53 protein-coding genes and 1 tRNA gene (2 of these 54 running past the window's edge) are annotated in these 56861 nt (G+C 60.9%); 31 read left to right on the top strand and 23 right to left on the bottom strand.

The window, feature by feature from the left end:
• From ACDZ94_RS27510 to ACDZ94_RS27470, 9 genes are all read left to right on the top strand, one after another.
• Window positions 1-33, top strand: partial view of a hypothetical protein gene (locus ACDZ94_RS27510; protein ID WP_167353688.1) — the final stretch only. It extends 111 nt beyond the left edge of the window; the window shows 33 of its 144 coding nt (coding positions 112-144); the start codon falls outside the window, past its left edge; its stop codon occupies window positions 31-33.
• Between the two features lie 26 nt (window positions 34-59).
• Window positions 60-1379, top strand: coding sequence for an aspartate aminotransferase family protein (locus ACDZ94_RS27505; RefSeq protein ID WP_432751880.1), 1320 nt, complete (start codon window positions 60-62; stop codon window positions 1377-1379).
• Between the two features lie 56 nt (window positions 1380-1435).
• Complete coding sequence (locus tag ACDZ94_RS27500) at window positions 1436-2038, top strand: formyltransferase family protein (protein WP_064451799.1); 603 nt, start codon at window positions 1436-1438, stop codon at window positions 2036-2038.
• 78 nt (window positions 2039-2116) lie between these two features.
• On the top strand, window positions 2117-2746 hold the full coding sequence (locus ACDZ94_RS27495; protein WP_064451800.1) for a LysE family translocator: 630 nt from the start codon (window positions 2117-2119) through the stop codon (window positions 2744-2746).
• 435 nt (window positions 2747-3181) lie between these two features.
• The gene (gene mgtA, locus ACDZ94_RS27490; protein ID WP_064451801.1) at window positions 3182-5887 is read left to right on the top strand and encodes a magnesium-translocating P-type ATPase; all 2706 of its coding nucleotides are present in this window, start codon (window positions 3182-3184) and stop codon (window positions 5885-5887) included.
• Window positions 5888-5993: 106 nt separating this feature from the next.
• The gene (locus tag ACDZ94_RS27485) at window positions 5994-6710 is read left to right on the top strand and encodes an MgtC/SapB family protein (RefSeq protein ID WP_053255480.1); all 717 of its coding nucleotides are present in this window, start codon (window positions 5994-5996) and stop codon (window positions 6708-6710) included.
• A gap of 303 nt (window positions 6711-7013) precedes the next feature.
• Complete coding sequence (locus ACDZ94_RS27480; protein WP_064451802.1) at window positions 7014-7640, top strand: response regulator transcription factor; 627 nt, start codon at window positions 7014-7016, stop codon at window positions 7638-7640.
• Between the two features lie 6 nt (window positions 7641-7646).
• A complete protein-coding gene (locus tag ACDZ94_RS27475) occupies window positions 7647-11273 on the top strand; it encodes a transporter substrate-binding domain-containing protein (protein ID WP_432751879.1) in 3627 nt (1208 codons plus the stop codon).
• 134 nt (window positions 11274-11407) lie between these two features.
• Window positions 11408-11830, top strand: a complete 423-nt coding sequence (locus ACDZ94_RS27470) for a hypothetical protein (RefSeq protein WP_064451804.1) — start codon at window positions 11408-11410, stop codon at window positions 11828-11830.
• On the opposite strand, the gene dkgB is transcribed toward ACDZ94_RS27470, so the two are convergent.
• Window positions 11827-12645: a 2,5-didehydrogluconate reductase DkgB gene (gene dkgB, locus ACDZ94_RS27465; RefSeq protein WP_432751878.1), complete on the bottom strand. Its 819-nt coding sequence runs from the start codon at window positions 12643-12645 to the stop codon at window positions 11827-11829. The two genes, ACDZ94_RS27470 and dkgB, sit on opposite strands and share 4 nt — an antisense overlap.
• A 195-nt stretch (window positions 12646-12840) precedes the next feature.
• On the opposite strand from dkgB, the gene ACDZ94_RS27460 reads away from it, so the two are divergent.
• The 6 genes from ACDZ94_RS27460 (at window position 12841) to ACDZ94_RS27435 (ending at window position 20173) form a co-directional block, all read left to right on the top strand.
• Entirely contained in the window at window positions 12841-13479 is a 639-nt protein-coding gene (locus tag ACDZ94_RS27460) for a TetR family transcriptional regulator C-terminal domain-containing protein (protein WP_432751877.1), read from the top strand.
• Between the two features lie 148 nt (window positions 13480-13627).
• Window positions 13628-14419 (top strand): enoyl-CoA hydratase/isomerase family protein, encoded by a 792-nt coding sequence (locus tag ACDZ94_RS27455; protein WP_432751876.1) that lies wholly within the window; start codon window positions 13628-13630, stop codon window positions 14417-14419.
• Between the two features lie 28 nt (window positions 14420-14447).
• Window positions 14448-15608 carry an acyl-CoA dehydrogenase family protein gene (locus tag ACDZ94_RS27450; protein WP_064451808.1) on the top strand — a complete coding sequence of 387 codons (1161 nt, stop codon included), beginning with the start codon at window positions 14448-14450 and terminating at the stop codon, window positions 15606-15608.
• Window positions 15609-15626: 18 nt separating this feature from the next.
• Window positions 15627-17735, top strand: coding sequence for an acetate--CoA ligase family protein (locus ACDZ94_RS27445; RefSeq protein ID WP_064451809.1), 2109 nt, complete (start codon window positions 15627-15629; stop codon window positions 17733-17735).
• Window positions 17725-19332, top strand: a complete 1608-nt coding sequence (locus tag ACDZ94_RS27440) for a 5-guanidino-2-oxopentanoate decarboxylase (protein WP_432751875.1) — start codon at window positions 17725-17727, stop codon at window positions 19330-19332. The genes ACDZ94_RS27445 and ACDZ94_RS27440 overlap by 11 nt, the downstream gene beginning before the upstream one ends.
• 139 nt (window positions 19333-19471) lie before the next feature.
• Window positions 19472-20173, top strand: a complete 702-nt coding sequence (locus ACDZ94_RS27435; RefSeq protein WP_432751874.1) for an NAD(P)H-dependent oxidoreductase — start codon at window positions 19472-19474, stop codon at window positions 20171-20173.
• A gap of 61 nt (window positions 20174-20234) precedes the next feature.
• On the opposite strand, the gene ACDZ94_RS27430 is transcribed toward ACDZ94_RS27435, so the two are convergent.
• Window positions 20235-21314, bottom strand: a complete 1080-nt coding sequence (locus ACDZ94_RS27430; RefSeq protein WP_064451812.1) for a 3-deoxy-7-phosphoheptulonate synthase — start codon at window positions 21312-21314, stop codon at window positions 20235-20237.
• Window positions 21315-21933: 619 nt separating this feature from the next.
• On the opposite strand from ACDZ94_RS27430, the gene ACDZ94_RS27425 reads away from it, so the two are divergent.
• Together ACDZ94_RS27425 and ACDZ94_RS27420 are read left to right on the top strand one after the other, a co-directional pair.
• Window positions 21934-22683: a carbon-nitrogen hydrolase family protein gene (locus ACDZ94_RS27425; protein ID WP_064451813.1), complete on the top strand. Its 750-nt coding sequence runs from the start codon at window positions 21934-21936 to the stop codon at window positions 22681-22683.
• The gene (locus ACDZ94_RS27420) at window positions 22684-23130 is read left to right on the top strand and encodes a GNAT family N-acetyltransferase (protein ID WP_432751873.1); all 447 of its coding nucleotides are present in this window, start codon (window positions 22684-22686) and stop codon (window positions 23128-23130) included.
• A 35-nt stretch (window positions 23131-23165) separates the two neighbouring features.
• On the opposite strand, the gene ACDZ94_RS27415 is transcribed toward ACDZ94_RS27420, so the two are convergent.
• Window positions 23166-23405, bottom strand: a complete 240-nt coding sequence (locus ACDZ94_RS27415) for a DNA-binding protein (protein ID WP_064451815.1) — start codon at window positions 23403-23405, stop codon at window positions 23166-23168.
• A gap of 81 nt (window positions 23406-23486) precedes the next feature.
• On the opposite strand from ACDZ94_RS27415, the gene ACDZ94_RS27410 reads away from it, so the two are divergent.
• From ACDZ94_RS27410 to ACDZ94_RS27385, 6 genes are all read left to right on the top strand, one after another.
• Window positions 23487-23852: a helix-turn-helix domain-containing protein gene (locus tag ACDZ94_RS27410; RefSeq protein WP_064451816.1), complete on the top strand. Its 366-nt coding sequence runs from the start codon at window positions 23487-23489 to the stop codon at window positions 23850-23852.
• 151 nt (window positions 23853-24003) lie between these two features.
• Window positions 24004-24645 (top strand): response regulator transcription factor GacA, encoded by a 642-nt coding sequence (gene gacA / locus ACDZ94_RS27405; RefSeq protein WP_017530522.1) that lies wholly within the window; start codon window positions 24004-24006, stop codon window positions 24643-24645.
• Window position 24646: 1 nt separating this feature from the next.
• Window positions 24647-26470 (top strand): excinuclease ABC subunit UvrC, encoded by a 1824-nt coding sequence (uvrC, locus tag ACDZ94_RS27400; RefSeq protein WP_064451817.1) that lies wholly within the window; start codon window positions 24647-24649, stop codon window positions 26468-26470.
• A gap of 32 nt (window positions 26471-26502) precedes the next feature.
• Entirely contained in the window at window positions 26503-27063 is a 561-nt protein-coding gene (gene pgsA / locus ACDZ94_RS27395; protein ID WP_053255497.1) for a CDP-diacylglycerol--glycerol-3-phosphate 3-phosphatidyltransferase, read from the top strand.
• Between the two features lie 63 nt (window positions 27064-27126).
• A tRNA-Gly gene (locus tag ACDZ94_RS27390) sits at window positions 27127-27202 on the top strand.
• 383 nt (window positions 27203-27585) lie between these two features.
• Window positions 27586-28425 carry a DNA/RNA non-specific endonuclease gene (locus ACDZ94_RS27385; RefSeq protein ID WP_432751872.1) on the top strand — a complete coding sequence of 280 codons (840 nt, stop codon included), beginning with the start codon at window positions 27586-27588 and terminating at the stop codon, window positions 28423-28425.
• 89 nt (window positions 28426-28514) lie between these two features.
• Here the strand turns inward: ACDZ94_RS27385 and ACDZ94_RS27380 are convergent, their stop codons facing one another.
• The 3 genes from ACDZ94_RS27380 to ACDZ94_RS27370 form a co-directional block, all read right to left on the bottom strand.
• Window positions 28515-28820, bottom strand: coding sequence for a hypothetical protein (locus ACDZ94_RS27380; protein WP_407017218.1), 306 nt, complete (start codon window positions 28818-28820; stop codon window positions 28515-28517).
• Between the two features lie 220 nt (window positions 28821-29040).
• Complete coding sequence (locus ACDZ94_RS27375) at window positions 29041-30102, bottom strand: ATP-binding protein (RefSeq protein WP_221294417.1); 1062 nt, start codon at window positions 30100-30102, stop codon at window positions 29041-29043.
• Window positions 30099-30848 (bottom strand): response regulator, encoded by a 750-nt coding sequence (locus tag ACDZ94_RS27370; protein WP_064454907.1) that lies wholly within the window; start codon window positions 30846-30848, stop codon window positions 30099-30101. The genes ACDZ94_RS27375 and ACDZ94_RS27370 overlap by 4 nt, the downstream gene beginning before the upstream one ends.
• A 467-nt stretch (window positions 30849-31315) precedes the next feature.
• On the opposite strand from ACDZ94_RS27370, the gene ACDZ94_RS27365 reads away from it, so the two are divergent.
• Window positions 31316-32092 (top strand): ABC transporter substrate-binding protein, encoded by a 777-nt coding sequence (locus ACDZ94_RS27365; protein ID WP_432751871.1) that lies wholly within the window; start codon window positions 31316-31318, stop codon window positions 32090-32092.
• A gap of 57 nt (window positions 32093-32149) precedes the next feature.
• Here ACDZ94_RS27365 and ACDZ94_RS27360 read toward each other — a convergent pair whose 3' ends face one another.
• From ACDZ94_RS27360 to ACDZ94_RS27310, 11 genes are all read right to left on the bottom strand, one after another.
• Window positions 32150-32776: a helix-turn-helix transcriptional regulator gene (locus tag ACDZ94_RS27360; RefSeq protein ID WP_064451822.1), complete on the bottom strand. Its 627-nt coding sequence runs from the start codon at window positions 32774-32776 to the stop codon at window positions 32150-32152.
• The gene (locus ACDZ94_RS27355) at window positions 32776-33909 is read right to left on the bottom strand and encodes an NAD(P)/FAD-dependent oxidoreductase (protein ID WP_064451823.1); all 1134 of its coding nucleotides are present in this window, start codon (window positions 33907-33909) and stop codon (window positions 32776-32778) included. The genes ACDZ94_RS27360 and ACDZ94_RS27355 overlap by 1 nt, the downstream gene beginning before the upstream one ends.
• A 21-nt stretch (window positions 33910-33930) precedes the next feature.
• Entirely contained in the window at window positions 33931-34878 is a 948-nt protein-coding gene (locus tag ACDZ94_RS27350) for an ornithine cyclodeaminase family protein (RefSeq protein ID WP_432751930.1), read from the bottom strand.
• A 90-nt stretch (window positions 34879-34968) separates the two neighbouring features.
• Window positions 34969-36315: an ATP-binding protein gene (locus ACDZ94_RS27345; RefSeq protein WP_432751929.1), complete on the bottom strand. Its 1347-nt coding sequence runs from the start codon at window positions 36313-36315 to the stop codon at window positions 34969-34971.
• Window positions 36291-36956, bottom strand: a complete 666-nt coding sequence (locus tag ACDZ94_RS27340; protein WP_053255526.1) for a response regulator transcription factor — start codon at window positions 36954-36956, stop codon at window positions 36291-36293. The genes ACDZ94_RS27345 and ACDZ94_RS27340 overlap by 25 nt, the downstream gene beginning before the upstream one ends.
• 71 nt (window positions 36957-37027) lie before the next feature.
• Window positions 37028-37456, bottom strand: a complete 429-nt coding sequence (locus ACDZ94_RS27335) for a hypothetical protein (protein WP_407017212.1) — start codon at window positions 37454-37456, stop codon at window positions 37028-37030.
• Window positions 37457-37465: 9 nt separating this feature from the next.
• Window positions 37466-38245, bottom strand: a complete 780-nt coding sequence (locus tag ACDZ94_RS27330; RefSeq protein ID WP_432751928.1) for a COG4705 family protein — start codon at window positions 38243-38245, stop codon at window positions 37466-37468.
• Window positions 38246-38305: 60 nt separating this feature from the next.
• Window positions 38306-39373: an ABC transporter ATP-binding protein gene (locus ACDZ94_RS27325; RefSeq protein ID WP_064451829.1), complete on the bottom strand. Its 1068-nt coding sequence runs from the start codon at window positions 39371-39373 to the stop codon at window positions 38306-38308.
• Complete coding sequence (locus ACDZ94_RS27320; protein WP_432751931.1) at window positions 39370-40944, bottom strand: ABC transporter permease; 1575 nt, start codon at window positions 40942-40944, stop codon at window positions 39370-39372. Before ACDZ94_RS27320 ends, ACDZ94_RS27325 begins: the two co-directional genes overlap by 4 nt.
• 27 nt (window positions 40945-40971) lie before the next feature.
• Window positions 40972-41985: an iron ABC transporter substrate-binding protein gene (locus tag ACDZ94_RS27315; RefSeq protein WP_064451831.1), complete on the bottom strand. Its 1014-nt coding sequence runs from the start codon at window positions 41983-41985 to the stop codon at window positions 40972-40974.
• A gap of 282 nt (window positions 41986-42267) precedes the next feature.
• On the bottom strand, window positions 42268-42570 hold the full coding sequence (locus ACDZ94_RS27310; protein WP_432751927.1) for a DUF6124 family protein: 303 nt from the start codon (window positions 42568-42570) through the stop codon (window positions 42268-42270).
• A 564-nt stretch (window positions 42571-43134) separates the two neighbouring features.
• On the opposite strand from ACDZ94_RS27310, the gene ACDZ94_RS27305 reads away from it, so the two are divergent.
• The 3 genes from ACDZ94_RS27305 (at window position 43135) to ACDZ94_RS27295 (ending at window position 46092) form a co-directional block, all read left to right on the top strand.
• Window positions 43135-44124 (top strand): hypothetical protein, encoded by a 990-nt coding sequence (locus ACDZ94_RS27305; RefSeq protein ID WP_432751926.1) that lies wholly within the window; start codon window positions 43135-43137, stop codon window positions 44122-44124.
• A gap of 2 nt (window positions 44125-44126) precedes the next feature.
• Window positions 44127-44489, top strand: a complete 363-nt coding sequence (locus ACDZ94_RS27300) for a hypothetical protein (RefSeq protein ID WP_128590436.1) — start codon at window positions 44127-44129, stop codon at window positions 44487-44489.
• Between the two features lie 331 nt (window positions 44490-44820).
• A complete protein-coding gene (locus ACDZ94_RS27295) occupies window positions 44821-46092 on the top strand; it encodes a sensor histidine kinase (protein WP_262667545.1) in 1272 nt (423 codons plus the stop codon).
• A 9-nt stretch (window positions 46093-46101) separates the two neighbouring features.
• Here the strand turns inward: ACDZ94_RS27295 and ACDZ94_RS27290 are convergent, their stop codons facing one another.
• The 3 genes from ACDZ94_RS27290 to ACDZ94_RS27280 are packed head-to-tail and all read right to left on the bottom strand — an operon-like array spanning window position 46102 to window position 50169.
• The gene (locus tag ACDZ94_RS27290; protein ID WP_432751925.1) at window positions 46102-47448 is read right to left on the bottom strand and encodes a c-type cytochrome; all 1347 of its coding nucleotides are present in this window, start codon (window positions 47446-47448) and stop codon (window positions 46102-46104) included.
• Between the two features lie 16 nt (window positions 47449-47464).
• Window positions 47465-49702: a molybdopterin cofactor-binding domain-containing protein gene (locus ACDZ94_RS27285; protein ID WP_432751924.1), complete on the bottom strand. Its 2238-nt coding sequence runs from the start codon at window positions 49700-49702 to the stop codon at window positions 47465-47467.
• Entirely contained in the window at window positions 49702-50169 is a 468-nt protein-coding gene (locus ACDZ94_RS27280; RefSeq protein ID WP_064451838.1) for a (2Fe-2S)-binding protein, read from the bottom strand. The genes ACDZ94_RS27285 and ACDZ94_RS27280 overlap by 1 nt, the downstream gene beginning before the upstream one ends.
• 272 nt (window positions 50170-50441) lie before the next feature.
• Here ACDZ94_RS27280 and ACDZ94_RS27275 point away from each other — a divergent pair, with 272 nt between their 5' ends.
• The 3 genes from ACDZ94_RS27275 (at window position 50442) to ACDZ94_RS27265 (ending at window position 52370) form a co-directional block, all read left to right on the top strand.
• Window positions 50442-51182: a hypothetical protein gene (locus tag ACDZ94_RS27275; protein ID WP_064451839.1), complete on the top strand. Its 741-nt coding sequence runs from the start codon at window positions 50442-50444 to the stop codon at window positions 51180-51182.
• Between the two features lie 131 nt (window positions 51183-51313).
• Window positions 51314-51604, top strand: coding sequence for a hypothetical protein (locus ACDZ94_RS27270; RefSeq protein WP_221294427.1), 291 nt, complete (start codon window positions 51314-51316; stop codon window positions 51602-51604).
• A gap of 265 nt (window positions 51605-51869) precedes the next feature.
• On the top strand, window positions 51870-52370 hold the full coding sequence (locus ACDZ94_RS27265) for a hypothetical protein (RefSeq protein ID WP_432751923.1): 501 nt from the start codon (window positions 51870-51872) through the stop codon (window positions 52368-52370).
• Between the two features lie 49 nt (window positions 52371-52419).
• Here ACDZ94_RS27265 and ACDZ94_RS27260 read toward each other — a convergent pair whose 3' ends face one another.
• Window positions 52420-53046 (bottom strand): helix-turn-helix domain-containing protein, encoded by a 627-nt coding sequence (locus tag ACDZ94_RS27260; RefSeq protein ID WP_432751922.1) that lies wholly within the window; start codon window positions 53044-53046, stop codon window positions 52420-52422.
• Between the two features lie 5 nt (window positions 53047-53051).
• Complete coding sequence (locus ACDZ94_RS27255; protein WP_167353689.1) at window positions 53052-53210, bottom strand: hypothetical protein; 159 nt, start codon at window positions 53208-53210, stop codon at window positions 53052-53054.
• A gap of 259 nt (window positions 53211-53469) precedes the next feature.
• Here ACDZ94_RS27255 and ACDZ94_RS27250 point away from each other — a divergent pair, with 259 nt between their 5' ends.
• Entirely contained in the window at window positions 53470-55587 is a 2118-nt protein-coding gene (locus ACDZ94_RS27250; RefSeq protein WP_432751921.1) for a TonB-dependent receptor family protein, read from the top strand.
• 114 nt (window positions 55588-55701) lie between these two features.
• On the opposite strand, the gene ACDZ94_RS27245 is transcribed toward ACDZ94_RS27250, so the two are convergent.
• Window positions 55702-56861 carry the 3' portion of a sigma-54-dependent Fis family transcriptional regulator gene (locus ACDZ94_RS27245; protein WP_432751920.1) on the bottom strand. Its footprint extends 673 nt past the window's final position, so 1160 of the gene's 1833 nt are visible here — the last part of the coding sequence; its start codon lies off the right edge, out of view — the gene reads right to left on this strand; the stop codon is at window positions 55702-55704.

Genomic DNA, 56861 nt, shown 5'->3' with positions numbered 1-56861 from the left:
TCCGCGTGGGATCACGCCGTCAATCAACCGTAACGCCATCGGCCTAAGGATCTGTGTCCATGTCAAAGGTGATTTACAAAAACCTCAATACCTCACCGATTCTTGCGGTGGGTGGCGCCGGGTGCTGGCTGGAGGATGCGGCGGGTAAACGCTACCTCGACACCTGTGGGGGTGTCGCGGTGTCGAGCCTGGGCCATGGCCACCCGCGCATCGTTGCGGCGTTCGAGCGGGAGGCGAAAAAACTCGCCTGGGCCCATGCCGGCAGTTTCACCACGGCGGCAGCGGAGGAACTGGCTGAACACCTGGTGGCCGGCAGCGGCGGCCTGGCGCGAGCGCAGTTTTTGTCGGGAGGCTCGGAGGTGATGGAGTTGGCGATGAAAATCGCCTACCAGTACCAGTGCGAGCGGGGGCTGCCGGATAAGTCGGTGTTTATTTCCCGGCGCCAGAGCTATCACGGCAGCACCCTGGGCACCCTGAGCATTTCCGGTAACCCGCAGCGTCAGTCGGTGTTTGGCCAGTTGTTCCCGGCGGCCGAGTTCGTGTCGCCGTGTTACGCCTACCGTGATCAGCGGCACGACGAAACTGAAGAGCAGTATGCAACCCGCCTGGCCGAAGAACTGGACCAGAAAATCCGCGCCTTGGGCAGCGAAAATGTCGCGGCGTTTTTCGCCGAAACCGTGGTGGGTTCGACCAGCGGCGCTGTTCCCCCGGTGCCGGGTTACTTTCGCAAAATCAAGGCGGTCTGCGAGCGTCACGATGTGCTGTTGATTCTCGATGAGGTGATGGCCGGGATGGGGCGCACCGGCCAGCTGTTCGCGTATGCCGACGACGGCATCGTGCCGGACATGGTCGCCGTGGGCAAAGGCCTGGCGGCCGGTTACATGCCGATTTCAGCGCTGCTCATCAGTGAACAGGTGCATTCGGTGATGGCGCGGGGCTCGGGCGTATTGGGCAACGGCCAAACCCATGTCAACCATCCACTGGCCTGTGCCATCGCCCTGGAGGTGCAGCAGGTCATCGTTGAAGACGAACTGTTGGCCCGGGTGCGCCAGCGCGGCGAGCAGCTGCGCAGTTGGCTCAAGGAAAGCCTGAGTGACCTGGATACCGTTGGCGATGTGCGCGGGCGAGGGTTGTTTGTCGGGGTTGAATTTGTGCAAGACCGCGCCACCAAGGCGCCGTTCAAGGGCGGTGGTGCGTATGCGGCAGCGCTCAAGCAAGAGGCCTTGGCACGCGGCCTGCTGATCTACCCGGGCAGTGGCACCGTGCAGGGCGTACAAGGCAATCATGTGCTGTTTGCACCGCCATTTATCACCCGTGAAGACGAGCTGGCGCAAATGGTTGAACGGTTCAGTGCGGTGGTGCGGGCCGTGGCTCATTAGCCGTCAGGCGATGTATCGCGCGTTCACCCAAATTACGTAGAAATGGAGCAGTGAAGATGCAGACAATCGAGCCGTGCAAGGACAAAGTCCTGCTGTCGGTGTGCACCATGGACTGGTGCGATCATGGGGTGGAATTCGCCAAGACCGTGTTCTCCAACCTTGAGGTGTTTTGTTGGGACCCGGGTGATCCTTACCCTTATCACCTGGATAATTGGGAAGGCGACTGGATCATTTCCTACCGTGGCGATTTCATCTTCCCAGAGAGCATTTATAAAAATGCGCGCAAGGGTGCGATCAACCTGCACCCAGCGCCGCCCAAGTATCGCGGGCTGGGCAGTCAGCATTACGCAATTTACTACAACGATGAAACCTACGGCTCGACGTGCCACCACCTTGCGCCGTCGGTCGACAGTGGCCAGATCATCAATGTTGCGCGCTTCAATGTAGCGCCCGCCGAGACGGCGTCGTCCCTGCGCCTGCATGTCGGGGCCTATTGCTTGCAGCAGTTTATTCATCTGCTGACCGACTACATCCTGGTGGGGCGACCGTTGCCGGTCTCGCCGGAGAATTGGGGGGAGCGGTTGTACAAACAATCGGAACTCAAGCCCTGGATGGAGCAGATTCGTGCCCAAGAGCCGGATCATCGTTGTTTCAAGTAGTTTTTGGGCAAGTCACTTCAAGCCGCTTGTGGCTTGAAGTGTTCACTGCGCGTTGGCGCGACGGGTAAGAGAGCATCTATGTTCGAGTTTTCGAGTTTCGTGGCGGCACTGGGCGTCTACGTGATCGGCACCGCCAGCCCTGGGCCTGGCAATCTGGCGATCGCCAATACCTCCCTCAATTACGGACGCACACCAGGCCTGGCCTTGGCGGCCGGGGTTATTTCCGGGTCGCTGTGCTGGGGTGCGATGACCGCTGCCGGTGTCTCGGCATTGTTGATGTCCAACACCCAGATCCTGCTGTGGCTGAAGGTACTGGGTGCGTGCTACTTGTTCTTCCTCGCCTGGAAGTCCATCCGTGGCGCACTGGCCCACAACGCCACCATGGTGGCACGGGTGCGGGAAAAACAGACCCGAAACCTGGGGTTCTATTTGCAGGGGCTGGGCATTCACTTGACCAACCCCAAGGCGGCCTTGACCTGGTTCACCGTGACCACCGTCGGGCTTAGCGCCAATGCGCCGGCCTGGACCAGTTTTGTGCTGGTGGCGGGCTGTGCGCTGTTGGGGTTTCTGATTTTTTGTACCTACGCCCTGGTATTTTCCGCCCATTCGGCGGAACCGTTTTTCACGCGGACGCGTAAATCATTCGGCCTGATTTGCGGCGCCTTCTATTCATTCGTTGCCATAGGCTTTCTCAGTTCACTGTTGTGACGCCGAATGCTTTCCTGAACCCACCCTGAAGAATCCACCTATTCCCTGTTGGTAAACTTTCCTACGGTTTACTCCCCCGGAGTCGGGGCGTAAACTCCGCGCGTTTTCATCAATAGCGGAGACCCTAAGTGGGTACTTGTTCGAGTGACAGTAGTCGGCCGGTTTCGGTAACCGGCACATACTTGGCAAGGTAACGCGCATTCTTCTGATGCCGTTGTCTCGCCAACAAAGCGAGAAGCGGCATCGCGGCAGCGGCCAGTCCTGGCACCTGCCCCAACCCCTCTCATCGACGCTGACCAGCACCTGATCGCAATCAGGAGGCTACGGACGCGCCTGCCTTTTATGGCCGGCGGGCCAAGCTGACTGTGCCTTTAAAAAGGGCGCAGTGCAGTCGGTCGTACCTGCACGAAGGTTTCCTCGCGCAGGAGTTACACCATGAACCTCACACTGCTGAAAGAGTTCTTCGCCGGTTTCCTGCGGACCCGGCACATTGCCCGGCATTTCCGACGCCTGGCGATGCTCGAGACCGTGACCGACGCCAACGTCAGCCGCGAAGTACCGCCGACCCTGGCGCAAACCCTGGTGGTCGCGGCCAACAGCAGTGCTGTGCAATTGCTGGGCAAATTGGGCAGCCATGTCGAGGGGTTGAGCACCCAGGATTCCGACGCCTTGCGCGTGCAGTACGGCCTCAACGAGGTCGAGCATGAGCAGCCGCTGCCGTGGCGGGTGCACCTGTGGCAGTGCTACAAGAACCCGTTCAACCTGCTGCTGACCTTGCTCGCGCTGATCTCCTTGCTGACGGACGACATCAAGGCGGCCACGGTGATTTTTTCCATGGTGGTGCTGTCGACCCTGTTGCGCTTCTGGCAGGAGGCGAAGTCGAACAAGGCTGCCGACGCCTTGAAAGCCATGGTGAGCAATACCGCGACGGTGTTGCGCCGCGATAAGGCCAAGCGCATTGAGCTGCCGATCAAACAATTGGTGCCGGGTGACCTGATCGTGCTGTCGGCCGGCGACATGATCCCCGCCGACTGCCGCGTGCTCAGCGCCAAGGACCTGTTTGTGAGCCAGGCGGCGATGACCGGCGAATCGATGCCGGTGGAGAAGTTCGTCCACCAGCACGACAGCCAGGCGCGTAACCCGCTGGACCTGGAAAACATCCTGTTCATGGGCACCAATGTGGTGTCCGGTGCGGCGACGGCGATTGTTCTGGCCACCGGCAACAGCACCTATTTCGGCGCGCTGGCGCAACGCGTGACCGCCACTGACCGTGCGACCACCTCGTTCCAGCATGGCGTCAATAAAGTCAGCTGGTTGCTGATCCGCTTCATGTTTGTGATGGCGCCGCTGGTGCTGTTCATCAACGGTTTCACCAAGGGTGACTGGACCGAAGCATTGCTGTTCGCGCTGTCGATTGCCGTGGGCCTGACCCCTGAAATGTTGCCGATGATTGTGACCTCCACGCTGGCCAAGGGCGCTGTGTTCCTGTCGCGCAAGAAGGTCATCGTCAAGCGCCTGGACGCGATCCAGAACTTCGGCGCCATGGACGTGCTGTGCACCGACAAGACCGGCACCCTGACCCAGGACAAGATTTTCCTGGCGCGCCATGTGGACGTGTGGGGCGAAGAGTCTGATGACGTGCTAGAAATGGCCTACCTCAACAGCTACTACCAGACCGGCCTGAAAAACCTGCTGGATGTGGCGGTGCTCGAACACGTTGAAGTGCACCGCGACTTGCAAGTCGGCACGGCGTTCCAGAAGGTCGATGAGATTCCGTTCGACTTCAACCGGCGTCGCATGTCGGTGGTGGTGGCCGAGCAGGGCCAGCCACACCTGTTGATCTGCAAAGGCGCGGTGGAAGAGATTCTGTCGGTGTGCAACACCGTGCGCCATGGTGAGACCAACGAAGCGCTGACCGATGAGTTGCTGGCGCGCATTCGCCAGGTGACGGCGGCCTTCAACGAAGAAGGCCTGCGCGTCGTGGCGGTGGCTGCGCAGCCCATGGCGGCGGGGCGCGACACCTACAGCCTGTCGGATGAAAAAGACCTGACGCTGATCGGCTATGTCGCTTTTCTCGACCCACCCAAGGAGAGCACCGCGCCGGCACTCAAGGCCCTGAAAGCCCATGGCGTGGCGGTCAAGGTGCTGACCGGTGACAACGAACTGGTGACGGCCAAAATCTGCCGCGAAGTGGGCCTGGAACAACAGGGCTTGCTGATGGGCAACGATATTGAAGACATGACCGACGCCGAGCTGGCCAAGGCCGTGGAAACCACCAATGTGTTCGCCAAGCTGACACCGAGCCACAAGGAGCGCATCGTGCGCCTGCTCAAGGCCAACGGGCATGTGGTGGGGTTTATGGGCGACGGTATCAACGACGCGCCGGCATTGCGCACGGCGGATATCGGTATTTCGGTGGACAGCGCCGTGGACATTGCCAAGGAAGCGGCTGACATCATCCTGTTGGAAAAGAGCCTGATGATCCTGGAGGAGGGCGTGCTCGAAGGCCGCCGCACCTTCGCCAACATGCTCAAGTACATCAAGATGACCGCCAGTTCCAATTTCGGCAATGTGTTCTCGGTGCTGGTGGCCAGTGCGTTTATCCCGTTCCTGCCGATGTTGCCGATGCACCTGCTGGTGCAAAACCTGCTGTATGACATTTCGCAGATCGCGATTCCGTTCGATAACGTCGACGACGAAATGCTCGCCAAGCCGCAGCGCTGGCAGCCGGGTGAAGTGGGGCGGTTCATGCTGTTTTTCGGTCCGATCAGTTCGATCTTTGACATCACCACGTTTGCACTCATGTGGTATGTGTTTGATGCCAACACGCCCGATCACCAGACCCTGTTCCAGTCCGGCTGGTTCGTGGTGGGGCTGCTGACCCAGACGCTGATCGTGCACATGATCCGCACCCCGAAAATCCCGTTCCTGCAAAGCCGGGCGGCGATGCCGTTGATGGTGATGACCGGTGTGATCATGGCTGTGGGGATTTTCCTGCCGATGGGGCCGCTGGCGCACTACTTCAAATTGCAGGCGCTGCCGTCGTTGTACTTTGTGTTCCTGCCGCTGATTTTGCTGGCGTACATGGCGCTGACCCAGGCGGTGAAAGGCTTCTATATCCGTAAGTTTGGCTGGCAATAACCGGCCTTATTCCGTAATACCGTTGGCCCATGTGGGAGCAGGCAAGCCAGCGCCCACATGGGCCAACGGTGCAATCAGCTTGCTGCTGCATTCAAGGAGATTTTTTATGCAAGCCATCAACAACATCAACCTCACCACTCTGGTCGACACGTTGGTCAGCCTCACCGCGGCGTTTATCCTTGGTGGCTTGATCGGCTTCGAGCGTCAGTACCGCCAGCGCACGGCGGGCTTGCGCACCAACGTGCTGGTGGCGGTGGGCGCGGCGATTTTCGTCGACATGGCCAACCGCCTGGGCGGCGCGGAAGGTGCCGTGCGGGTCGTCGCGTATGTGGTCTCGGGCATCGGCTTTCTGGGGGCCGGCGTGATCATGCGTGAGGAAGGTAATGTGCGCGGGCTCAACACCGCTGCCACGCTCTGGGCCTCGGCGGCGGTGGGGGCTTGTGCAGGGGCCGACCTGATTCTCGAAGCGCTGCTCGGCACGCTGTTTGTGCTGGCGGCCAATACCTTGCTGCGGCCGATCGTCAATAACATCAACCGTCAGCCATTGGACGTGGTGTCGGCAGAGGTCACCAACATCCTGTATGTCATCGCACGGCGCAGCCAGCAACAGGCGGTGATGGTATTGCTGGAAGCCGAGTTGGCGCGCTGCAACTACCCGGCCAGCGACGTCGACGTACGCCCATTCGGCAGCGAAGAAGTGGAAATCGAGGCCACCCTTGCCGCCACGTCAGTCGATGGTGACGAACTGGATGCACTGGTGGCGCGTATCTCCACATCGACCCTGGTGGTGCAGGCCTTCTGGAGCCCGAGTACCACCGATTAGCCTGCGCCTGCAAAGCATGACCAGACGTTGGCTTGGGAATGCTTTCGCGAGGAAAAGTCCTACATTTGGTTGGGACTATCCCTTCGATTGAAACGTCATTTCGTTGCTAAGGTTGCGCCCTTGCAACTAGCCAGCGGCAGCCGTTTGGCTGTACGTGTTCGGCCTGTTTTCAATCGAAAGGGACCAGGCATAGCCTGGCTATCGTCCTGAGTGAGGGCAGCACCGCTGGTCGGCACTGTCATTTCTCACAGGTACCTGTGTCCCGTGTGGTGTGTAAGTCTACTTACCTCTCAGGGGAGTGTTATGAGCAAAGCGTTAATAGTTGACGATCACCCGTTTATCCGCAAAACCGTCCGCCATCTGCTGACGCTGGAAGGCTTCACTGACATTGATGAAGCGGGTAATGGTGCCGATGCCGTGCAGAAGGCCAGAGAGGGGCGCCCAGCCTTGATCATTCTCGACTTGGCAATCCCGAAGCTGGGGGGGCTGGAGGTGATCGGCCGAGTCAAGGCGCTGGGCTTGCCGTGCAAGATTCTGGTACTGACGTCGTACCTTCCGGAGTTCTTTTCCTCGCGTTGCATGCGTGCAGGCGCAATGGGGTTTGTCGCCAAGACAGGGGAACTGGACGAGCTGCAAAAAGCGATCAAGGCCGTGATGTCCAACTACAGCTGCTTTCCCAGTTTGCCAAGCAGTTCGGTACGCCGTGATGATTTGCAGTCTACGGAGTTGGAGCTGGTGCAGTTGCTGTCGGATCGCGAGCTGGCGGTGTTGCAGATGCTGGCGCTGGGGTTGGGCAATAACGAAATCGCCAATCAAATGCTGCTGAGCCACAAGACCATCAGTACCTATAAGACGAGGCTCAAGGAGAAGCTGCGCATGTCGTCCGTGGTACACATGGCCAAGTTTGCCCAGCGTAATCATCTGATCTGATTTGAAATGACCCATGCCCAGGTTCGAGGGTTCATCACTACGCTGTTGATGAGCCTGCTTCCGATGATGGCTGCGGCCCTTGATGAGCCCCATACCCTGCGGTTGCTGGGGCACTCCAACGTTGACGGTACAGGCCCATCCGTGGTGTTGGGGGAAGCGGACTGGCATTGGCTGCGCGAGCGGCGAACATTGTTGATGGGGGTTTCCGCTCCCGATTACGGGCCTTTCGAACTGACCAATAACAACGACGAGCTTGAAGGCGTCACGGCTGACTATGCGAAGTTGTTCGCACAGTCGCTGAATATCACCGTTGAGGTCCGGCGCTACGATACGCGCGATGAAGTGATCGAGGCGCTCAAGCAGGGCGCCATTGATTTGCTTGGGTCGGCCAACGGGTTTGAAGCAGGTGACCCACAGTTGGTGCTGTCGCGCTCCTATGCCAATGATCAACCGATTCTGGTTACCCGTACCGGAGACACCCAATCCCTGAGCGTCGACCTGGCAGGCAAGCGCGTGGCGATGCTCTATCACTACATGCCGCCCGACGTCGTAGAGGCTTTTTACCCCAAGGCCCACGTGGAACTGTTTCCCTCTATCTTCGAAGCCATCGGCGCCGTGGCATTCGGCCGCGCCGATGTTTATCTCGGGGATGCCATCACCGCCAACTACCAGATCAACCGTAACCACCTCAACAATGTGCAAATGGCGGATTTTTCCATCCTGGAATCCAACGCCTTCGCGTTCGCCGTTACCCGCGACAACACTCGCCTGCTGCGTATCATCAATACTGCGCTGAGGTCGATCTCGGTTAACGAACAGATGGAAATCTTGCGCCGTTGGAGTGCAGGTAACCTTGGCTTTCTGGGGGCCGAACGGCTGCACTTGAGCCGCAGTGAACAGCGCTGGCTCGAGAAGCACCCGCGGGTCCGAGTGGTTGCGTCCGACCTGATGCTGCCATTGGCATCCTTCACGGCACAGGGGCAATTAGAGGGGCTGAGTGCGGACGTTTTATCGAGGATCAGCCTGCGTACCGGTTTGAAGTTCGATGTGGTCTCCGGTGGTTCGATGCCCGAGCAAATTGACGCGGTCAGTAAGGGCCGGGCAGACATGATGGCGGTGGTGGCGCCGAGCATCGAAGACTCTGATCAGGTGCGTTTTACCCGGCCCTACCTGACCAACCCGCTGGTGCTGGTCAGCCGCAGCGACTACCCCGGCACGATGACCCTGGAGGACATGATCGGAAAACGTCTCGCGGTGACCAGCGGCAACGCGCTGCGTGAGGTCATCAATCGGGACTACCCCGGTATCCACTTTGTGGAGGCCGGGAGCCCTACGCAGGCCATGGCCCTGGTGGCCAACGGCAGTGCCGATGGGGCCGTCAATTCGTTGATCTATGCGCGTTACCTTATTGCCTTTCAGTACCGTGACCGCTTGCGCGTGACCAGCACGGTGGGCTCTGATCCGGTACGCATGACGTTCGGGGTCAACCGTGGCGAGTTGGAGTTGTACTCGATATTGGACAAGGCGTTGCTGAGCATCAGCCCTCAGGAAATGGATGAGTTGGCCAACCCATGGCGTGCCGATGTGATCATCGAAGACCATTGGTTGCGCCATCGCAGTGCGATTATCCAAGGGTTTGGCCTGGCGGCGGTATTGCTGCTGGTAACCCTGGGGTGGGCGATTTACCTGCGCAGTCTGATACGCAAACGTGCCCAGGCCGAGCGGGCATTGAGCGACCAGATGCGCTTTATGGGGGTACTGATCGACGGTACGCCTCATCCGATTTACGTGCGCGACCGCCAGGGTCGGCTGATGGCTTGCAACAGTGCGTTCCTGGACGTCTTCGGCTTCAAGCTCGAAGCGATGATCGGCAAGACGGTGACAGAAACCGACACCGGCAACCCGCCGCAGGCCCAATCTTTCCATGAGGATTACCTGCGGCTGATGGAACGTGGCGAGCCGCAGATTCATGATCGGGTACTCAGGTTGCCCGGTGGCAAGGTGTTGACCATTTACCACTGGATGCTGCCGTACCGTGATGGCGACGAGAACGTCGTGGGCATGATTGCCGGTTGGGTGGATGTGAGCGAGCGCCAGCGGCTCCTGGGCCAGTTGCAGGAAGCCAAGGAGGAAGCCGATGCCGCCAACCGTGCCAAGACCACGTTCCTGGCGACCATGAGCCACGAAATCCGCACGCCCATGAACGCCGTGATCGGCATGATCGAGTTGGCGCTTGCCAACGCCGAGCAGGGGCACGCCGACCGCGATGCCTTGGCCGTCGCTTCGGTTGCGTCCCACAGCATGCTGGAATTGATTGGCGATATTCTGGATATTGCCCGGATCGAGTCTGGCCACCTGTCTCTTGCCCTGGAGTCAGCCAACCCGCATGAACTGTTGATGTCGGTGGCACGGGTATTCGAAGGGCTGGCGCGGGCCAAGGGCCTGTCGCTGCAGGTAGAGCTTGAGCCACTGATTGACTGCCCGGTGTTGATCGACCCGTTGCGGTTCAAGCAGGTGGTCTCCAACCTGCTGAGCAATGCCATCAAGTTCACCGCCGATGGCCAGGTTCGGTTGGGCGCACACAGTTCTGCGGCGCCTGATGCAGACCATCTGAGCCTCAGGTTATGGGTAGAAGACACCGGCATTGGCATCAGCGCCGAGGACCAGCAGCGCCTGTTCAACCCGTTTATCCAAGGCAGCAATACCGAGCAGTCGGCGCGCAGCGGGTCGGGTTTGGGCTTGGTGATCAGCCGTAATCTGTGCGAAATGATGGCCGGGAAGCTGCAGTTGAGCAGTGTGCTCGGGCAGGGTACGCGGTTGGATGTGACGTTGACACTTGCCAGGGCGGCTGCATTGCCGCCCGAGGTTTCGGCCCCGGCCCCAGCCGTCCGGCCGACCCGTGTACTGGACATTCTGGTCGTGGATGACTACCCGGCTAACCGCTTGCTGCTGGCCCGGCAACTGAGCTTTCTGGGGCATCGCATTATCACTGCCGAAGAGGGGGTTCAGGGGTTTGAGCGTTGGCAAACCCAGCATCCCGACGTGGTGATTACCGATTGCAACATGCCCCTCAAGGATGGCTATGCCTTGGCACGTGATATTCGTGCGCAAGAGCGTGAGCAAGGGTTGGAACCCTGCCTGCTGCTGGGTTTTACCGCCAATGCACAACCGGAAGAAACCGAGCGCTGTCGGCAGGCGGGCATGGATGGTTGCCTGTTCAAACCGGCCGGGCTTGAGGACTTACGCTCGGCGCTGGCCTCGCTTGCGTTCAGCCCAGGCGTACCCGACGTTGATGGGGTATTGGATTTGGGTTCGCTAAGGGTGGTCACGGGGGACGATCAAGTAGCGCTCAAGGAACTCTTGAACGCGTTGCTCGACAGCCTGGAAACTGACCGCGTGAGGCTCCCGTTGCTGCAGCGCCAAGTCAGTTTTCGCGGGCTGCACGACCTCGCTCATCGAGTCAAGGGCGGGGCGCGAATGGTCAAGGCCCAAGCGCTGACCACCTGTTGCGAAACGTTGGAGAGGGTTTGTGAACGACAGGAGCGCACCGCACTGGGGGCTGCGATTGAAGCGGTAGACGAGGCGATTGACGATTTGCATAAACGACTGAGTGACTACTGCAATCCTTCATGACTGCGGTTTCCGGTCATTCGGTGAATTTGGGAGAACTCCTACGTGAAGGGGGAACATGGCTGATTTTGTCTTCTGGATATGTCTGGAAAATGAGCCGCTCTCATTGACGAGTACTGCCAGCCCAGGGGGTTGCCATGCCGAACAAAGCACTGACCATCCTGATTGCCGATGAACAGCACCTGCAACGGCTGTACATCGAAAAAATGCTCAATCAGTTGGGGTACCACCGGATTGTGCCGGTGCAAACCTACGAAGAAGTCCAGATTCTCACCGCAGTCCCGGCCGAACCCTTCGATGTCTTGATCATCAATGCGGGGCTTGCCGCTCATGTCTGCGGGCCGCAGCCCCAGGTGCGCCATGTGTTGCTCTACGATCACCTGGACCCAGGCCAACCCGCTGGCGCAATGCCGTCTGTGCTGGTACGCCTGCCCGGAGTGCCGGACAACGTCAACCTTGAACATTTCATGGACATCATCGACCCACCCGAGGCCGCCACGGGCCTGCGGGTGTTGCCGTGGCTGCGGGAGTTATCCTGCAGGCCGATAGCGGGGGTTTAATCCCACTTCGGCGCAATGCCCTTGGGGCTGGTCAAGCGGTGGCCACGTTCCAGGCCAGCAATCTGCGCCATGTCGGCAGCGCTCAAGGTCAGTTGCAGGGCCTTGAGGTTACTCTCCAGGTTGGCGCGTTTGGTCGACGACGGGATTACCGCATAGCCCAACTGCATGGCCCAGGCCAACGTCACTTGCGCAGGGGTGGCCTGATGGTGTTCGGCGATTTGCTGGAGCACCGGGTCTTTCAGCACTTCACCGTAGGCCAGGGTCATGTACGACGTGATTTGAATGCCCTGGGCGGTAGCGAAATCCACGACCTTCTGGTTTTGCAGATACGGGTGCAGTTCGACCTGGTTGGTGGCGATGTTCTCGGCGCCCACCGCAGCAATGGCCTGCTTCATCAGGTCAATGGTGAAGTTGGAAATACCGATCTGGCGCGTCAGGCCCAGGCGCTTGGCTTCAAGCAACTGGCCCATGAATTCGGCCACGGGGACTTGGTCTTCCGGTGACGGCCAGTGGATCAGGGTCAGGTCCAGGTAGTCGGTCTTCAGTTTGCTCAGGCTTTCACGCAGGCTGGGAATCAACAAGCCATCGGCAAAATTGGACACCCAGATCTTGCTGGTGATGAACAATTCATCACGCGGCACGCCACTGGCGGCGATGGCGTGGCCGACATCGGCTTCGTTCTCATAGATCTGCGCGGTGTCGATGGCGCGGTAGCCCAGTTCCAGGCCGTTGCTCACGGAGTCGATGACCACCTGGCCTTGCAGGCGGAAGGTGCCGAGGCCGAAGGCGGGAACGTTTTGGGTCGGGATAGACATCAGTAACTCCAGAAGGGGGGTGAACAATGGAGTCGAGTATCCCCGCGTCGTTCCTTCGGAAAAACCGCCGAACCCGAAAAGGACTCTTTACCAGAAGTCACGAGTGGCGTTGCTGCGGATGCTGGATCGGGTGTCGCCCGGTTACCGCGACTGAGGTAGAGTCGTGCAGCCGACTCAACCGCAGGAAATCGCCGTATGACCCAGGAATCCCGTTTCTCCCGCATGGAGCCGGAATTGCGCAAGGCCAATCTGGTCCAGGCGACGCTCACTTGCCTCAAGCGCGATGGCTTCCAGGGCGCGTCGATTCGCAAGATAAGCGCCGAGGCCGGGGTGTCGGTGGGGCTGATCAGTCATCACTATTCGGGCAAGGATGAACTGGTGGCCGAGGCCTATCGCACGATCACCGCCCAAGTCATGAGCCTGTTGCGCGAGACCATGGCCAAGGCGCCACCGCAACCGCGGGAACGCTTGTCGGCGTTGTTTCGTGGCTCCTTTTCTGCGGAACTGCTCGACCCGCAACTGCTGGACGCCTGGCTGGTATTCTGGGGCGCGGTCAAGACGGCTCCGGCGATCAACCAGGCCCACGAACATTCCTATGGCGAGTACCGCACCATCATGCGCTCGGCCCTGACGGACATGGCCAGGGAGGAGGGGTGGAAACAGTTCGACGCCGACCTGGCCGCCATCGGCTTGAGCGCCTTGCTCGATGGGTTGTGGTTGGAGTCGGGGCTCAACCCTGGCACCTTTACGCCGGCGCAGGGCATCCAGATTTGCGAAGCCTGGGTCGACGGCTTGCAGAGTGGCGGTCGCCAACGTTACCAGCTCAAAGCCTGAACCTTTCTCAGCGCCTGGACGCAATGTCCAGGTCGATATTTCCCCCCTGAAAATATTTGCAGTTTGCCGATTGCCTCCTTGCTGAACACTCGTTTAGTATCTCGCCATGTCGCACCCCTCAAGCCAATTAAAATAATTCGAGGAAGCCATGACTACCGATTCGCCCGTGCTTACCCATGTGCAAGCAGGCATTGCCTGGATCACCCTCAACCGGGTTGCCCAGCGCAATGCACTGGACATCCCGACCCTCAAGCACCTGCATGCCTTGCTCGATACGCTCAACACCGACAGCGCCGTGCGTGCGGTGGTCTTGACCGGCAACGGGCGTAGCTTCTGCGCCGGTGCCGACCTGGCGGAGTGGGCCGAAGCCGAAGCCCGTGGCGCCCTGGAAACCTACGGCTGGACCGAAACCGCCCACGCCCTGATTACCCGCCTGCACACCCTCGACAAACCCACCCTTGCTGCGATCAACGGCACCGCCGTCGGCGCCGGCATGGACCTCACCTTGTGTTGCGACCTGCGCATCGCCGCGCAGTCGGCACGCTTCAAGGCCGGCTACACCAGCCTGGCTTACTCGCCGGATGCCGGTGCCAGTTGGCACTTACCGCGCCTGATCGGCAGCGAACAGGCCAAGCGCCTGCTGTTCCTCGATGAACTGTGGAGCGCCGACCGCGCGCTGGCTGCCGGGTTGGTGGGCGAGGTGGTCGCCGATGATCAACTCCACGCCCACGCCACCGAGTTGGCGACGCGCCTGGCCAACGGCCCGACCTTCGCCTTCGCCCAGACCAAGGCCCTGATCCGCGACGGCGCCGATCGCAGCCTGCCCGAGCAACTGCAGGCCGAACTGGCCGCTGGGTTGTTGTGTGGACGCAGTGCCGATGGTGCTGAAGCCCTGCGCGCAGCCATGGAAAAACGCCTCCCGAACTTCTGCGGCAAATAACAACAACACCCCCCGAGCAGGTAGCGCCATGAATTTCCAACTCAGCCAAGAACAAGACATGTTGGTGGACGCGGTACGCAGTTTTGTGATCAAGGAGTTGCTGCCCCATGAGGCGGCGGTGGACCGCGCCGATGAGGTCTCGCCGGCGCTTGCTGCGCAGATTCGTGACAAGGCCATCGCTGCTGGTTTCTATGCCTTCAACATGCCCGAAGAGGTCGGTGGTGGCGGCCTCGATTACCTGTCCCAGGCGCTGATCGAACGGGAGTTGTCCAAGGTGTCGTGGGCACTGCATGTGTTTGTCGCGCGCCCCTCGAAAATCCTCATGGCCTGCACTGGCGCACAGATTGAGGACTACTTGTTGCCCTGCGTGCAGGGCAAGAAAATCGACTGCTTCGCGCTGACCGAGCCGGGTGCCGGCTCGGATGCCAACGCCATCAAGACCCGTGCCGTGCGCAGCGGCGATGACTTCGTGATCAACGGCAGCAAGCACTTTATCAGCCATGCGGGGCACGCCGATTTCGCCATCGTGTTTGCCGTGACCGACACCTATGAATACAACGGGCGCCCACGCAATGAGGTGACCTCGTTTCTGGTGGACCGGGGTACCCCGGGCATGACCATCCGCCGAGGTCCCAAGTGCGTCAGCAACCGCGGCTATCACACCTATGAGATGTTCTTCGACGACTGCCGCGTCCCGGCGTCCAAGGTGCTCGGTGAAGTGGGCAAAGGCTGGGATGTCGCCAATGCCTGGCTCACCGCAGGGCGCGTGATGGTCGCCGCCAATTGCGTCGGCCAGGCTCAGCGGGCGCTGGACGTATCGCTGCAATGGGCGGCGGATCGCAAGCAGTTCGGCCAGCCCATCGGTACCTATCAAGGCGTGAGTTTCAAGCTGGCGGACATGGCCACGCAGATTCGCGCTGCCGAGTTGTTGACCCTGCACACTGCCTGGAAGATGGACCAGGGCCGCATGACCGACGGCGAGGCCGGCATGGCCAAATTGTTTGCCAGCGAAACCCTGGGCAAGGTCGCCGACGACGCCGTGCAGATTTTCGGCGGCATGGGCTTGATGGATGAAGGACCGGTGGAGCGCATCTGGCGCAACGCACGGATCGAACGGATCTGGGAAGGCACTTCGGAAATCCAGCGCCATATCATTGCGCGCGAACTGTTGCGGCCGCTGTTGCGCTGATCGGCGCGGAGAACGCTTATGTCCCAGGCTATTCGCGATAACCTCAAGCGCCTGCTGGCGCCCCGGCATCTGGCATTTGTCGGCGGGCGCAGCATGGCTCGCGCCCTAAAGCGCTGCGCCGACGGCGGGTTTACCGGGCAAATGTGGCTGGTCAACCCGCAGCATGACTGCCTCGACGGCATCCCTTGTGTCCGCCGCGTGGCTGATCTGCCGTGCGGCCCGGATGCGGTGTTTGTCGCCACCAACCGTGAACTGACATTGACCTGCATCGCTGAACTCGCCGCCATCGGCACGGGCGGAGCTATTTGCTACGCCTCAGGGTTTGCCGAAACCGGCGCCGACGGTGCAGCCTTGCAACAGCAGTTGCTAGAAGTGGCAGGCGACATGGCCTTGCTCGGCCCCAACTGCTACGGCCTGTTGGACTACCTGCACAACTCGGCATTGTGGCCGGTGGCCCATGGCGGCAAGACGGTCGAGAAGGGCGTCGCGGTACTGACCCAGAGCGGCAACTTTGCCTACAACCTGTCGATGAGCGACCGCTCATTGCCGGTCGCCTACATGGCTTCAGTGGGTAACCAGGCACAACTGGGCGTGGCCGAATTGATGGACGTGTTGCTCGACGAACCGCGCGTTACCGCCATCGGCCTGCACCTGGAAGGCCTGAAAAATGTGCCGGGTTTTGCCCGTGCGGCGCACAAAGCCCTGGAAAAAGGCATTCCGATCATCGCACTGAAAACCGGCGTCTCGCAGCTAGGCGCCGAGCTGGCATTAAGTCACACCAGTTCACTGTCCGGCTCCGATGCGCTGTACGACAGCTTGTTTGCACGTCTGGGCGTGATCCGGGTGAGCGGGCCGGTGAGTTTTGTCGAAACCTTGAAGGCGGCGGCGTGCGGCAACCTGCCGGCAGGAAATCGCCTGATCGCGCTGGCCTGTTCCGGTGGTGATGCTGGGCTGATTGCCGATTACGCCGAGCGCAACCATCTGGCCCTGCCGAAACTTGACGCAGGCCAGCGTGCTGAACTGGCGCAGGTGCTGCCCAGCTACGCCAATCTGGTCAACCCATTGGATTTCACCACCGCCATCTGGGGCGACCGTGAAGCACTCCATAGCATGCTCGACACGGCCCTGCGCACCGACGCAGATGCCGCCATGCTGGTGCTGGATTACCCGGCCGAATTTACCGGCGAGCGCCAGGAATGCGACCTGCTGTTGGCGCTGTTTTGCGCAGCGCTCGGCCGACATGGCAAGAGCGGTTTCGTCACCTCGGCGTTTCCCGAGCTGTTGCCGGTCCATGCCCGCGAACGCCTGCATGCCCACGGCATTCCCGCCTTGCAGGGGGTGGAAGATGCGCTCGCGGCATGGGGCCGGATTGCTGGCTACCAAAACCATCGTCGCGTCTTGCTTGAGCGGGGCGAATCGATCCTCGAACCGCTGTGCCCACAAGCCCTCGATGGCCATGGCGCGGCCCTGGATGAATGGGCGTCCAAACAGGCATTACGCGCGTTTGGCTTGCCCACTCCACCGAGTGTGTTGAGTACGCCGGAACGCGCGATTACCGATGCACAGGTGTTGGGCTACCCGTTGGTGCTCAAGGCAGTCAGCACCGATTTACCGCATAAAACCGAAGCCGGGGCGGTGGCGCTTAACCTGCCAGACGCAGCCGCTTTAAGCGCTGCGATTGAGCAGATGCGCGGGCAAATCGCCGCGTATGCACCCGGCGTTGCCTTCGATCGACTGCTATTGGAGTCCATGGCAGCCCAGCCCTTGGCCGAGTTGATCGTAGGCATCAAGCGTGAAAACGACTTCGGCCTGGCCCTGGTGATTGGCGCCGGTGGCATCCTGGTGGAACTGCTCAAGGACAGCCGCAGCCTGTTGCTGCCCACCACTGACGAGGCGATTGGCAACGCGTTGCTCAGCCTGCGCAGCGCCGCTTTGCTGCAAGGTTTTCGCGGGCGTGAGGTGGCGGATATGGACGCGTTGGTCTCGGCGATTCGCGCGGTGGCCGACTACGCCTGTGCCAATGCCGAACGGTTGCTGGAACTCGATGTGAACCCATTGCTGGTCAATGCCCAAGGCGCCACGGCGGTCGATGCATTGATTCGACTAGGAGATGGCTATGCAAGATAAAACGGTGACCGGCGGCCAGGCGCTGGTGCGGTTGTTGGCCAACTATGGCGTCGACACGGTGTTCGGCATTCCCGGTGTGCACACCTTGGAACTGTATCGCGGCCTGCCCGGCAGCGGCATTCGCCACGTGCTCACGCGCCACGAACAGGGCGCCGGTTTTATGGCCGACGGCTATGCACGAGTCAGTGGTAAACCCGGCGTGTGCTTTGTCATCACCGGCCCTGGCGTCACCAATGCCGCAACCGCCATCGGCCAGGCCTATGCCGATTCCATTGCGATGCTGGTGATCTCCAGCGTCAACTCCACCGCCAGCCTCGGCAAAGGCTGGGGCAGCCTGCACGAGACCCAGGATCAGCGGGCGATCACCGCTCCCATCACCGCGTTTTCGGCGGTGGCATTGAGTGCCGAGGATCTGCCCGAGCTGATCGCCCGTGCCTACGCGGTGTTCGACAGCGAGCGGCCACGGCCGGTGCATATTTCGGTGCCGCTGGATGTGTTGGCGGCACCGGTCAAAAGGGATTGGAGCAATGAGGTGGTCCGCCGTCCAGGGCGTGGTCTGCCATCGGCCGACGTGCTGGAGCAGGCAGTGGCCGCGCTCGCGGCGGCCAAACGGCCGATGATCATTGCCGGCGGGGGCGCATTGGCAGCAAGCGAGGCGTTACAGCGTTTGAGTACGCGCCTGGCGGCGCCGTTTTTTACCAGCGTTGCGGGTAAGGGACTGCTGCCGATCAACGATCCGCTGAATGCCGGTTCCACCCTGTGTGTCGAACCGGGCTGGCAACTGATCAGCGAGGCCGATGTGGTGCTGGCGGTCGGTACGGAAATGGCTGACACCGATTATTGGCGCGAGCGTTTGCCAATCAAGGGTGAGCTGTTACGGGTGGATATCGATCCGCGCAAATTCAATGATTTCTACGCCTGCACGCTGGCGTTGCACGGCGATGCCAACCAGACCGTGTTGGCCTTGCTCGAAGGGTTACCGCCTGCACCGCGCCACGCAGACGCGTCGATCAAAAAGGTCGCAACATTGCGCCAGGCGGTAGCGCTTGGGCACGGCCCGCTACAGGCCATTCATCAAGCCATTCTTGACCGCATCGAGGCCGAACTGCCTGCCAACGCGTTCATCAGCAGTGACATGACCCAACTGGCCTACACCGGCAACTACGCTTACCCAAGCCGCGCCCCGCGCAGCTGGTTGCACCCCACCGGCTACGGCACCTTGGGCTATGGCTTGCCCGCCGGCATCGGCGCCAAGTTCGGTGCGCCGCTGCGCCCCGGCCTGGTGTTAGTGGGGGACGGCGGTTTTCTCTACACCGCCCAGGAACTGGCGACCGCCGTGGAGGAACTGGACAGCCCGTTGGTGGTGCTGTTGTGGAATAACGACGCCCTTGGCCAGATCCGCGACGACATGCTGAGCCTGGATATCGAACCCATCGGTGTGCTGCCGCGCAACCCGGATTTTGCGCTGTTTGCCCAGGCGTTCGGTTGCGCCGTGTACCAACCCAAGAGCCTGGATGAATTGCAGACGGACTTGCGCAACGGCTTCAAACGCAATGGCGTGACGTTGATCGAGCTCAAACATGCCTGTGCCTGTTGACCCATACAGGCGCGGGACCCTGGGCGAAAACAGCCAAAGGCGCACCGGCCTGCTGTTTTCATCGGAAGCGAAAATGGCCCCCGAATGGCTTGATCATTTGCTCGCCCAACGGGCGGCGTACACCGTTTGAGGAGTTCACATGAAGGTTTTGATTGTTCACGCCCACCCTGAGCCACAGTCCTTTACCGCTGCGTTGCGCGACCAGGGCGTGACTACGCTGCAAGGCCTGGGGCATCAGGTGCAGGTGAGTGACTTGTATGCCATGCAGTGGAACCCGGTGGCGTCGGCGGCTGATTTTTCCACGCGAGAGAATCCCGAGTATCTGGTGTATGCCCTGGAGCAACGCCTGGGTGTAAAAAAACAGTCGATCGCGGCGGATATTCAGGGCGAGTTGGACAAGGTGCTATGGGCCGACCTGCTGATCCTTAATTTTCCGATCTTCTGGTTCTCTATGCCTGCAATGCTCAAGGGCTGGGTCGACCGCGTGCTGGTGTCCGGTGTGTGTTATGGCGGCAAGCGGTTCTATGATCAGGGCGGTTTGGCGGGCAAGCGTGCGCTGGTCACGGTGACCTTGGGCGGGCGCGAACACATGTTCGGTGAAGGCGCGATTCATGGGCCGCTGGAGGATATGTTGCGGCCGATCCTGCGCGGTACGTTGGCGTATGTCGGGTATGAGGTGCTGCCGCCGTTTGTGGCGTGGCATGTGCCGTATATCAGCGACGAGGCGCGGCGGGATTTTCTGCTGGCGTATGAGCAGCGGCTACAAGGGCTGGTGGATGAACAGCCCTTGGTGTTTGCGCAACTGGCGCAGTTTGATGAGGCGCTGTACCCACTTTCCTGAGCCCGGCGACGTTCAACTGTGGGAGCTGGCAAGCCAGCTCCCACAGTTTGATTCTCATCGGTCAGTCGGCTTTGCTGTGCGCGCGAAGGCGCTCGGCCGCACTGCGCAACAACTGCTCGGTACTGTTCCAGCCCAGGCAACCATCTGTCACCGACACGCCGTACTTCATCGACGCACTCAACGGTTGGCAACCTTCGAACAGATGACTTTCGAGCATCATGCCGATCAGCGAGGTGTCACCCTGCAGGCGCTGTTCCAACACGTCGTTGAACACCGCCGGTTGACGCAACGGGTCCTTGCCACTGTTGGCGTGGCTGCAGTCGACCATAATCCGCGCCGCGACCTTGGACTTGGCCAGGTCATGCTTCACTTGCGCCACGCTTTGCGCGTCGTAGTTCGGCCCACGGTGACCGCCGCGCAGCACCAGATGGGTGTCGGGGTTGCCCGGGGTCTGGATGATCGCCGGGTGGCCCTGGCTGTCGACGCCGAAGTGGCGGTGCGGGTGCGACGCCGAGCGCATTGCATCGCAGGCAATCGCAACCCCGCCGTCGGTGCCGTTCTTGAAGCCGACCGGCATGCCCAGGCCGCTGGCCATTTCGCGGTGGATCTGTGATTCAGTCGTGCGCGCACCGATGGCGACCCAACTCAGCAGGTCATCGAAGTAGCCGGCGGCCATCGGTTGCAGCAGCTCGGTGGCGACCGGCAAGCCCAGGCGCAGCATTTCGCGCATCAGCTCGCGGGACAGCGTGAGGCCGGCGGCCATGTCGTCGCTGCCGTCCAGGTGCGGGTCGTAGGCCAGGCCTTTCCAACCGATGGTGGTGCGCGGTTTTTCGACGTAGGCACGGATCACCAGCAGCATCTGGTCGCTGACCTCAAGTGCCAGCTTCTTCAGGTTGCGCGCGTATTCCATGGCGGATTCGGGGTCGTGGATCGAACACGGGCCGACAATCACCAGCAAACGTGAATCTTCGCCATTGAGAATGGCGCGCACGGCTTGGCGATGGGCGTGGATCTGTTCATTGAGGAACGGGCTGAGAGGCAACCGGTGCTTGAGCTCAAGGGAGCTGGGCAGGCGCTGGGTCAGGGCCTCATTGGCGCTGGACAGGGCAGAGACGGGCAGAGCGGCGATGGAGGAGTTCATATTCAAGGCTTCCTGGGCAAGCGGCGGGCTGTTCCCGCACGCTCTGCCCTACTGGGGTGTTCGACAATTGGCCGTATTGGCTGCGTGTGTTGGCTTGCCACCAATAGGTGACCGATCGGAGGCGGCAGGCTGTCCCGAACGGAGCTTGCTAAATCGCCATGCAGTGGAAGTGTCGTAGCGGTAATAGGTGGCGTAGTTCATGTCGTGAGTCCTTTTAGTGTTCGGTGTGATGCAAAATAATTAAGGCTTGAAAAAACAAAACCCCCGGTCGGGGAGCCGACCGGGGGTTAGATTTCTCTGGTAGGCGACCCCTTGAGTAGTGGGCGCCGATTTCAGGTATCAGGCGCGCCAGTGGCTAAACCAATACCCAAAATAAAAGCTGACCAGTGCGCTCAAACCGTTCACACGGGCAGCCGACACCGAGCGCGAGGCGCTGGCAGCAGGGCAAACCTGAGTGTGGGTGAGTTGCAACATGGTGTTTCTCCAAATGATGGGGGGAGCTTACTAGAGGCGCATGGCAGGATTCAATCAGTAATTTCTATCGCGTGAGGGACTTACGGCTATGGGGTGAGTGCCGATATGCTGGTTACACTTTGGTATCTATTGCTAGGACGCGACCATGACTGCCTTGACCCTTGCTGCTGCGCAAACCACCTCCATCGCGGGTGATGTGCCGGCCAATATCCAGCGGCACCTGGCGTTTATGCAGACGGCGGCGGCGCAGGGCGTGCAGTTGTTGGTGTTTCCAGAGCTGTCGTTGACCGGGTATGAGCCGGCGCTGGCGGCCGGCCTGGCGATTGCACCCGACGATGTGCTGCTTGAGCCGCTGCGTGACAGGGCGCAGGCGTTGCGGTTAACGGCGGTGGTGGGCATGCCGATACGTCTGGCGCCCGGGGAAGGCGTGCTGATCGGCGCACTGGTGTTGGGCGCGGACGGTTCGCTGGCGGTCTACACCAAGCAGCATTTGCACCCGGGCGAAGAAGTGGCGTTTGTCGCGGGGCAGGGTGGTGCAGCCCTCGAGTGGGGGGATGACCGCATTGCGCTGGCGGTCTGCGCAGACTTTTCCCACGCCAGCCATCCGCGTCAGGCGGCTGAAGCCGGTGCCAATGTGTACGCCGCAGGTGTGCTGATCAGTGAAGGCGGCTACGCGACGGACAGTGCGCTCCTGCAGGGTTACGCCGCCGAGCATCGGATGCTGGTGCTGATGGCCAACCACGGTGGCCCATCCGGTGGCTGGGCCTGTGCGGGTCGCAGTGCCATCTGGTCAGCCGATGGCAGTCTGCTTGCTGCCGCGCCGGGTATTGGCGACGCGCTGGTGATTGCCCGCCGCGATGGCGAACACTGGGCTGGGCATGTGGAAGCGCTCTAAATGGCCTTTCACCTGCGCGCTGCCACAAGCCAGGACCTGCCGTTTGCGCGAACGCTGACACATGACGCCATGAACCGCTATTACCAGCAGTACGGTTTGCTGTGGTCTGACAGCGGCTTTGACGTCGCCTGGGCAGGGCGTGAAAACTGGCTGATCTGCAACGAAGACAGTGTGATGGGGTTTATCAGCGTCAATCGTGATCACAGGGCGCTTTATATACGTGAACTGCACATGCTCGAGCGCTGTCGCAAGCAAGGCGCAGGCAGTTGGGTGTTGGAGCGAATGGTGCTCAAGGCGCGTGCGCAGGGATTGGGTCTTTTACGGTTGACCGTGTTCAAGACCAATCCGGCGAGAAGGCTGTATCAGCGCCAGGGGTTGAGTATCGTCGGGGAAGAGGAGTGCTTCTGGTGCATGGAGCGCGAGTGTCACACAACCCCATTTGACTAAAACAGGCACGCTGTACGAATAAGCGCATACTGCTGTCAGGACAGAGCTTGTGTTTCGCAGAGTTGAGCGACAGGTTCATCCACGATAATCCCTTCTTTCATGCCCAGCAGGACCGCCACCTTATGGGCTTCCCCACGCCGTCCCTTTTTACGCCCAGCGAGCACTTGATACGTCGTGGCTGGATCGACGCCGTGCTCACGAGCAAACGCTTGAACTGACTTACCTTGATGTTCCAACCAAGCCTTGGCTTGTGCAGCAGTGCGAATACCGGGCATAGTTCAAAACCGTTCAAGTTTGTGTAAAACGAGATGAGTGTGTCACCTCTAGGGGTGTGCCATAAAGGATCATACATCCAAATGAGTGGAATCGGTTCGCGCTTAAGGCAGGAAAGAGAACGTCTTGGCCTGTCACAGAAGAATTTTGGTGAAATAGGCGGCGTTGAAGCTAACGCCCAAGGTAAGTACGAGAGCGGTGGCCGCGCGCCCAAGGCAGACTATTTGTCACGCGTGGCGGAGCGTGGAGTGGACCTTTTATATGTGCTGACGGGGAGCCCCACTCCCATTCAATTTGAAAACCTGAGTCAGCTTGAAGAAAAGATCCTTGAAAACTACCGAGCCATGTTCAAGGAGGATCAGGATGCTATCCGTCGATTGACCACCACGTTGGCGGAACATTCAGCGGCGCATAACAAAAAACCCAAGCCGATGTTCGAGCAAACCTGACCTTTTGCTCAGCATAATCTGCAGTATGTCGCTCGGTAGAAGCCTGTATCCGGCGCAAACTCAATATATATGACGCTTGCAGCTAGGTCTGCGCCCTGGTTTTTTGCTAAGGTGTTCAGCAACCTATAAGACCATATCGCGAGGTGTCTGCTTGATTAGGGTGCTAGTAGTCGATGACCATGATCTCGTTCGTACAGGCATTACACGAATGCTGGCTGACATCGATGGCCTGCAAGTAGTCGGTCAGGCCGAGTCGGGGGAGGAGTCCCTGATCAAGGCCCGGGAGTTGAAACCCGATGTGGTTTTGATGGACGTCAAGATGCCTGGGATCGGCGGTCTTGGTGCCACTACCAAATTATTACGCAGCCACCCGGACATTAAAGTCGTGGTGGTCACCGTGTGCGAGGAAGACCCGTTTCCCACGCGCCTTCTGCAGGCCGGAGCGGCCGGTTACTTGACCAAGGGCGCAGGCCTGGCGGAGATGGTGCAAGCCATTCGCCTGGTATTTGCCGGCCAGCGGTATATCAGCCCGCAGATTGCCCAGCAGTTGGCGATCAAATCCTTCCAGCCTACCAGTGACTCGCCGTTTGATGCGCTGTCGGAGCGTGAGATCCAGATCGCCTTGATGATCGTCGGTTGCCAGAAAGTGCAGTCGATCTCCGATAAGCTGTGCCTGTCGCCAAAAACCGTCAACACCTACCGCTATCGCATTTTCGAGAAGCTCGCCATCAGCAGTGATGTTGAATTGACCCTGCTCGCGGTGCGTCACGGCATGGTGGACGCCAGCGCCTGACATGACCACACCGTTTGATCCGAGTGCCTTTCTTTCAACCTGCAGTGGCCGCCCCGGCGTGTACCGCATGTTCGACAGCGAGGCACGCCTGCTTTATGTGGGCAAAGCCAAGAACCTGAAAAGCCGTCTGGCGAGCTACTTTCGCAAGACCGGTCTTGCGCCGAAAACCGCCGCCCTGGTGGCGCGTATCGCCCAGGTCGAAACCACCATCACCGCCAATGAAACCGAAGCGCTGCTGCTTGAGCAGACGCTGATCAAGGAGTGGCGGCCGCCCTACAATATTCTGCTGCGTGACGATAAATCCTATCCCTACGTGTATTTATCTGACGGTAACTTCCCGCGCCTGAGTATTCACCGTGGCGCGAAGAAGCAGAAGGGCAAGTATTTCGGTCCATACCCCAGCGCCGGCGCAATCCGCGAAAGCCTGAGCCTGCTGCAAAAGACCTTTTTCGTGCGTCAGTGCGAAGACAGCTTCTACAAAAACCGCACGCGGCCTTGCCTGCAATACCAGATCAAACGCTGCAAGGCGCCCTGTGTCGGCCTGGTTGACCCGGCGGAGTACGCCGAGGATGTGCGCCATTCGGTGATGTTCCTGGAAGGGCGCAGCAATGCGCTTACCGATGAGCTTTCCGGCGCCATGGAGCAGGCCGCCAGCACCCTGGATTTCGAGCGCGCCGCTGAACTGCGCGACCAGATCTCCTTGCTGCGCCGCGTGCAGGACCAGCAAAGCATGGAGGGCGGCACGGGTGACGTCGATGTGATCGCCGCGTTCGTCAACCCGGGCGGCGCCTGTGTGCACCTGATCAGCGTGCGTGGCGGGCGAGTGCTGGGCAGCAAGAATTTCTTCCCGCAGACCGGTATCGACGAGGACGTGGCCGAAGTCATGGCCGCGTTCCTTGGCCAATACTACGTCAGCAGCCCCGAGCGCGACTTGCCGTCCGAACTGATCGTCAACGTGGTGCACGAAGACTTCCCCACGCTGATCGAAGCGATCCACGGGCTACGCGGCCGCGAGCTGGACATCAGCCACCGCGTACGCGGCACGCGCGCGCGCTGGCAGCAATTGGCGGTGACCAACGCCGAACAGGCCTTGAGCGCACGCCTGGCGAATCGACAGCACGTGGCTGCGCGTTTTGACGCCTTGGCCGAAGTCCTTAACCTGGACGAGCCGCCCCAGCGCCTTGAGTGCTACGACATCAGCCACTCCAGCGGCGAAGCCACCGTGGCGTCCTGCGTGGTGTTCGGGCCGGAAGGGCCGATCAAATCCGATTACCGGCGCTACAACATCGAAGGCGTCACCGCCGGCGATGACTACGCCGCCATGCACCAGGCCCTTACGCGGCGCTTCAGCAAATTGAAGGACGGGGAGGGCAAGCTCCCCGATATCCTGCTGGTGGACGGTGGCAAGGGCCAGTTGTCCATGGCCCGTGACGTGCTCAACGAGCTGGCCGTTCCCGATCTGATTCTGCTGGGTGTTGCCAAAGGCGCCACGCGCAAGGCCGGTTTCGAAACGTTGTACTTGAATGATGCCGCGCATGAGTTCACCTTGAAAGGTGACTCACCTGCGTTGCACTTGATTCAACAGATCCGCGACGAAGCCCACCGTTTTGCCATCACCGGCCACCGTGCCCGCCGTGGCAAAACCCGCCGAACCTCAACCCTGGAAGGGGTCGCAGGCGTTGGTCCGACCCGTCGGCGTGACCTGCTTAAACATTTTGGTGGCTTGCAGGAGCTATCCCGTGCCAGCATTGAAGAAATTGCCAAAGCACCCGGTATCAGTAAAAAGCTCGCTGAGTTGATTTATGCAAGTCTGCACAGCGAGTAGAATGCCTTCTCACCTCGTAGCCAGTTGTGCCGATGAATATCCCTAATCTGATTACCGTTCTACGCGTCCTGCTCATTCCGATTTTCATTTTGTTGTTCTATTTGCCTTACGAATGGAGCTATGCCGCGTCCAGTTCGGTGTTTGCTTTTGCGGCGGCGACCGACTGGCTCGACGGCTACCTGGCGCGCCGCCTGGAACAGAGCACGCCCTTCGGCGCGTTCCTGGACCCGGTGGCCGACAAACTGATGGTGGCCGTCGCCCTGGTCCTGCTGGTGCAGGAACACGGCAACCTGTGGCTGACCTTGCCGGCCGCGGTGATTATCGGCCGCGAGATCGTCGTCTCGGCCCTGCGCGAATGGATGGCCGAAATCGGCGCCCGTGCCCACGTGGCCGTTTCCAACATGGGCAAATGGAAAACCGCCGCGCAGATGCTCGCGTTGGTGATTCTGCTGGCCAACCCCTCGGACTTCTCCTTCTGGGTTCTGATGGGCTATGCCTTGCTGCTCGTCGCCGCTGGCCTGACGTTGTGGTCCATGCTCCAGTATTTGCGCGCTGCCTGGCCTCACCTGCGCACCACCGTTGAAAAGAAATAAAACTTTTTTGAATCAAGGGGTTGACGGGGGTTCTGGATTCTATAGAATGCACACCACCAAGACGCGGGAATAGCTCAGTTGGTAGAGCACGACCTTGCCAAGGTCGGGGTCGCGAGTTCGAGTCTCGTTTCCCGCTCCAAATATAGATCCACAGATGCCCACTGGGCGCTGGGGTCAACGACAAAAGACGCTTAGGCGTCTTTTTTCGTTTCTGCGCAAAGCCACTGGCATCCAGGGCAATCCGGTACGAACCTTTACAGGATTAAGCGCAAGTTCGAGTCCGTCTGATGACTGGCTCCGCTCGAGTCTCCAGGTGGGCATCCGGTGCTGACGCTCTAGCAGGCGCTCACCGCGCCTCTCTCGGCATTCAGCATTCGGCCAGCCGGAATCAAAAAAAACCATAGCCTCTCCTCATATTGAAATGTTTGGAGTGGTTCAGTGTGCAGGTCGTCTCGCGAAGGAACCGCAGCAGTCGACGTGCCATTTACCGTTGTCATTGATTCACCCTCAAGGAGCTACACCATGCAAGGAAGTATGAAGTTCAAGCACCTGGCGTTTCTGTTGATCCCGCTCGTTGCGGCCTGTACGACGCCCGATAGAACACGCCAATCCGCTATCACTCCCCAGCCGCAGCAGGCATTGCCGTTCGATAACTGTTCGGTGGGGTGCCCCGCTGGCGGCAGTCCCCTGACGTTGAACCGTCAGGCGTACACGTTGAACAACAATGGCTCGACCAAGTTTGCGAACTGGGTCTCGTACAAAATCACCAAGGACACCCCGGCCAGCGGTCGCCCGCGCGACTGGAAGACAGACCCGGATATCCCCGCAGGGGAAACCCTCGACCCGGTGGACTACAACGGCGCCAATGTCGCGCTCAAAGTCGACCGTGGCCATCAGGCCAATCTCGCTTCGATGGCCGGCGTCCCTGACTGGCAGACCCTCAATTACCTGTCCAATATCACGCCGCAAAAGGCCGAGCTTAATCAGGGGCCCTGGGCGCATCTTGAAGACCAGGAGCGCAACCTCAGCAAAGCGCCAGGCATCGACCAGGTGTATGTCGCCACCGGGCCTTTGTATGAGCATTTTGTCGGCACGCTGCCGGGGACGAACAAGGTCCATACCATTCCCAGTGGGTACTGGAAAATCATCTTCGTCGGCAGCTCACCTGAAAACGGCCTGTATGCTTCGTTTGTGATGAATCAGGAAACGCCCAAAGGTGCGAACTTCTGTGATTATCAGGTGACGGTTGATCACATCGAAGAGCGCTCGGGGCTCACGTTCTGGAGCCAATTGCCGCAGCCGGTGCAGGCCGCGCTGAAGGCGAAGCAAGGCCAATTGCCGAGCCGAATCGGCTGTAAATAGCCGTGTAAAACGCTGAACCGAGGCTGCCGTTCCTTGGCGGCCAAGGTTTTGCGACGTGCGCGCGTTGATTGTGCTGAAACGCTCTGCGATCAATACACGCCGTCAAGCTGCGCCTGCCTGAGCAAATCACGTGCGTGGTCCGCGCGTAATATCAGCGTCATTTGCCGTTCCTCGACGATAATTTCCACCACGATCAATACGCAGATCATCGGTGCGGTCACCAGCCAGTGGCAGTAGCACTGGGTGCCCAGGGTCACGCAGAGGCCCACAATCCACAACACCATTACCCACTTGGGCGCGCATTGCTGCAGTGGAACCCAGACGCGCTGCAGTTTTTTCAAGCGCAGCGTGTGCAGTCTTAACGACGCCTCAAGTCGGGCCACGTCATTGCTCATGTTGACACTCGCTCAACGGCACGGGTGCAGCCTGGGAGTGCTCTTCCGAGCCAGGACAGGTTGACGCGCTCAACTTCTACCCACTGCTCGCCGGCGGGTTTTGCGCGACAGCTCTTGAACGCAATACACACGTGCCGGGCATCCAACAAAGCAAAATGCCTGTAGCCGGTGGTTTTCCTGAATGCCCAGGAAAAGATACGCATCGCGGTACCTCGTTAAATCAAACATGCCAACTGAGTTCGAACAGCGTGCCGCCGTTTTCCATGCGCCGGCAGGTCACGGCGCCGCCATGGGCGAGGGCGATGGCGCGTACCACCGCAAGGCCCAGGCCGCTGCCGCCTTGGGCGCGTGAACGGGAGTTTTCGCCGCGTTGGAAGGCTTCGAACAAATGCGTCGCGAAGCGTTCGTCGATACCGGGGCCGTCATCGCGCACACGCAGGTAGTTGAAGCCGTCGCGGGTACTCAGGTGCACGATCACGTTTCCGGGTGTCGCATGCCGCCGGATATTGTCCAAAAGAGCCAGCAGCGCCTGACGGATTCTTGCGGGGTCGCAGCGCATCGTGCGGCGTTGCAGGTCCAGTTGCAGGACAAAACCGACAGCGGTGAGGCTGGGTTCGAACAGCCGCACATCGTCCTCAATGCCCGTGGCCAGGTCGGCTTCCTGCAGGTTGAGCTCCAGGTAGCCACTGTCGGCCAAGCCGACCACCCGCAAGTCCTCGATCAAGCGTGTCAGGCCCTCTACCTGGCCCAGCAAGCTGTAGAACTGCGCGGTGTCCGGTTCGAACACGCCTTCGGCCAAGCCTTGCAGGCGCCCACGCAAGATGGTCAGCGGTGTGCGCAGCTCATGGGCAATTGCGGCATTCCAGAACGCCTGTTCCTGCGCCATACGCTGCAAACGTTTAGCCATGCTGTTGAAATCGTCCACCAGGATGGCCGCTTCGCCGATTGACTGGTCACCGGCAACCGCTTGTACATCCAGGTCGCCGTCGGCCAGTTTGCGCAGGTTCTCGGCCACGGAGTTCAACGGCATCAGAATTCGTCGAGACAGCTTCAAGGCCACAATCGAGCCCACTGCCAGGCTCACGCACGTGGTCAAACCCATCCACACCCATTCAACGTTGGCGGGCAGCCACTCATCCACTTCTTCGTCCGTGAGCGGCCAGTACGTCCATAGCAACGCATAGAAAATATAGGAGCCGATCACCGCCAGGGCGATCACGCACAACACCACGGCGGACATGGACAGGATGATCTGGCGGCTCAGGCCATTGAGCCCCTTCACGCGACACTCCCAAACCGGTAGCCAACCCCTCGGATACAGGTGGGTACGCCTTGTAACCCGAGGTCTTCGAGCTTGCGGCGCAATTTGCTGATATGGCTGTCGACCGTCCGCTCCAGGCTGTCACTTTCCGGTGAACACTGGGCCAGCAGTTCGGCGCGGCTGAACACTCTTTTCGGCGCCTTGGCCAGTTGGGCCAGCAACCTGAACTCAGTCACCGTCAATGCCAGCGGCACTCTGCGGCCGGCGAGGGTCACCGTGACTTCATAGCTTTCAAGATCAATTTCAAACGCGTCCACCCGCAGCACTGTGGGGCTGGCGCGGTAGTGGTAATCGATGGAACGTCTGAGTACAGCCTGGGTGCGCGCGACGACTTCGGCCGGGTTGAACGGTTTGACGATGTAGTCGTCGGCCCCGATGCGCAGGCCCATCAGCTTGTCCATATCCTGATCCTGCGCCGTCAGCATGATCACCGGCGTATGGCCGCGATGGCGCACTTCGGCAAGCACCTGCCAGCCATCCACGTGAGGCATCAGCACATCCAGCAGCACCAGGTCCGGCTTGAGCGCCAGGTGCATTTCCAGGGCCTGTCGGCCGTCACGTGCGTGTGCGGTGCGAAAGCCACTGCGTTTGAGATAGGCAATCAGGATGTCGGCAATTTCAGGTTCATCTTCGGCAATCAGCACGAGTGCCTGGGTTTCTCTGGCGCTCTCCGGACGGGGCATCGGTGCTACGGGAAAATCAGTCATGGTCTGCTCGGTGAATACGCTGCGAGCCTTTGCGTCCGTGTGCTCGCGCTTATCTGCCTTGTCGTGGCTGCCGGTCCATGGCCACGTTGCCAAGTAGTGATCATAGCGTCTGGGTGAGGGTGCCCAGCAGCTGTTTCTCCTGGTAAGCCTGCGCGACAGGGCGCTACGGCGATCGCAATTGTGCGTAATCAACATGCACTTTCATGGGAGGTTTTGTGGAGAAACGATGGAGACGGGCAATAATTTTGCCCGCCGTGCTCATCACCGCCGTTTTTGCCATCCAGTGCCTGCGAGTGAGTCCAGGACCTGTAGCGATTTGGATCAGGATTTATGGAAGTGGCAGCGATAGCGGTGGATTGACGATCAATACGTAAAAGTCCAGTATGGAATTATAAGTACAAATACAGGGTTCACTTCTCCCTTTCTTCGCGCTTGCCAAACCAACAACAACTTGCGAGACAACGATCATGAAGAAACGCACGCTGATTACCGGCCTGGCCCTGAGCCTGATTGCCTCAAGCCACTTGCTGGCCGCCGAGAAAACCCTGCGCATCGGCATCGAGGCGGCGTACCCACCGTTCGCCTCCAAGACCCAGGACGGCAAAATCGTCGGGTTCGACTACGACATCGGCAACGCGTTGTGTGCGCAAATGAAGGTCAAGTGCGTGTGGGTAGAGGGTGAGTTCGACGGTCTGATTCCTTCCCTCAAAGTGAAGAAAATCGACATGGCCCTGTCGTCCATGACCATCAACGAAGACCGCAAGAAATCGGTGGATTTCACCCACAAGTATTACTTTACGTCCTCGCGCCTGGTGATGAAGGAAGGTGCAGCCGTGGACGACCAGTACGCCAGCCTCAAGGGCAAGACCATCGGCGTGCAACGCGCCACGACCACCGACCGCTACGCCACCGAGGTGTTCGAGCCCAAGGGCATCAACGTCAAGCGCTACAGTAATAACGAAGAAATCTACATGGACCTGGCGTCAGGTCGCCTGGATGCGATCTTTGCCGACACCATCCCCCTGAGTGACTTCCTGGCGATGCCACGCGGCAAGGGCTACGCCTTTGTCGGCCCCGAACTCAAGGACCCGAAATACGTGGGCGAGGGCGCCGGGATCGCGGTGCGCAAGGGCAATACGGCATTGGTCAGTAAGTTGAACACGGCCATCGACGGCATCCGTGCCAATGGCGAGTACCAGAAGATTTCACAGCAGTACTTCAAGTCGGATATCTACGGCGACTGACTGCGAATACGGCTCTGAACACCACCGTTGATCGGTGGTGTTGCGAAGATGATCTGCTCAGCCCTTCAATTCCTTGAGGTGCTTGTAGACGGTCGCCCGTCCCATTCCCAGCACATTCGCCACATAGTTCGACGCACTCTTGCCCTTGAACGCGCCTTCGGCATGCAACGCCAGCACCAGCTCACGTTTATGGTCACGGGTCAGCAGATTCAGGCTCAACTGGCGCTCGCGCATCCACGCATGCAAGAAGGTGTTGATCCGTTCCTGCCAGTCATCGCGAAACAATGAGTCCGGTTGCGGGATCAGCTTGCTCGGCGACAGGAACAGGTCCAGTGCCGCCTTGGCATTTTCGAACAGCGAGATATTCAGGTTGATGCACAGCACCGCCAACCGGCGACCTTTGTGGTCGTGGAGCACGGTGCTCAGGCTGCGAATTTTCTGGCCGTCCCAATTGAGCTTTTCGTACGGACCGATATTCACTTCGCGGATGTCATCGCTGAGCATGTCCTCCAGCGCCGAGTCGTCGCCGATGGCCCGTTTCGACAGGTTATTGGCGATGTAGTCGACTTTTTGCGTGCGCAAATCATGCAGCACCACTTCGGCGTGGGGGAAGAACAACGTGGCGATCGCATCGGCAATCGCCCGGAAGTTCTGGACAACCTTTTCGTGTTCAGCGGTGTTCATCAATGCGGCTCCAGGCGGACGGGCGAGAGCATACCAGCGTCCAGGCCGAACCGCGTCAGTTGCTCCGGCAGCGGCGCGCCGCGCACCAGGGCCGCACTGGCCTGGCCCATGGCGGGTGAGGTCTGGATGCCATAGCCGCCTTGCGCCGCGACCCAGAACAGCCCCGGCACGTGCGGGTCGAAGCCCGAGAGCAAATCACCGTCGTGCACAAAACTGCGCAGCCCGGCCCAGGTCCGGGTCGGGCGGCGGATGGTCAGCGTGGTGGCTTCTTCGATCTGGTAAATGCCCATGGCGATGTCCAGCTCTTCGGGCTGCACATCCTGCGGCTCGACGGGGTCGGCGTTGGCCGGTGAGCCCAGGAACATGCCGGCGTCGGGTTTCATGTAGAAGGCTTCGTCGAGGGCCACCAGCATCGGCCACTGATGGGTGTCCACGCCTTCGGGCCCGGCGAAGATAAACGCCGAGCGACGCTTGGGCTGCAAGCCGATGGAGGCCGCGCCGGCCAGCCCGCCGATATGGTCGGCCCAGGCCCCGGCGGCGTTGATGATGATGGGCGTGGTGTACGTCGCATCCTGGGTGCGCACCTGCCACAGGCCCTCGGCGTCACGACTCAGCCCCAGCACGTGGCTGTCGGTGCGTACTTCGCTGTTGTTACGGCGGATGCCGCGCAAATAACCCTGGTGCAGGGCGTCGGTGTCGATGTCGCTGGCCGTCGGGTCGAAGATGGCACCGTGGACTTTTTCGCGACGCAGGATCGGCAACCGCGCGCAGGCTTCGTCGGCAGTCAGGCGCTGCACCTGCGACACCGTGGCTTTGGCACTTTGGTATTGGCTTTCCAGTTCCGCCGGGTCGCCGCTGAAATCCACAGTCATTTCACCGCGCGGCGTGAGCAATGGATGCTCACAGAAGCCCGCCGGCGGGTTATCAAAAAACGTGCGGCTGGCCAGGGTCAACGCGCGCACTTGCGGCGTGCCATAAGCGGCGGTGTAGAGCGCCGCCGAACGCCCGGTGGCGTGGTAGGCCGGGTGATTTTCACGCTCCAGCACCAGCACTTTTCCGTGCTGCGACAGCCAGAAACCCGTGGAAGCGCCCGCAATGCCGCCGCCGATGATGATGAAGTCTGCATGGCTCATGAATATCTCCTGAAAAAGGGGTTAGCGCTGGATTTGATACAACGCATTGGCCAGTGCGACGTCTTCCAGGCCCAACCCGATCGAGCGGAAAAACACACTGCGGTCGTAGTTCGGGCGCTGCGCCATGTCGCTGAGCAATTCGGGCAGGTCACCGACGACGGCACGCTTGTCCCACCCATGTTGTTCGCCGGCGATCAGCATTTCGCCGGCCGCGCCCGGGGTGGTCTGGCGGTAGTCGCAGAACACCTGCATGTCGTTGAGGCAGTGCGGCGGTACTTCATGGGCGCGTGGGGCGTTGGTGCTGATGGAGGTAATCAGCGCCGGTTTGCTCAGGCGCGAGGGGTCCATCACCGGGCCTGCCGACGAGGTGCAGAGCAGAATCACGTCCGCGTCTTCCAGCGCAGCCTCGCAGGTGCTGGCAAGGGTCAGGCGTGGGTCCAGGCCGGTGAGATGGGCCAGGGTATCGGCGCTGGCGCGGCGCAAGCGCGGTGAATACAGGCTGATGTGCTGCCAGTCGCGCAGGTTCTGCACATAGCGCAGGTGCGCCTGGGCGACCTTGCCACTGCCTATAATCGCCAGGCGTCGGGCTGCCGCGGGCGCCAGGGCGTCCACCGCCAATGCGGTCGTGGCGGCCGTGCGTTCGGTGGTCAGCTCGGCCGCATCACACAGCAACAGCGGCTGGCCGGTGTGCATCGACATCAACAATGTCCATGCCGTCACCAGCGGCCCTTGGTCGCGCACGATGTAGGGCGACGTCTTTACCCCGTACACCCCGTCTTCGGCCAGCACACCCAAATAGTTGATGAAATCGCCGGCCCCTCGCGGGAACTCCACGCATTGCTGCGCCGGCTGCACCGCCTGCCCGGCGGCCAGGTCGCGGAACAGCTTGCGCAGCACCCGGGGCACGTCCACCTTGGCGAGTAGTTCGCGCGCTTGGGCTTGGTCAATCACTTGAGGCGTGCTGGACATGACTATCTCCGCAGATAAACTAATTTGTCCATTATGGACTTTTAGTTCTGGCGGGCAATATCCAGGCGAAAAAAAGCTGGCGGCTGAGGGTTATTTCGCAAGCCACACGCTGACACACAACCCGCGCTGCTCCTCGGCGTCGGTAGATGACAGTTGCACCTGCGCCCCGGTGCGATCGGCGATCGCCTTGACGATCGACAAACCCAAGCCGGAACCGGCCTCGTCGGTGCCCAGGCTGCGATAGAACGGGTCAAACACCCGCGCCTGTTCCTCGATTGAAATACCGGGCCCCGAGTCTTTGATTTGCAGTTGAATGGTGTCAGCCATCACCGCCACCGACAGGTCAATACGCCCACCCGGCGGGGTGTAGCGAATGGCGTTATCCACCAGGTTTTTCACCAGCGTGAACAGGTCCATCGCGTTGAACATCACCTGCACGTCCTGAGTGCTTTCAACACCGATATCGATCTGTTTGCGCTCGGCCAACGGCAATAGGTCTTCCAGCACCTGGCGATACACGGCATGCACCGACAGCGGCGTTTGTACGCGCTCCGACGCCGACTGCGCCGCCGCCAGGCTCAGCAGTTGATCGATCAATGTGCGGCCGCGTTGAATGCCGCGTGACAGCGGCTCAAAACGCTCCCGGCTCATGGGCGACAGGTCAGTGGCGGCCAGCCGGTCGGCTTGCAGGGCCAGGGCGGTCATCGGCGAGCGCAGTTCGTGAGCGGCATCGGCGACAAAGCGCCGCTGGCTGTCCATCGACTGTTCAACACGGGCCAGCAAACGATTGATCGCCACCACAAACGGGCGCACTTCGTTGGGCAGGTGTTGTTCTTCAATGGGGTGCAGTTCCTGCTCGGCGCGCTGGTCGATCTCGGCGGCGAGCACACCAATCGGGCGAAACAACTTGCGCACCAGATCGCCAACCACCAACAGCAGCACCGGAAACAAGATCAGGAACGGCAACAAACTGCGCCAGGCGCTTTCGCGGGCGTCCTTGTCGCGGGCATCGGATTCCTGGGCCACGGCAATGCGTTCGCCACGTGCCGTGGTGTGCACCAGCACGCGAAAGTTTTCACCGCTCACCTCAACGGTGGACAGCCCGTCAGCGAGGTCTGTGGGGAAGGGCAAGGGCAAGGCTTCATCGTTGGTGCCCGTGGCGTGCCGGCCGTCACCCAGGTGTTGAATGATCACCCGGGATTCCTCGTCATCGCCATCAATGGCCGGGCCTTGTGGGTAGTGCAGGGTCATCTGCTGGCGGTCATACAGCATCGCGACCTGGCGTAAGGTGTCGTCCTGCTGTTCGTGGGTTTCGTCGAAGGCCGAGACAAAGGCAAACACGCTGGCCACCAGCGCCACCAGCAAAATGGCCAGGGACAGGGTGACCGACAGCCGCAGTTGGACCGATTCACTCAAACGCTTTTTGAAACCATCCATCCCATGCCCCTGACATTCTTGATCACATGACTGCCCAACTTGCGCCGCAAGGCGTGAATCAGGAACTCGATGGCGTTGCTTTCGACCTCATTGCCCCAGCCATACAGACGGTCTTCCAACTCACTGCGCGAGAGGATTGCTCCTGGGCGAATCAGCAGGGCTTGCAGCAGCGCAAATTCGCGACTGGAAAGGGCGACGTTGCGATGCGCGTCGGTGCTGGCTTGCTTGGTGAGCAGGTCCAGCGACACGCTGCCATTGTCCAGCAACGGCAGAGCGTTCCCGCCTTTGCGGCGCAACACCGCACGGATACGCGCGAGCAATTCCGAGATGTCGAACGGTTTGAGCAGATAGTCATCGGCGCCACTGTCGAGGCCGCGCAGGCGGTCATCGAGACTGTCACGGGCGGTAATGATCAGCAGCGGCACTGGGTTGTTGCGCCCACGGATGCTGTCCAGCACATCGAGGCCGTCCTTGCCGGGCAGGCCCAGGTCCAGCAGCACCAGGTCGTAAGGTTGGGTGTCGAGTGCGGCGAGGCCGGTGAGGCCGTTCTTGACCCAGTCGGCGGCATAGCTCGCATCGCTGAGCGCGCGTTGGATGGCATCGCCAATCATCGGGTCGTCTTCGACCAGCAGTATCCGCATGTCGCCTCCGCAGCCAAAGCAAACGCGGTGAAAGGATCACCGCGTCTGTATTGAAGCATGATTGTCTGATGTCAGCCTTTCATCGCATCGAAGGTCTTGAGCAAGTCCTCCATCGAGGCGGTGCAGTCGGCCTGGTTCGGGTTGCCATCACGCAGGGCCGAAAGCGCACGGTCTATGGCTTTGTCCAGCACGTGCCAGTCGTTCGCGGCCCGAGGTTTGATCCCGGCCTCGGCGGCATCCCAGCTGGTTTCCAGGTCTTTGATGCGGGCTTTGGCACCGGCCAGGTCGTGCTTGGCGACGAGCGCCGACACGTCCGCCGCGATGGCGCGGAATTCGGACAGGTCGCCCAGTTTTGACGCATGGGGTTGGCTGCTCGTGACGGTGGCGCCGCCGGCGGTGTCTTGGGGTTTGTCGGCAGGTTTGGAGCAGCCGGTGGCAATGCCCAGCATAAAGATCGCTGAAACAATGGCGGCGTGGCGGATCATGTTTTGAACGCGCATGAGGGTTTCCTAGAGGTGAGTCGTTATTGGGGGGATGACTTTGCGGTTGCTGACACTGATTTGCGCGACGGCCACCAGCAGGACAATGACGCAGAGGAACAGCGCGCTGGTCCAACTGGCGCCCATGCCCAGGCCGCCATAGGTCTTGGCTTGGGTCAGCAGGTCGCCGAGGGAGGCGCCGAAAGGTCGGGTGAGGATGTAGGCGACCCAGAAGGTCAGCACGCTGTTGACGCCCACGCGCCAGGCCACCATGGCCACGGCGATCAAACCGGCGAAAATCACCGCGCCGAGCGTGAAGCCCAGGCCCAGCGCTTCGGTGGCCAGGTCACCGGCGGCGGTGCCCAGGGCAAACGTGCAGAGCACCGTCGTCCAGTAAAACCACTCACGCCGTGGCGTGACGATGTCGCGGATCGACAGGCTGCGCTCGGTGCGATACCAAACCACAAAGTTAAGCGCGAGCAGGCCCGCAAAAATCGCTGTGCTGAGGTACAGGCTGACGTCGAGTTTATCGGTGAGGATATCGGTGATCTGTGTGCCGACGATGCTCACCAGCACCACGGTGAGCCAGTAAATCCAGGGCGTGTAGGCCTTGGTGCGCATCTGCCCGAACAGCGCGATGGCCAACAGCGCAGCCATGCCGAGGCTGGTCCAGCCGGCGCCGAAGCCGGCATTGACGGCGAGGTAATCCGCGCCGGTTTCGCCCACGGTCGTGGACAATATCTTGATCACCCAGAATGACAGCGTCACCTCGGGTACTTTGTTCAGCCAACGGGCTGCTGTGGCATTCATGGGGTTACCTCTCCTTGACTGCGCGGTGGTGGGCGCAGGGGAGAAGGTAGGCCCCGAAACTTAGCTGAGACTGAGGGGCGAAGCTTTTTTCAACACATGGGCCATACCGAGCGTGGTGAGGTGAACCCCGCTGCCGATGGGAGGCGCTTGCAGGCCTGAACTGCGAACCAGAATGGCGGGGCCTGGCTCGGCGTCATCGGGTTGCAACACCACAGTCAGCGTGCACGTATTGCCGCCGAACTCGCGTTCGGTCACCACCCCTCGACAGCCGGAAACGTCGGTGGTACTCAACTGCAATTGCTCCGGTCGCAGCATGATTCGCGCCGTGGTGGAGTGGGTCTTGCTGTCGACCTGCACGCGCCCCAGGCCGCAATGCGCCCAGCCCGCTTCGATCCTGGCGGGCATGACCACGGCCTCGCCGAGAAACAATGCGGTCTGCTCATCGACGGGGTACTGGTACAGGTCCATCGGGTGACCGGACTGCACCAGGCGACCCTGGCGCATCACCGCCAACTGATCGGCGAACGACAGCGCCTCGCTTTGATCGTGAGTCACCAGAATCGTGGTAATGCCCGCGTCGCTCAGCAGCCGCGCGACCATCTTGCGCATGGCCGAGCGCAAGCCGGTGTCCAGCGCGGAAAACGGTTCATCGAGCAACATCAGCCGTGGTTGTTGCGCCAAGGCCCGGGCCAGCGCCACCCGTTGCTGCTGGCCGCCGGAGAGTTCATGGGGCCAACGCCCGGCCATGCTGGCGTCGAGGGCTACGCTGTCCATCAGTTCGGCGATACGCGTGTGGCGAGCCTCGCCCTTGGTGGCCAGGCCGAAGCCGATATTGTCGGCCACGGTCATGTGCGGGAACAGCGCGCCGTCCTGCGGCACATACCCGATCTGGCGCTGGTGGGCGGGCACGGCGTGAGTGGCGTCGACCAATGTCTGGCCGTTCAGCGTGAGGCTGCCGGTGTCGGGGAATTCAAAGCCTGCAATCATGCGCAGCAAAGTGGTCTTGCCGGAGCCCGAAGGCCCGACGATCACCGTGCGGCTCCCCGTGGGCACCGATAAGGTGACGTCTGCCAGGGCGCGCTGGGTGCCGAAAGATTTGCAGATGGCGTGGAGTTCGAGGGCGTTCATCGGCCTGCCGTGCGTTTGGATTGATGGTAGAGAAGGCCGGTGAACGGCAGTGACAACAGGATCATGATCAGCGCGTAAGGCGCGGCGGCGGCGTAGTCGATCTCGCTGGTCATCGCCCAGAAGCCGGTCGCCAGGGTGCGGGTGCCGTTGGGCGCCAGCAACAGGGTGGCGGTTAGTTCATTGGTGATCGCCAGGAACACCAGCGCCGCCCCCGCAGCGGCGGCCGGTGCGGCCAGGCGCAGGGTGATCAGCCATAACGCGCGGCCCGGCGAGCGACCGAGGCTGCGGGCCATGTTTTCCAGCTCCACCGGGGCCTGGGCGATACCCGCGCGCAAACTCACCAGCGCGCGTGGCAAGAACATCAGCAGGTAGGCGAGCAGCACGGTAATCGTGGTCTGGTAAATCGGCCGGGCGAAGTGGATGGTCACCGTGACCAGTGCCAGCGCGACTACGATCCCGGGCAACGAGCTGGTGATGTAGTTGCAGCTTTCCAGGATGCGCTGCAAGCGCCCCGGCGCCCGAATCGACAGCCAGGCAATCGGCACCGCCGCGCAGGTGGTCAATACCGCACCGGCTATCCCCAGCAGCACGGTTTGCTCCAGCGCCGGCAACAGTTCGCTGAACTGCCAGACCTCACGGCCACCGGCGATCAACCACTTGCCCAAGGTGATCAGTGGGATACCCAGGGCCAGTGCACAGGTCATGCCTTGCAAGCCGAGGGCGAGCAGGGTGGTGCGGGTGCTCAGGGTCACGATGCGCTGGTCCCGGGCGCTGCCGGAGCCGACCCGCGCATAGCGGGCATGGCCGCGTGCAGCGGACTCCGCGCTCAGCATCGCCAGGCAGCACAGCGCCAACACGGCCGCCAGCATATTGGCTGCCGGGCCATTAAAGGTGGATTTGAACTGATCGAAGATCGCAGTGGTGAACGTGTCAAAGCGAATCATCGCGTACAGGCCGTATTCGGCCAGCAGGTGCAGGCCCACCAACAGGGCACCGCCGCAGATTGCCAGGCGTAACTGCGGCAATACCACCCGCACAAACACGGCCCAGGGCTTGAGGCCCAGGGACTCGGCCACGTCTTCAATGGCCGGGTCAAGCCGGCGTAATGTCGCCGCCACCGGCAAGTACAGAAACGGGAAGTAGGCAATCACCGACACCAGCACACCGGCCGGCAAGCCATGAATCGACGGCACCAGGCTGACCCAGGCGTAGCTGTGCACAAATGCCGGCACCGCCAGCGGCGCCACCGCCAACAGTGACCAGACGCGTCGCCCCGGCAGGTTGGTGCGTTCGGTCAGCCATGCCAGCGCAATGCCCAGCACCACGCATAACGGCAGGGTGAACACCACCAACAGCACGGTGTTGAACAACAATTCGCCGACGCGCGGGCGCCACACCAGCGCCTCAATTTGCGCCCAGCCAATTTGCCAGGACACGCCGATCACAAACGCAATCGGCAACAGCGCCAACAGCGAAACCAATACTGACAAACTGGTGACCCACGTGCCCCCACGGCCTCTGAACAGGCCTTGGGTGCGTCGTTGTGGTGGCGCAGGTATCGCGTGGGCGATACCTGGCACTGGGGCTTGAGGCAACAATCAGAGCAGTCCGGCCTGGGTCATCAGCTCGACAGCCTTTTTGCTGTTGAGCTTGGACGCGTCAACCTTCGGTGCGTCCAGTTGCGCCAACGGCACCAGCTTGGGGTTCGATTGGGCGTTCTGGCCCACGGCGTACTCGAAGGCGTTGCCGTCTTTCAAGATCGCTTGGCCGTCTTTGCCGGTAATCCACTTCAAGAAGGCTTGGGCCTCGTCTTTATGTTTGCTGGAGGCCAAAACACCGCCACCGGAAATGCTCACAAAAGCGCCCGGGTCCTGGTGCTTGAAGTAGTGCAATTGGGTGTCCTTGCTGTTTTCGCCGGTCTTGGATTGGTCGACGAAACTGTAGTAGTGGTAAATCACGCCGCTGTCGACCTGGCCTGCGTTGACGGCCTTGAGCACCGCGCTGTTACCCCGGTAAATGCTCGCATTGGTTTTCATCGCCTTGAGCCAGTCGAGGGTGGCGGCTTCGCCCTTCAATTCCAGCACAGCGGCAACGATGGCCTGGAAGTCGGCACCGGCCGGGGAGGCGGCCCAGCGGCCTTTCCAGCTTGGCGAGGCAAGGTCCAGCAGGGATTTCGGCAGGTCGGCTTCTTTCAATTTGCTTGGGTTGTACACAAATACCGTGGAGCGCGCGGCAATGCCCAACCACTTGCCGTGGGCCGGGCGGTAGGCGGCGTCCACTTGTTCCAGGGTGGCTGGCGCCACCGGCGCGAATAGTCCGGCGTTGTCCACCAGCACCATGGCCGGGGAGTTCTCGGTGAGGAACACGTCAGCCGGGGAGGCCGCGCCTTCCTGCACGATCTGGTTGCCCATCTCGGTGTCGTCGCCGTTGCGTATGGTCACCGGAATCCCGGTTTCCTGGGTGAACCCTTCAACCCAGGCCTTGGTGAGGCTTTCGTGCTGGGCGTTGTACACCACGATGCCCACGGAGTCGGCGGCATACACAGACCCGGCGCCGAGCAGTGCGGTGGCGAGCAGGGCTTTAGTGAAGAAAGAAGGTAGACGGGAAGCCATACGCTGAACGCTCCGGTTTTTATGAATGCACGGGAAACCCGTGAGAGGTCGATTGAGACTGGACCAATAGGAATCATTTGCATGTTTGCGCGCGGCGAATGTAGAGCCAGAAATGAGAAAAATACGTCAAATAAACGGTAAATAAACGTGATGAGCGTTATCAAATGACGCAAATCAACTGTGGGAGCTGGCTTGCCTGCGATGGCGGCGGGTCAGTTGGCGGATTTTTCACTGATGTATCGCTATCGCAGGCAAGCCAGCTCCCACAGGGCCTAACTGAGTTTAGGCGGGAAGAGGCGCGGGGTTCAGGCACTCGATGGAGCGATCCACGGTGGTCTTGGCAAGCTCCAGCAAATGCCACACCGCCAGAATCTTCGCCCGCTCGGGACTCGTCAGCAGTTCACTGCAATTGAGCGCCGTGGCAGACGCGCTGTCGAGCACACTGGCGGTGTAGAGCAGGGCATCTTCGAAGCTCAGGTCTTCGATTTGAACACCTTGGGTGGGCAGGTAATGCTCGATGGCGCGATTGAAGGCGGCGCGGTCTTTGGTGGAATGGCGGGGTGGATCGGGGACGGTTTTTTTCATTGTGTAACTCCACATGATTGGAGCTGACACCCACCGCGACTAAACGAGGGTGGCGGCTGTACGCAGGTTAGTCGACCGGTCACATGGAAAACCGGCGCACCCGAAGGTGCCCTACGCACAGCCACCATAAAACTTCATGGAGGACCATGCGCCATGTAAGACCCGAGCGACTAAACCCGATCACTGATGAGCAGTGACGGACCGCAGACTAGTCATCGATTCCAACAGGCACAAGGCGGCAGGGATTGTCTAGGAAACGTCCTGCAATTTAAAGAGACACGCCTTGCTGGCCCTTTACAAACCATGACCAAATGCCACTAACCCGACCCCTAAAATAGGGCAGCAGGCTTGCCTGTGATTGCCATTGATATCCACACATCGTGGGCTCTACACCGAACCCCAAGGCCCTAAAACCGTGGCGGTAAGTGGCTTTTTTGTAGGCGCTGCTTCCCCGCGATGTAGGCAACTTCCCAAATGTTGCTCGGCCTTCCCGGGTTTGTGTCCAGGGCGTATTCGCTTGCTTATATTCCGACGCCATCTTCATTGCATCCAGGGATGTGAGGCATGGCGCAGGGCTATATCAATGAGCGCACGACGGACTACCACAGCTTGAAATCCCGGTTGATGGACGGCGCCCTGAGTCGACCGCGCTCCGATCATTTCGACGTGTTGAACCGGCACCTGCGCCCTGGGCTGGTGACGCCGGGGCAGTTGGTAATTGTGCCCGATACCTACAGCGTGAGCTGTTCGAGGGAGGAGGCCTGGCTGATGCGCCAGGCCGAGGTGATTCGTCGGGAGCTGGACGCTGGCGCCGGAACCCAAGTGGTCAACAACTACGACCTGCTGCAAAGCTTTCTGGGGTATGGCTCGTTGGGCGTGGGCAGCGCGACATCGGCGTGGGCGCGGCACCTGGACGAAGTGGCGCATACGCTGGAGGAGATTGAGCGGCTGCATCAGCGTCTTAAAAGCGGTGGCTTGGATCGTAAGGCGTTTTTACGCCAGCGTAAGGCTTTGTTCGGCCTGCTGGACGCCCAATTGCAAGGCGCGGCGCGATTTGGCACCGGGTTACAGGGCAATCAGGCGTTGAAGAAGGTGTTGGGCATTTCAACCAAAAGCTATCTGCATAAGGGCGAGATCGCCGGGTATGCGCAGCGGACGCGGGACATTGCGCAGATGTCGAAGTGGTTGGGGAAGGGGACCTATGTGGGGTTGGGACTGGACGTGGGCGTGACAGGGTTGGAGATCAAGGAGGCGTGTGTGCAGGGGCGGGAGGCGCAGTGTCGGCGGGCGAAGTATGTGGAGACGGGGAAGTTGGTGGGCGGCGTGGCGGGGGCTCATTGGGGAGGGAAGCTGGGCGCGCAATTAGCCCGTCGCGGCTGTGAGGTTTTTTTGGGCGTCGTGGCTAAAGGAAACGGTGCGCTGGCCTGCGCAGTGATCGGCGGCGCTGCGGGAGGGTATGCAGGAGGTGACTTCTTGGGCTCTGGCGGTGCATTTCTGAGCGGGCAAATCGAACAGATCGACGGTGATTTGATCTTTCAGCCAGAGGGCACTTAAGCATGGATTTTCAACTCATCCTGGCAATCTTTTTATTTGCTGGGGCGCTGGTTGGCTCAGGGCTCACTTTATATGCTGAATGCACAAAGCTCGACGCGCTGGAAAGCTGCTTCAGCGAGAACAAGCTGGTCTGCGACAACAAACGGTTTTGGGGCAGAAATAAGCATATCGACAGGTTTCATCGCATGCTCGTGATCACTGAACTGTTGGGAATGCCTAAAATGCACGTCAAAAGAGGGAATGTGACCGAGGCTGAACTGGCGTCCGTCCCCTTGTCCCTCAGGCGTTGGGCGTTGTGGCCGTTTAATTTTGGGATGGCATGGATTGCTGGCTGTATCCTCTGGACTGTCTTGTACGGCTGGTAGCCTACGGTTATTGCTCGACAAATCAGCCCCTATCGCGAGCCGGCTGCCCTGTTCAATCGCCTCTCCACCCGACACCCAGGCACTGCATCAACGCTTATAACCTCGCTGGCAGTGTTGCTGAGTGCGCTGCCGTAGGCGTTCGGGTATAACGCCGGTTCTGAATTGTACCCACGGCGGGGTATGGCGAGAGTGGCGGGCTTGCGGTTTCGCAGGTGCTTACGCGCTACACGACGTCCGTGGTCTATCTTTGGTTCGAACGTCGGCGTCGAAAGGCATTACCCGACTCAGCAGGTATTTCAGGTTGAACACAGCCGTGGGACCCCGTATGGCAATGGACTTCAGGCACAGCCTGACGAAACGGATCGTGATTGTGTTTGCGCTGATGAGCGCCTTCGTGGCGGGCGTGTTTGCAGCGGGCATTATCGCCACCGTGCATGTGGTCGAATACAAACTCACCAGCGCCGACCTCGGCAGCGGGTTGAACCGCCTGTTGCGCCAGGATGACACGGCCAGCTGGAGCCACCGCCCGGGCAAAGGCGAATTGTTTTTCGCCCAGGGTGAGCAGGGTGACCTGGCGCTCGACCCGTTGCTGACCGAGCTGGCGCCGGGTTTCCAGGAGGTCGACTATCAGGGGCGGGCCTACTACGCGGTGTCTCAGGTGGTCGATGGGCGCCAATACGTGCTGATGCGCAACCAGGAAAGCTTTAAGCAACGTGAGCGTGTGCTGTTCGGCGCGGTGGCGGTGGGTTTTATCCTGAGCATTCTGTTGGCGGTCCTGCTGGGCCGCTTGTTGGCGCGCCGCGTGATGGCGCCGGTGGTACGCCTGGCGCGGCAAGTGCGTCATCGCGACCAGTTGCTGGATGTAGCCCCGCCGTTGCATCCGGATTACGCCGTGGATGAAGTGGGGGAGTTGGCCCTGTCCTTCGACAAGACCCTGGGGCGCCTGCGCGATGCGTTGAGCCGGGAAAAACTGTTCACCAGTGACGTCAGCCACGAGCTGCGCACACCGCTGATGGTCTTGGCCAGCTCCTGCGAATTGTTGCTCGGTGACCCTTCGCTGGATCAACGTTCGGTGGCCCAGGTGGGCCGGATTGCGCGTGCCACCGATGAGATGCGGCAACTGGTGGACACCTTCCTGATGCTGGCGCGGGCCTCGGGTGCCCAGGGCCATGGCGCTCAAGCAACGTTGAAGGACGTGGCGGATGGCCTGGTGGAAATCTGGGGGCGAATGATTCGCGAAAAAGGCCTCGAGTTCATTTATGAAAGCGAACACACCTCACCCGTGGAGTACAACCTGACGCTGTTGCAGTCGGTTATGGGCAACCTGCTGCGTAATGCCTGGCACTACACCGACAGCGGCTTTATTCGACTGACCTTGAGCGAGCACGGTTTTCGTGTGGAGGACAGCGGCATTGGCATTCCCGATCACAAGCGCGAGGCGATGTTCCAGCCCTTTGTCAGAGGTGAACACAGCCGGGGAGAAGGGCTGGGGCTTGGCCTGTCGTTGGTGCAGCGTATTTGCAGCACCCAGCAGTGGCGGGTTGAACTCACCACCAGGCAACCGAATGGGTGTTGTTTTTCGGTTGACCTGACGGCGAGTTGAACGCCTTTTTCAGCGCATGTGCAGAATAATCGGACTGCTGCTGGCCGGGTCGGTATGCCCGCGCAGCTTGCCGACCGCCTGTGCGTCGACCGCGCCACCGTGGTTGCCCCACGTGCTGCGCACGTAGGTCAACACCTGAGCGATTTCCGGGTCGGACAGTTGTTCACGAAACGCCGGCATGCGGTAGGCGTCCGGTACACCGGCGGCGACCACGCGTTGCGAGCCGTTGAGGGTGATATTGATCGCCGAGGCGCTTTCCTTTGCCAGTGCCGAGGTGGCGCCGGCCAAGGGAGGCATCCACTCGGGTTGGCCCTTGCCGTCGAGGCCATGGCAGGACGCGCAGCGGGTCGCGTAGGTGTGGGCACCGGGGATGTCCGGGCGCGCGTCGGCGGCCACGGCCTGGTACTGCCAGGCCGTGCCGTCACGCTGCGGGTCGCCGGGCAGTGACTTGAGGTAACGCGCGATCGCGGCCAGGTCCTCATCGGCCATGAACTGCGTGGAGTTGTTGAACGCTTCGGTCATCGAGCCGTAGACCACCGCATGTTTGTTGCGCCCGACCTTGAGGAACTGCACGATTTCAGGCTCGCTCCAACGGCCCAATCCGGTGTTGGGGTCCTGGCGCAGGCTCGGCGCGTACCAGCCGTCGAGCAACGCGCCGGCGAGGTACGGCGCGCCGGACTCGTCCAGCGCCTTCTCGTTGAAGGCCAGGCCGCGTGGCGTGTGGCAACTGCCGCAGTGGCCCGGGCCCTGGACGATATACGCGCCACGGTTCCACAGCGCATCCTCGCCGGGTTTGGCGGCGTAGGTGGCGTTCGGCGCGAACACCCCGTTCCACAGCGCGATGGGCCAGCGCAGGTTGAGCGGCCAGGGAATGTCGCTAGGGATGTTGGGCTGCTTGGCCGGTTCTATGCCTTTCATGAAAAACGCGTACAGCGCGCGCATGTCATCATCGCTGAGCTTGGCATAAGACGGGTACGGCATGGCCGGGTAGAGCCGTCGGCCGCCCGGCGCAACACCGTGGCGCACCGCCCGGTCGAAGTCGGCTGCGGTGTAGGCGCCGATACCGGTTTCGCGGTCCGGGGTGATGTTGGTGGCGTGAATGGCGCCCAGCGGGGTGGCCATCTCCAGGCCGCCGGCGAACGGCGCCTTGCCCGGCAGGCTGTGGCAGGCCACGCAGTCGCTGAGGCGGGCAACGTACTCGCCACGGCTGACCAGGGCCGGGTCGAAGCTGGTAATTTGTTCGTGTTCGAGCGGTGAGGCGGGCTGGCGGGTGACGTACCACGCCAGCAGTGCGGCTATGACCGCGCAGGCCAGCGCCAGCCAGCCTGCGGTTGCAGCCAATCGTCGGTTGTTCATGGGCGTTCCCTGTCGGTTAGCTGAAGGTGTATCGGCTCAATGGCAAGCTGCGGATACGCTGGCCGGTCAGGTGCGCCACCGCATTGGCCACGGCTGGCGCCACTGCGGGTAACGGCGGTTCACCGATGCCGCCCATCTTTTCGCCACTCTCGACAATCCGTACATGCACCTGCGCCATACGCGAAGCCGGCAGGATCGGGTACAGGTCGTAGTTGCGCGCCCGTGGTTTGCCATCCACGTACACCGCTTCCTCCAGCAACGTTTGAGATAAGCCCAAGGCCACGGCGCCATTGACCTGCGCCTCGACGATTGCCGGGTTGACGATGCTGCCCGGGTCAATGGCTTCCCAGATATGGTGCACCTTGACCTGGCCGCTTTCGATCGACACTTCGGCGATCACCGCCGCGTGCGAGCCGAACGGCGAGGCCATGGCCACGCCCCGTGCCCGACGCGTGCCGTCCTCGGCCGTGTAGGGGCCACGTTTCCAGCCACCGGACAAATCGCCCGCCGCTTGCAGCAGGGTGGTCAGCCGCTTGTTGTCGCGCAGCAGGTGCAGGCGCAGCTCGTAGGGGTCGTGGCCGCCTTTGTCGGCCAGTTCGTCGAGGAACGCTTCGTAGAAAAAGTCATTCAGCGAATTGCCCACCGAACGCCAGTAGCCGAGCATGGCCGGGCCCTTGACGTAGATCTGCGCGATGCGTTTGTTGGGGATGGCGTAGGACTTGCCCGACAACCCTTCGAGCGCCGTGGGGTCGAGTTTTTCGCCCTGTTTGCCGGCGATGGCTTCGGAGGGGCCTTCGGTGGCGCTGACCGCCTCAATGGCCACTGGCAAACCTTTGTCGTCCAGCGCAGCGCGGAACTTGACCACAGCGACCGGGCGCAACACGTCGCGCAGGAACTCTTCTTCGCGGCTCCAGATCAGTTTGATCGGGCGGCCTACCGCTTTGGCCAAGGCGATGGCCTGCGGGTAGGGGTTGGCCGAGTCATACAGGAAATGCCGGCCAAAAAAACCGCCCAGCAGCGGCGAGTGCAGGGTGATTTGTTCAATGGAGAGCCCGGTGCGCTTGGCCATGTCGGCGCGGAACATATCCGGTGCCTGGTTGGGCAACCACACCTCCAGCGAGCCGTCGGGGTTGAAACGCGCCAGGGCTGAAGGGGGCTCCAGCTGAGCGTGGTTGAGGTATTGGTTGTGGTAGGTCGCTTCAATTTTGGTCTTGGCGTTGGCCAGCGCGCCGGCCACATCGCCTTCGTTCTCGTCGTCACGGGCCGGGCCCTGTTGGGCGGCGAGGAAGTCGCGGTACTTGTCGCTGGAGAAGTCCGCGGGCATCGCGCGCACGGTCGAACCGGCAGCCGCTTCCAGCCATTCCACCTGGATCGCCTCCACCGCCCGCTTGGCATGCCACCAGCGTTCGGCAACGACCGCCACTGCACCTGGCAGTTGGTGAACCGAGTGCACGCCTTTCATGGCCTCGACCTGTGTCTGGTTGCGCAGGCTGCCGACGGTCATGCCCAGGCGTGGCGCGTGCTGGACGGCGGCGTGGAGCATGCCGTCTACCTTGAGGTCGATGCTGTATTGCGCCTTGCCGGTGGATTTGTCGTAGGCATCCAGACGTTTCACCGGCTTGCCGATCCAGCGGAACTGGCTGGGGTCGCGCAGTGTAATCGTGGCCGGGTCGGGCACCGGCATGTCCAGGGCACGACCGGCCAACTCACCGTAACCCAGCGAGCGGCCGGAAGCAGCGTGTACGACGCGGCCGGGCTGTGTGGTCAGTTGGGCCACGGGCACGCCCAATTGCTCGGCACCGGCCTGCAGCAACATGGCGCGGGCCAGGGCGCCGAGGCGGCGCATGGTCGGGTAGCTCATGCGGATGGACATGCTGCCACCGGTGATGCGCATACCGTTTTCCATCACCACATAGGCTTCGCCGGGCGGTGCGGCCTCGACCACGAAGGTGGCGGGGTCGGCATCCAGTTCTTCGCCGACGATCTGCGCCATGGCGGTGTGGGTGCCTTGGCCGCCTTCCATGAAGGGGCTGAGCAGGCGCACGCTGCCGTCCGGGCGAATCTCGAGAAATGCCGGCACCTGGGTCCCGCGTTCTGCCGGGCCGGCCGTGGCGGCGTAAGCCCTGGACGCGCCCAGTGGCAGGCCGAAACCTATGACCAGCGCACCGACGGCGGTGCTGGCCAGAAAACGCCGGCGCGACAGATTGACCGGTTCGCCCAATGGCGCATCGAGTATTTCGTTGCGCGTATTCATCAGGCGCTCTCCGTCCTGGCAGGTTGGGCGGCCAGGTCGTGCACGGCCGTGCGGATGGCGTTGTAGGTGCCACAGCGGCACAGGTTGATCATGGCGGCTTCAATCTGCGCATCAGTGGGCGCAGGGGTGTGCTTGAGCAGCGCGGTAGCGGCCATCACCTGACCGGATTGGCAGTAACCGCATTGCGCCACCTGGTGCTCGACCCAGGCCGCGACCACGCGCTTGCCCACGTCATCGGTTTCAATCGACTCGATGGTAGTGACCTCGCGGCCGACCACTGCGGCCACCGGCGTGACGCAGGAACGCACGACATTACCGTCCACCAGTACCGAGCAGGCGCCACATTGGGCCAGGCCGCAGCCGTACTTGGTGCCGGTCATCCCCAGGTCATCGCGGATCACCCATAGCAACGGCGTGTCGGCGTCGGCATCGACCTCATAGGCTTTTTGGTTGATACGTAATTGCATGGTTCACCTGCTGATCATCGGTTGATGTGGCTTTTCTTATAAGTTGCCCATCGTTGCACTCTAGACCACGGTGCAAGGCCTATCTATCCCGTTATCGATAACTCGCAGGATCAGGCAAGTATTCAAGAGGATTGCACGCTTAATGACGTTCCCCCAGCCTGTAGGCCTTTGCTGATCCAAGCCTGCGTGCCGCACTTTTTTTCATTCTCCTGATCTATTCCTGTCACGACCACGCTCATTCAGCGCGTGGACAGCAGCCAGACCCGGTGCCGATGGATCCAACGTTTATAGCTTTTATCAGCCGATGGCCGCTGCTGTTTGCAGCGGTGTTTATATTCAGTTCGACCGGTTGCAGCCAGCAACAGGGGCGCGATATCGCCAGGCAGTTCAGCGATGGCAAACCCGATGAATTCTTTCAAACCAGTGTCGATCGCATGGCAACCCTGAGCATGCGTGACAACCTGCAAAGCCTGTATCTGCTGATGAACAAGCTCTACCTGCGCAACCCCAACCAGTGGCGTCAATCGGGCTACCCGGACGCGGTGACTGCTGCGCGGGCAATCCGCCAGGCCATCGAGAGCCGTCAGTCACTGCCTGCCTTGGGGGACCGCCATGACCTGGCCGCTTTGAGCTATTCATTGGGCCCGGAATTTCGCGGCGATCGCGTCGGGGCGTTCATCTATGCGATCGGCAGCATGCTGGTGACGGCTCACGGCGGTCGCACCCAGTTTTATATGACTGACTCGATCAACCCGCAATTTGTCAGCAACGCCGCGCGCAATATCGAGAAAGCCACCTGGCTGCTCAGCCAGCGTCAGGATGCCAACGGCGTCTTGCTGCTGTTTTCCAATGAACTATCAGAGGAGGGCAGCAACCTCAGTTTTGCCGTTGAGTTTGGCAAGGTGGTGGCGCGTCTGGACCTGCTCGCCCAGATGCTCGATGAGCGTTACCGACGTGTCGCGCTCAATTACGCGCAGAGCCTGCTGCTGATGAACTTCCTGCCGGTGCAGTGACGCGTGGCTGGATCAGGCAGTGCGGTGTTTCCCTTTCCCATGTAGGAAACGGCCTATGTTAGGCCCCTGCGCTTGAAACACACCCTGGGTCGGCAATAGCCTCGGACTTTTCTTGACGATGAGTGCCTACCTTGGGTAAGCGAAAAACGGTTTGGTCTACTGATCGCGAAGTTCGCCTGCGATTTATCCTCTTTGCGGTCATCGACGTCGCGAGCGCCCAAGGTGTTCGCGCTGAGTTGTTATTGCCTGCACAGAAACTGCTGCGTAACGCGCCGAGCGAGTTGCAGCTGCGCGACACCCTCGCGCGCATTTTGGCTTGCGATGAGATGTATGGGTTCAGGTTCCCGCCGGGGACGGAGGCGGATGACTTCATGCAGGCGCTGGAACCTCTCACACACGAGGCCAAGGGCCTGATTTCTTGAGCGGGTTAGATCGTTTATTTCCTTAAGATTGGTCTCAAGGCCTGAATCGAATATCCACTGCGGCGTTTATGCGGTTGTAGCGGTGGCTACATACGTTGATGCATCCGTTTGTCTGTTATCGCGGTGCGCACAGCTGTGTTGACCAACCAAGCGTGCTGCCGAACAGCCATTCCTGCTGCTCTGCCGTCGTCTTGCGCCTGCGCCGGGCGTCTCTAGAATCGGCGCCAGAACTTAGCCCTTTCCTGTCGATTACGGAGTTTCGAACATGATGAACGCAATGCAGATGCCGATGAACACCTCCATGCCAATGATGCCGATGATGGGCATGCCGATGATGATGACTACCCTGCAGTGCGAAATGGCTGGCGACGCCATGATGTGCACCCTGAAGCCGGCGGCCGGTATGGACATGGCTCAGTTCAAGACCAACGCCGAGATGATGGCGATGATGATGAACTGCGGCATGCCGATGATGATGCAGTGCGCCAATATGTCGATGATGTGCATGTCGGCCGAGGCCATGAAGATGATGACGGACATGAACATGCCGATGATGGCAATGGGCATGTCGATGCCGATGATGAAGTGCATGATGGAATGCACCCTGATGGGCGACAGCATGCAGTGCAAAATGATGCCGATGCCGGGCATGAGCATGGCCATGATGGAAAACTGCTGCATGCTGATGAACAAGCTGATGAACGACTGCGCCATGCCGATGATGATGAGCTGCAACGGCATGCCGATGATGTGCTGCACCTGCTGATAGATCCCGCAGAATAAAAAACGCCCCGATTAATCGGGGCGTTTTGCATTCAGTCCAGCCGTTCCGGGTAGGTGATCACCAGGAACGCCACCGCCTCGCTGTCCGCAGGGTTGCGGTAGCGGTGGGGCTGGTCGGCATAGAACAGGATCGAGTCGCCGGTGGAGAGCAGGTAGCGCTCGTCGTTGACGCTGACTTCCAATACGCCTTGGGCCACGACCAGGTTTTCCTGGATGCCGGGGCCGTGGCCTTCGGAGACTTCCTCGCCGAGGGCGCGCAGGCGGATCTCGTAGAATTCGGACTGGCGCGCCGTGTCGTAGGGAAACAACGCGCGGCTGACAAACGCACCGTCGGCACTCACCAGGCGTTTGCTGTGTTGCGCCGGCAACACCTCGACGCCTTCAAAGGCGCGATCTTCCAGGAACGCCGCCACCGACACCTTCAAACCCTTGGCGATTTTGCACAGCACCTTGATCGACGGCACGCTGCGGCCGGACTCGATCTGCGCCAGCATCGCCCGGCTGACGCCGCAGGCGCGTGCGAGGCCGTCCAGGGAAAGGTAGCGTTTGCTGCGCAGCCGTTGCAGGTTCTGCGCCACACACAGGCTGGTGTCGTCGTCATCCAGGCCAGGCTTTGGAAGCGGTTCGGAGGGTTCGGCCAGCACCTGCAGAAAATTCATCGGTTTTACGCCCGGCGAGTATCGCTGGGCGTCGCCGCCTGTGCGGCAACCACCGCAAGCCCTGCACGCGCTGCGTAGATCGCCCACATCAACTCGGCCGCTGCGCGCGCCTGGCGGCGTTTACGGTGGAGGGTGAAGTCGATGACGGTGGCGGATGTTGGCATGGGGGCGATCTCGTGGGTCGTGGGTGACTCAGGGGTTCAACAATAATGCGTGGCTGTTATTTCGTTAAATACTGAGTTCGCATGTGTTAATTCGATTTTGGACTTAAAAAGCAAACCCGGTCTGACGCGGTTGTGGGAAGGGTCTGGTCCGTCAATAAGGCGTGACCTGGTGAGCGTGCCTGGCTTCCCATCACTGTTCGCGTGATGGGCAGCAATATGCCCCCTGCCTGTCACGCCCCTGAATTCCAAGGACCTGACCATGCTGTTGCGCCAACCTCCGCTCCTTTTCGCCGCCTTGACCCTCAGTTCACTGGCGCACGCCGAGACACTGCAACTGGCGCCCGTCGAAGTCACCAGCAGCGAAGCCAGCGCGGGCGAAGTGGCCCAGGCGCAGCTGAAAAGCGTGCCCGGTGGCACCAACTACATCGACATGAGCAGCGTGCAACAGGGCCGGGTGAGCACTAACGAAGATGTGTTCAAGTACCAGCCCGGGGTTTACGCCAAGGCGGCGAACAATGAAGGGGTCAAGCTCTCTATCCGCGGTTCCGGATTGAACCGCAGCCCCGGCGCCCATGCCTCCGGGCTGTATGAAATGTTCGACGGTTTGCCGCTGACCGGCCCGGGCGGCACACCCTACGAGCTCAAGGACCCACTGTGGCAAAGCCGCGTCGAGGTGCAGCGTGGCGCCAACGGCTTTGATCAGGGCGCGCTGGCCCTGGGTGGCTCGGTCAACTACATCACCCATACCGGCTATGACGCGCCCAAGCTGCAAGTACGTTATGAAGCAGGCAGCCGCGGCTATGCCCAGCGCGAGATCAGTTCCGGCCAGGTGCTGGGGGACGCCGACAACTACATCAGCCTCACCGACTCCGAATCCGACGGCTACCAGCACCAGAGCGCCGGCACCGGCAAGGGCGTCGCGGCCAACTTCGGTTACCGTTTCAACCCGGACCTGGAGACGCGTTTCTATTTTCGCTACCGCGAAACCACCAACGACTCACCCGGCAAACTGACGCGCTACCAGATCCGTCACGACCCGAGCGCCGCCAACAGCCTGAATGCCGCCCGCGACTCCAAACGCCTGCAGCCCGGCTCGACCTGGATCGCCAACAAGACCACCTTGCAGCTGGACGATCATTCGCGCGTCGAAGTCGGGCTGGCCTATCACGACTACCCGATGGACCTGCGCGAGGGCACCAACCGCCTGAAAGTCGCCTACACCGACGTCAGCGGCACCCTCAACTACCTCCGCCAGGACAGTCTGTTCGGCCACGACAGCAACACCACGATTGGCCTGCGCACCACCCAGGCGATGCCGAACAACGGCGCCTCTGAATACGTGCGTACCCCAGCCGGTAACACCGCGCCCTATGCCCCCGGCACCAAGACTCGCGACTACAGCTATTTGGGCTCCGACAGCGTGCTGCATGTCGGCAACGAACTGGAATTGGTCCCGGACCTGTGGCTGACCACTGGCCTGGCCGCGATCTACACGCGCCGCGAAACCCAGGTCACCTATCCCGAAGGCCAGGCGCCGCTCAGTCAACATGATTGGGACTACGCGCCACGCATTGGCCTGCGGTATGACTTCACCCCGCAATTGCAGGTGTACGGCAACCTGAGCCGCTCGGTCGAGCCGCCGCATGCGTGGTCGATGATCTGGGGTTCCAACAAATACTTTCCCAACGGCAGCGGCCCGGCCACCGGTTTGCAACGCGAAGGCGTGAGTTTGCGCAATCAGACCGCTACCACCCTGGAGGTCGGCGGGCGGGGTGAGCAGTGGTTCGGCCAGTGGGACCTGGCGCTGTACCGCTCCGAAGTGCGCCACGAATTGCTCACGGTCGAAACCCAGGCCCAAACCGCCAACAGCAGTGCGATTGTTGCCGAGTCCAACGCCAGCCCGACCGTGCATCAAGGCGTGGAACTGGGCCTGCTCAGCCCACTGTGGGACGGTGGTCGCAACGGCCAGCTTGCCCTGCGCCAGGCCTACACCTTCAGCGACTTCCACTACCGCAACGATGACCGTTTCGGCGACAACACCTTGCCGGGCATCCCCAAACATTACTACCAGGCGCAACTGCGCTACAGCCATCCGACCGGTTTCTACACCAGCCTCAACACCGAGCATGCATCGCGGGTGGCGGTGGACTACGCCAATTCCTACTTTGCTGCGGCCTACACCACACTCGGCGCCACGTTCGGCTACGACGCACCGAAACAGGACTGGCAGGCCTGGGTCGACCTGCGCAACCTCACTAACCGGCGCTATGCCAACACCGTCACACCGGGTTACGACGACAAGGGGATGGATGTTGCGCGATCCACGCCGGCCGACGGTCGGGGCATTTACACCGGCGTGTCATGGAGCTGGCGTTAAGCACCGTTGTGGCGAGCGCTGCCCGGCTGGCGGTAATTGTGGCATTGGCGGATAACTTGCCGGTCGAGGTGGAGCCTTTCACCGATTGGCGGGTGGTGGTCAAACCGCTGTCGATCAGGCTTCGTTCTGCCGCAAGCGCTTGTACAGCGTATTGCGACTGACCCCCAGTTCCCGCGCGAGGTGGGAAATATTCCCGCCCGCCGCCTTCAGGCGTTGTGTCAGGTCGGTGTTGTCATCCAGAAACTCATGGGTGGGCAACGGCGTCGGCCCTTTCAGATCAACAAAAAAATCATCCGGCAGATGCTCCGGGCGCACCGGCTGTTCCTCGGCCATCGCCAGCGCCACCTGCAACACACTGCTGACCTGACGCAAATTCCCCGGCCACGGGTGCTGCTCAAACAGTGCCAGCACCTCGGCACTCAGCCCGGCCCACTGGGTCGGTTCGCGGTGTTGCTGCCACAACTGCTGGAACAGCGCCTGTTTGTCGGTGCGCTCGCGCAATGGCGGTAATTCCAGGGTCAGGCCGCCGATGCGGTAAAACAGATCCTCACGAAAGCGCCCGGCCTGCACCCATTCGCGCAGCGCACGGTTAGTGGCGGAAATGATCCGCAAGTCCACCGGGAACAGCTCGCTGCTGCCCACCGGTTGTACGCAGCGTTCCTGTAATACGCGCAGCAAGCGGGCTTGGGTCGGCAGCGGCATATCGCCAATTTCGTCGAGAAACAGGGTGCCTTTATCGGCTTTGCGGATCAGGCCGATGCTGCCTTTTTGGTTGGCGCCGGTGAAGGCGCCTTTTTCGTAGCCGAACAGCTCCGATTCCACCAGCTCGGCCGGAATCGCCGCACAGTTCACGGCGATAAACGCCTGCCGGCTGCGCGAACTGGCCTGGTGCAGGGCTTTGACGAAGACCTCTTTGCCCACGCCGGTCTCGCCGTGGATCAGCAGTGGAATGTCCTTTTCCAGTAACCGCTCGGCCTGGCGCACGGCTTTTTCAACACGGGTGTCGCCAAAGTGCAGGGTCTTGAGACTGATCGGGGCCGGCGTCGCCGGGGGTGGAGCGCTGGGCTTGGGTTCACTGAAGACGCGCGCCTGCACCGGCATTTTCCTTGGCCGCTTCAATAAACACTGGAACCGGTTGCGCCCGGCCGCCTGCAGGGAGAAGGGCAGCCCCTCCGGCTGATTGAGCAATTCCAGCAACGACACCTTGAACAAACTGTCGATCAGCACCCGCGACAAACTGATGCCCAGCAAGTTATCGGCGCGGCGGTTGGCCG

The organism is Pseudomonas sp. UBT, assembly GCF_050915955.1.
Taxonomy (GTDB): Bacteria; Pseudomonadota; Gammaproteobacteria; order Pseudomonadales; family Pseudomonadaceae; genus Aquipseudomonas; species Aquipseudomonas antarctica_A.
Note: the sequence above shows the minus strand (reverse complement) of the source record. Positions and strands in the feature narration are given on the sequence as shown.

Coding starts and splice junctions, on each gene's coding strand:
- ACDZ94_RS27505 (WP_432751880.1), top strand. CDS start 60: ATGTCAAAGGTGATTTACAAAAACCTCAATACCTCACCGATTCTTGCG.
- ACDZ94_RS27500 (WP_064451799.1), top strand. CDS start 1,436: ATGCAGACAATCGAGCCGTGCAAGGACAAAGTCCTGCTGTCGGTGTGC.
- ACDZ94_RS27495 (WP_064451800.1), top strand. CDS start 2,117: ATGTTCGAGTTTTCGAGTTTCGTGGCGGCACTGGGCGTCTACGTGATC.
- mgtA (WP_064451801.1), top strand. CDS start 3,182: ATGAACCTCACACTGCTGAAAGAGTTCTTCGCCGGTTTCCTGCGGACC.
- ACDZ94_RS27485 (WP_053255480.1), top strand. CDS start 5,994: ATGCAAGCCATCAACAACATCAACCTCACCACTCTGGTCGACACGTTG.
- ACDZ94_RS27480 (WP_064451802.1), top strand. CDS start 7,014: ATGAGCAAAGCGTTAATAGTTGACGATCACCCGTTTATCCGCAAAACC.
- ACDZ94_RS27475 (WP_432751879.1), top strand. CDS start 7,647: ATGACCCATGCCCAGGTTCGAGGGTTCATCACTACGCTGTTGATGAGC.
- ACDZ94_RS27470 (WP_064451804.1), top strand. CDS start 11,408: ATGCCGAACAAAGCACTGACCATCCTGATTGCCGATGAACAGCACCTG.
- dkgB (WP_432751878.1), bottom strand. CDS start 12,645: ATGTCTATCCCGACCCAAAACGTTCCCGCCTTCGGCCTCGGCACCTTC.
- ACDZ94_RS27460 (WP_432751877.1), top strand. CDS start 12,841: ATGACCCAGGAATCCCGTTTCTCCCGCATGGAGCCGGAATTGCGCAAG.
- ACDZ94_RS27455 (WP_432751876.1), top strand. CDS start 13,628: ATGACTACCGATTCGCCCGTGCTTACCCATGTGCAAGCAGGCATTGCC.
- ACDZ94_RS27450 (WP_064451808.1), top strand. CDS start 14,448: ATGAATTTCCAACTCAGCCAAGAACAAGACATGTTGGTGGACGCGGTA.
- ACDZ94_RS27445 (WP_064451809.1), top strand. CDS start 15,627: ATGTCCCAGGCTATTCGCGATAACCTCAAGCGCCTGCTGGCGCCCCGG.
- ACDZ94_RS27440 (WP_432751875.1), top strand. CDS start 17,725: ATGCAAGATAAAACGGTGACCGGCGGCCAGGCGCTGGTGCGGTTGTTG.
- ACDZ94_RS27435 (WP_432751874.1), top strand. CDS start 19,472: ATGAAGGTTTTGATTGTTCACGCCCACCCTGAGCCACAGTCCTTTACC.
- ACDZ94_RS27430 (WP_064451812.1), bottom strand. CDS start 21,314: ATGAACTCCTCCATCGCCGCTCTGCCCGTCTCTGCCCTGTCCAGCGCC.
- ACDZ94_RS27425 (WP_064451813.1), top strand. CDS start 21,934: ATGACTGCCTTGACCCTTGCTGCTGCGCAAACCACCTCCATCGCGGGT.
- ACDZ94_RS27420 (WP_432751873.1), top strand. CDS start 22,684: ATGGCCTTTCACCTGCGCGCTGCCACAAGCCAGGACCTGCCGTTTGCG.
- ACDZ94_RS27415 (WP_064451815.1), bottom strand. CDS start 23,405: ATGCCCGGTATTCGCACTGCTGCACAAGCCAAGGCTTGGTTGGAACAT.
- ACDZ94_RS27410 (WP_064451816.1), top strand. CDS start 23,487: ATGAGTGGAATCGGTTCGCGCTTAAGGCAGGAAAGAGAACGTCTTGGC.
- uvrC (WP_064451817.1), top strand. CDS start 24,647: ATGACCACACCGTTTGATCCGAGTGCCTTTCTTTCAACCTGCAGTGGC.
- pgsA (WP_053255497.1), top strand. CDS start 26,503: ATGAATATCCCTAATCTGATTACCGTTCTACGCGTCCTGCTCATTCCG.
- ACDZ94_RS27385 (WP_432751872.1), top strand. CDS start 27,586: ATGCAAGGAAGTATGAAGTTCAAGCACCTGGCGTTTCTGTTGATCCCG.
- ACDZ94_RS27380 (WP_407017218.1), bottom strand. CDS start 28,820: ATGAGCAATGACGTGGCCCGACTTGAGGCGTCGTTAAGACTGCACACG.
- ACDZ94_RS27370 (WP_064454907.1), bottom strand. CDS start 30,848: ATGACTGATTTTCCCGTAGCACCGATGCCCCGTCCGGAGAGCGCCAGA.
- ACDZ94_RS27365 (WP_432751871.1), top strand. CDS start 31,316: ATGAAGAAACGCACGCTGATTACCGGCCTGGCCCTGAGCCTGATTGCC.
- ACDZ94_RS27360 (WP_064451822.1), bottom strand. CDS start 32,776: ATGAACACCGCTGAACACGAAAAGGTTGTCCAGAACTTCCGGGCGATT.
- ACDZ94_RS27355 (WP_064451823.1), bottom strand. CDS start 33,909: ATGAGCCATGCAGACTTCATCATCATCGGCGGCGGCATTGCGGGCGCT.
- ACDZ94_RS27350 (WP_432751930.1), bottom strand. CDS start 34,878: ATGTCCAGCACGCCTCAAGTGATTGACCAAGCCCAAGCGCGCGAACTA.
- ACDZ94_RS27345 (WP_432751929.1), bottom strand. CDS start 36,315: ATGGATGGTTTCAAAAAGCGTTTGAGTGAATCGGTCCAACTGCGGCTG.
- ACDZ94_RS27340 (WP_053255526.1), bottom strand. CDS start 36,956: ATGCGGATACTGCTGGTCGAAGACGACCCGATGATTGGCGATGCCATC.
- ACDZ94_RS27335 (WP_407017212.1), bottom strand. CDS start 37,456: ATGCGCGTTCAAAACATGATCCGCCACGCCGCCATTGTTTCAGCGATC.
- ACDZ94_RS27330 (WP_432751928.1), bottom strand. CDS start 38,245: ATGAATGCCACAGCAGCCCGTTGGCTGAACAAAGTACCCGAGGTGACG.
- ACDZ94_RS27325 (WP_064451829.1), bottom strand. CDS start 39,373: ATGAACGCCCTCGAACTCCACGCCATCTGCAAATCTTTCGGCACCCAG.
- ACDZ94_RS27315 (WP_064451831.1), bottom strand. CDS start 41,985: ATGGCTTCCCGTCTACCTTCTTTCTTCACTAAAGCCCTGCTCGCCACC.
- ACDZ94_RS27310 (WP_432751927.1), bottom strand. CDS start 42,570: ATGAAAAAAACCGTCCCCGATCCACCCCGCCATTCCACCAAAGACCGC.
- ACDZ94_RS27305 (WP_432751926.1), top strand. CDS start 43,135: ATGGCGCAGGGCTATATCAATGAGCGCACGACGGACTACCACAGCTTG.
- ACDZ94_RS27300 (WP_128590436.1), top strand. CDS start 44,127: ATGGATTTTCAACTCATCCTGGCAATCTTTTTATTTGCTGGGGCGCTG.
- ACDZ94_RS27295 (WP_262667545.1), top strand. CDS start 44,821: ATGGACTTCAGGCACAGCCTGACGAAACGGATCGTGATTGTGTTTGCG.
- ACDZ94_RS27290 (WP_432751925.1), bottom strand. CDS start 47,448: ATGAACAACCGACGATTGGCTGCAACCGCAGGCTGGCTGGCGCTGGCC.
- ACDZ94_RS27285 (WP_432751924.1), bottom strand. CDS start 49,702: ATGAATACGCGCAACGAAATACTCGATGCGCCATTGGGCGAACCGGTC.
- ACDZ94_RS27280 (WP_064451838.1), bottom strand. CDS start 50,169: ATGCAATTACGTATCAACCAAAAAGCCTATGAGGTCGATGCCGACGCC.
- ACDZ94_RS27275 (WP_064451839.1), top strand. CDS start 50,442: ATGGATCCAACGTTTATAGCTTTTATCAGCCGATGGCCGCTGCTGTTT.
- ACDZ94_RS27265 (WP_432751923.1), top strand. CDS start 51,870: ATGATGAACGCAATGCAGATGCCGATGAACACCTCCATGCCAATGATG.
- ACDZ94_RS27260 (WP_432751922.1), bottom strand. CDS start 53,046: ATGAATTTTCTGCAGGTGCTGGCCGAACCCTCCGAACCGCTTCCAAAG.
- ACDZ94_RS27255 (WP_167353689.1), bottom strand. CDS start 53,210: ATGCCAACATCCGCCACCGTCATCGACTTCACCCTCCACCGTAAACGC.
- ACDZ94_RS27250 (WP_432751921.1), top strand. CDS start 53,470: ATGCTGTTGCGCCAACCTCCGCTCCTTTTCGCCGCCTTGACCCTCAGT.